General features: G+C 59.5%; 56 protein-coding genes (2 of these 56 running past the window's edge). 40 read left to right on the top strand and 16 right to left on the bottom strand.

What is annotated here, in order from left to right:
• The 3 genes from Q8N04_17505 to Q8N04_17495 all read left to right on the top strand — a co-directional run.
• Nucleotides 1–14: the end of a lipocalin family protein gene (locus tag Q8N04_17505; protein MDP3092474.1), read on the top strand. 538 nt of this gene lie to the left of the window's left edge; only the last 14 of its 552 coding nucleotides appear in the window; its start codon lies off the left edge, out of view; it ends in the stop codon at nt 12–14.
• Nucleotides 15–210: 196 nt separating this feature from the next.
• Nucleotides 211–576, top strand: a complete 366-nt coding sequence (locus Q8N04_17500; GenBank protein ID MDP3092473.1) for a hypothetical protein — start codon at nt 211–213, stop codon at nt 574–576.
• Nucleotides 577–778: 202 nt separating this feature from the next.
• Entirely contained in the window at nt 779–1,066 is a 288-nt protein-coding gene (locus tag Q8N04_17495; protein ID MDP3092472.1) for a hypothetical protein, read from the top strand.
• A 208-nt stretch (nt 1,067–1,274) separates the two neighbouring features.
• On the opposite strand, the gene Q8N04_17490 is transcribed toward Q8N04_17495, so the two are convergent.
• From Q8N04_17490 to Q8N04_17470, 5 genes are all read right to left on the bottom strand, one after another.
• Complete coding sequence (locus tag Q8N04_17490) at nt 1,275–3,386, bottom strand: amylo-alpha-1,6-glucosidase (protein ID MDP3092471.1); 2,112 nt, start codon at nt 3,384–3,386, stop codon at nt 1,275–1,277.
• Entirely contained in the window at nt 3,383–6,061 is a 2,679-nt protein-coding gene (locus Q8N04_17485) for a glucosidase (protein ID MDP3092470.1), read from the bottom strand. Before Q8N04_17485 ends, Q8N04_17490 begins: the two co-directional genes overlap by 4 nt.
• A 378-nt stretch (nt 6,062–6,439) precedes the next feature.
• Nucleotides 6,440–6,787 (bottom strand): PilZ domain-containing protein, encoded by a 348-nt coding sequence (locus Q8N04_17480; protein MDP3092469.1) that lies wholly within the window; start codon nt 6,785–6,787, stop codon nt 6,440–6,442.
• Between the two features lie 91 nt (nt 6,788–6,878).
• Nucleotides 6,879–8,438: a secretin N-terminal domain-containing protein gene (locus tag Q8N04_17475; GenBank protein MDP3092468.1), complete on the bottom strand. Its 1,560-nt coding sequence runs from the start codon at nt 8,436–8,438 to the stop codon at nt 6,879–6,881.
• A gap of 199 nt (nt 8,439–8,637) precedes the next feature.
• Nucleotides 8,638–9,378 (bottom strand): hypothetical protein, encoded by a 741-nt coding sequence (locus Q8N04_17470; protein MDP3092467.1) that lies wholly within the window; start codon nt 9,376–9,378, stop codon nt 8,638–8,640.
• Nucleotides 9,379–10,010: 632 nt separating this feature from the next.
• Here Q8N04_17470 and Q8N04_17465 point away from each other — a divergent pair.
• The gene (locus tag Q8N04_17465) at nt 10,011–10,400 is read left to right on the top strand and encodes a hypothetical protein (protein ID MDP3092466.1); all 390 of its coding nucleotides are present in this window, start codon (nt 10,011–10,013) and stop codon (nt 10,398–10,400) included.
• An 83-nt stretch (nt 10,401–10,483) separates the two neighbouring features.
• Here the strand turns inward: Q8N04_17465 and Q8N04_17460 are convergent, their stop codons facing one another.
• From Q8N04_17460 to Q8N04_17450, 3 genes are read right to left on the bottom strand one after another with little or no spacing between them, the layout of a single operon-like run.
• Complete coding sequence (locus tag Q8N04_17460; GenBank protein ID MDP3092465.1) at nt 10,484–11,452, bottom strand: diguanylate cyclase; 969 nt, start codon at nt 11,450–11,452, stop codon at nt 10,484–10,486.
• Nucleotides 11,449–12,285 carry an HDOD domain-containing protein gene (locus tag Q8N04_17455; GenBank protein ID MDP3092464.1) on the bottom strand — a complete coding sequence of 279 codons (837 nt, stop codon included), beginning with the start codon at nt 12,283–12,285 and terminating at the stop codon, nt 11,449–11,451. The genes Q8N04_17460 and Q8N04_17455 overlap by 4 nt, the downstream gene beginning before the upstream one ends.
• Nucleotides 12,282–12,617, bottom strand: a complete 336-nt coding sequence (locus tag Q8N04_17450; protein ID MDP3092463.1) for a hypothetical protein — start codon at nt 12,615–12,617, stop codon at nt 12,282–12,284. The genes Q8N04_17455 and Q8N04_17450 overlap by 4 nt, the downstream gene beginning before the upstream one ends.
• 494 nt (nt 12,618–13,111) lie before the next feature.
• Here Q8N04_17450 and Q8N04_17445 point away from each other — a divergent pair, with 494 nt between their 5' ends.
• From Q8N04_17445 to Q8N04_17330, 24 genes are all read left to right on the top strand, one after another.
• A complete protein-coding gene (locus Q8N04_17445; GenBank protein MDP3092462.1) occupies nt 13,112–18,061 on the top strand; it encodes a hypothetical protein in 4,950 nt (1,649 codons plus the stop codon).
• Nucleotides 18,062–18,289: 228 nt separating this feature from the next.
• On the top strand, nt 18,290–18,901 hold the full coding sequence (locus Q8N04_17440; protein MDP3092461.1) for an RNA polymerase sigma factor: 612 nt from the start codon (nt 18,290–18,292) through the stop codon (nt 18,899–18,901).
• Entirely contained in the window at nt 18,898–19,251 is a 354-nt protein-coding gene (locus Q8N04_17435) for a hypothetical protein (protein ID MDP3092460.1), read from the top strand. The genes Q8N04_17440 and Q8N04_17435 overlap by 4 nt, the downstream gene beginning before the upstream one ends.
• 22 nt (nt 19,252–19,273) lie before the next feature.
• Nucleotides 19,274–19,570, top strand: a complete 297-nt coding sequence (locus Q8N04_17430) for a hypothetical protein (GenBank protein ID MDP3092459.1) — start codon at nt 19,274–19,276, stop codon at nt 19,568–19,570.
• Entirely contained in the window at nt 19,567–20,097 is a 531-nt protein-coding gene (locus tag Q8N04_17425) for a DUF3106 domain-containing protein (protein MDP3092458.1), read from the top strand. The genes Q8N04_17430 and Q8N04_17425 overlap by 4 nt, the downstream gene beginning before the upstream one ends.
• A gap of 113 nt (nt 20,098–20,210) precedes the next feature.
• Nucleotides 20,211–20,894 (top strand): TIGR00266 family protein, encoded by a 684-nt coding sequence (locus Q8N04_17420; GenBank protein ID MDP3092457.1) that lies wholly within the window; start codon nt 20,211–20,213, stop codon nt 20,892–20,894.
• Between the two features lie 161 nt (nt 20,895–21,055).
• Nucleotides 21,056–22,198: a M48 family metallopeptidase gene (locus tag Q8N04_17415; protein MDP3092456.1), complete on the top strand. Its 1,143-nt coding sequence runs from the start codon at nt 21,056–21,058 to the stop codon at nt 22,196–22,198.
• A complete protein-coding gene (locus Q8N04_17410) occupies nt 22,195–22,725 on the top strand; it encodes a metallophosphoesterase family protein (protein MDP3092455.1) in 531 nt (176 codons plus the stop codon). The genes Q8N04_17415 and Q8N04_17410 overlap by 4 nt, the downstream gene beginning before the upstream one ends.
• Nucleotides 22,726–22,914: 189 nt before the next feature.
• Nucleotides 22,915–23,433 (top strand): DUF3015 domain-containing protein, encoded by a 519-nt coding sequence (locus tag Q8N04_17405; GenBank protein MDP3092454.1) that lies wholly within the window; start codon nt 22,915–22,917, stop codon nt 23,431–23,433.
• A 23-nt stretch (nt 23,434–23,456) separates the two neighbouring features.
• Nucleotides 23,457–25,397: a DUF4105 domain-containing protein gene (locus Q8N04_17400; GenBank protein ID MDP3092453.1), complete on the top strand. Its 1,941-nt coding sequence runs from the start codon at nt 23,457–23,459 to the stop codon at nt 25,395–25,397.
• Between the two features lie 216 nt (nt 25,398–25,613).
• Nucleotides 25,614–25,940: a TRL domain-containing protein gene (locus tag Q8N04_17395; protein MDP3092452.1), complete on the top strand. Its 327-nt coding sequence runs from the start codon at nt 25,614–25,616 to the stop codon at nt 25,938–25,940.
• A gap of 161 nt (nt 25,941–26,101) precedes the next feature.
• A complete protein-coding gene (locus tag Q8N04_17390; protein MDP3092451.1) occupies nt 26,102–26,698 on the top strand; it encodes an outer membrane beta-barrel protein in 597 nt (198 codons plus the stop codon).
• Nucleotides 26,699–26,981: 283 nt separating this feature from the next.
• Entirely contained in the window at nt 26,982–27,785 is an 804-nt protein-coding gene (locus Q8N04_17385; protein ID MDP3092450.1) for a class I SAM-dependent methyltransferase, read from the top strand.
• Nucleotides 27,782–28,054 (top strand): phosphopantetheine-binding protein, encoded by a 273-nt coding sequence (locus Q8N04_17380; protein ID MDP3092449.1) that lies wholly within the window; start codon nt 27,782–27,784, stop codon nt 28,052–28,054. The genes Q8N04_17385 and Q8N04_17380 overlap by 4 nt, the downstream gene beginning before the upstream one ends.
• Before the next feature lie 13 nt (nt 28,055–28,067).
• Complete coding sequence (locus Q8N04_17375) at nt 28,068–29,414, top strand: AMP-binding protein (GenBank protein MDP3092448.1); 1,347 nt, start codon at nt 28,068–28,070, stop codon at nt 29,412–29,414.
• Nucleotides 29,404–29,730 carry a hypothetical protein gene (locus tag Q8N04_17370; protein MDP3092447.1) on the top strand — a complete coding sequence of 109 codons (327 nt, stop codon included), beginning with the start codon at nt 29,404–29,406 and terminating at the stop codon, nt 29,728–29,730. Before Q8N04_17375 ends, Q8N04_17370 begins: the two co-directional genes overlap by 11 nt.
• Nucleotides 29,727–30,623 carry a hypothetical protein gene (locus Q8N04_17365; protein ID MDP3092446.1) on the top strand — a complete coding sequence of 299 codons (897 nt, stop codon included), beginning with the start codon at nt 29,727–29,729 and terminating at the stop codon, nt 30,621–30,623. The genes Q8N04_17370 and Q8N04_17365 overlap by 4 nt, the downstream gene beginning before the upstream one ends.
• Nucleotides 30,598–31,212 (top strand): LolA-related protein, encoded by a 615-nt coding sequence (locus tag Q8N04_17360; protein ID MDP3092445.1) that lies wholly within the window; start codon nt 30,598–30,600, stop codon nt 31,210–31,212. Before Q8N04_17365 ends, Q8N04_17360 begins: the two co-directional genes overlap by 26 nt.
• A complete protein-coding gene (locus Q8N04_17355; protein MDP3092444.1) occupies nt 31,209–33,530 on the top strand; it encodes an MMPL family transporter in 2,322 nt (773 codons plus the stop codon). Before Q8N04_17360 ends, Q8N04_17355 begins: the two co-directional genes overlap by 4 nt.
• Before the next feature lie 119 nt (nt 33,531–33,649).
• A complete protein-coding gene (locus Q8N04_17350) occupies nt 33,650–34,861 on the top strand; it encodes a beta-ketoacyl-[acyl-carrier-protein] synthase family protein (protein MDP3092443.1) in 1,212 nt (403 codons plus the stop codon).
• Nucleotides 34,861–35,661 (top strand): beta-ketoacyl synthase chain length factor, encoded by an 801-nt coding sequence (locus Q8N04_17345; protein ID MDP3092442.1) that lies wholly within the window; start codon nt 34,861–34,863, stop codon nt 35,659–35,661. Before Q8N04_17350 ends, Q8N04_17345 begins: the two co-directional genes overlap by 1 nt.
• Nucleotides 35,646–36,089 (top strand): hypothetical protein, encoded by a 444-nt coding sequence (locus tag Q8N04_17340; GenBank protein ID MDP3092441.1) that lies wholly within the window; start codon nt 35,646–35,648, stop codon nt 36,087–36,089. The genes Q8N04_17345 and Q8N04_17340 overlap by 16 nt, the downstream gene beginning before the upstream one ends.
• Nucleotides 36,086–36,814: a 3-oxoacyl-ACP reductase FabG gene (gene fabG, locus Q8N04_17335; GenBank protein MDP3092440.1), complete on the top strand. Its 729-nt coding sequence runs from the start codon at nt 36,086–36,088 to the stop codon at nt 36,812–36,814. The genes Q8N04_17340 and fabG overlap by 4 nt, the downstream gene beginning before the upstream one ends.
• A 233-nt stretch (nt 36,815–37,047) precedes the next feature.
• Nucleotides 37,048–37,869, top strand: a complete 822-nt coding sequence (locus tag Q8N04_17330) for a glycosyltransferase family 2 protein (GenBank protein MDP3092439.1) — start codon at nt 37,048–37,050, stop codon at nt 37,867–37,869.
• Nucleotides 37,870–37,924: 55 nt separating this feature from the next.
• Here the strand turns inward: Q8N04_17330 and Q8N04_17325 are convergent, their stop codons facing one another.
• From Q8N04_17325 to Q8N04_17310, 4 genes are all read right to left on the bottom strand, one after another.
• Entirely contained in the window at nt 37,925–38,335 is a 411-nt protein-coding gene (locus Q8N04_17325; GenBank protein ID MDP3092438.1) for a hypothetical protein, read from the bottom strand.
• Between the two features lie 18 nt (nt 38,336–38,353).
• Complete coding sequence (locus Q8N04_17320) at nt 38,354–39,304, bottom strand: polysaccharide deacetylase family protein (protein MDP3092437.1); 951 nt, start codon at nt 39,302–39,304, stop codon at nt 38,354–38,356.
• A gap of 73 nt (nt 39,305–39,377) precedes the next feature.
• A complete protein-coding gene (locus Q8N04_17315) occupies nt 39,378–40,424 on the bottom strand; it encodes a hypothetical protein (protein MDP3092436.1) in 1,047 nt (348 codons plus the stop codon).
• A 16-nt stretch (nt 40,425–40,440) separates the two neighbouring features.
• The gene (locus Q8N04_17310) at nt 40,441–41,805 is read right to left on the bottom strand and encodes an NAD(P)/FAD-dependent oxidoreductase (protein MDP3092435.1); all 1,365 of its coding nucleotides are present in this window, start codon (nt 41,803–41,805) and stop codon (nt 40,441–40,443) included.
• A gap of 308 nt (nt 41,806–42,113) precedes the next feature.
• On the opposite strand from Q8N04_17310, the gene Q8N04_17305 reads away from it, so the two are divergent.
• The 5 genes from Q8N04_17305 (at nt 42,114) to Q8N04_17285 (ending at nt 46,886) form a co-directional block, all read left to right on the top strand.
• A complete protein-coding gene (locus tag Q8N04_17305; GenBank protein MDP3092434.1) occupies nt 42,114–42,818 on the top strand; it encodes a hypothetical protein in 705 nt (234 codons plus the stop codon).
• A 123-nt stretch (nt 42,819–42,941) separates the two neighbouring features.
• Nucleotides 42,942–43,613, top strand: coding sequence for an alpha/beta hydrolase (locus Q8N04_17300; protein ID MDP3092433.1), 672 nt, complete (start codon nt 42,942–42,944; stop codon nt 43,611–43,613).
• Between the two features lie 119 nt (nt 43,614–43,732).
• Nucleotides 43,733–44,653: a VacJ family lipoprotein gene (locus tag Q8N04_17295; GenBank protein ID MDP3092432.1), complete on the top strand. Its 921-nt coding sequence runs from the start codon at nt 43,733–43,735 to the stop codon at nt 44,651–44,653.
• Nucleotides 44,654–44,793: 140 nt separating this feature from the next.
• A complete protein-coding gene (locus Q8N04_17290; protein MDP3092431.1) occupies nt 44,794–45,510 on the top strand; it encodes a CBS domain-containing protein in 717 nt (238 codons plus the stop codon).
• Between the two features lie 299 nt (nt 45,511–45,809).
• Nucleotides 45,810–46,886, top strand: a complete 1,077-nt coding sequence (locus Q8N04_17285; GenBank protein ID MDP3092430.1) for a FecR domain-containing protein — start codon at nt 45,810–45,812, stop codon at nt 46,884–46,886.
• A 25-nt stretch (nt 46,887–46,911) separates the two neighbouring features.
• On the opposite strand, the gene Q8N04_17280 is transcribed toward Q8N04_17285, so the two are convergent.
• From Q8N04_17280 to tdh, 3 genes are all read right to left on the bottom strand, one after another.
• The gene (locus tag Q8N04_17280) at nt 46,912–48,981 is read right to left on the bottom strand and encodes an adenylate/guanylate cyclase domain-containing protein (protein MDP3092429.1); all 2,070 of its coding nucleotides are present in this window, start codon (nt 48,979–48,981) and stop codon (nt 46,912–46,914) included.
• Nucleotides 48,982–49,043: 62 nt separating this feature from the next.
• The gene (locus tag Q8N04_17275; protein MDP3092428.1) at nt 49,044–50,231 is read right to left on the bottom strand and encodes a glycine C-acetyltransferase; all 1,188 of its coding nucleotides are present in this window, start codon (nt 50,229–50,231) and stop codon (nt 49,044–49,046) included.
• A 7-nt stretch (nt 50,232–50,238) separates the two neighbouring features.
• Nucleotides 50,239–51,273, bottom strand: a complete 1,035-nt coding sequence (tdh, locus tag Q8N04_17270) for an L-threonine 3-dehydrogenase (protein ID MDP3092427.1) — start codon at nt 51,271–51,273, stop codon at nt 50,239–50,241.
• A gap of 90 nt (nt 51,274–51,363) precedes the next feature.
• Between tdh and Q8N04_17265 the strand changes: the two genes are divergently transcribed.
• The 7 genes from Q8N04_17265 to Q8N04_17235 all read left to right on the top strand — a co-directional run bounded on the left by Q8N04_17265 (nt 51,364) and on the right by Q8N04_17235 (nt 56,214).
• Nucleotides 51,364–52,359, top strand: a complete 996-nt coding sequence (locus Q8N04_17265) for an energy transducer TonB (protein ID MDP3092426.1) — start codon at nt 51,364–51,366, stop codon at nt 52,357–52,359.
• A gap of 53 nt (nt 52,360–52,412) precedes the next feature.
• Nucleotides 52,413–53,024: a YceI family protein gene (locus Q8N04_17260; protein MDP3092425.1), complete on the top strand. Its 612-nt coding sequence runs from the start codon at nt 52,413–52,415 to the stop codon at nt 53,022–53,024.
• An 85-nt stretch (nt 53,025–53,109) separates the two neighbouring features.
• Nucleotides 53,110–54,108, top strand: a complete 999-nt coding sequence (locus tag Q8N04_17255) for a zinc-dependent alcohol dehydrogenase family protein (GenBank protein ID MDP3092424.1) — start codon at nt 53,110–53,112, stop codon at nt 54,106–54,108.
• A 50-nt stretch (nt 54,109–54,158) separates the two neighbouring features.
• Nucleotides 54,159–54,749 carry a hypothetical protein gene (locus Q8N04_17250; protein ID MDP3092423.1) on the top strand — a complete coding sequence of 197 codons (591 nt, stop codon included), beginning with the start codon at nt 54,159–54,161 and terminating at the stop codon, nt 54,747–54,749.
• A gap of 19 nt (nt 54,750–54,768) precedes the next feature.
• Entirely contained in the window at nt 54,769–55,710 is a 942-nt protein-coding gene (locus tag Q8N04_17245; GenBank protein MDP3092422.1) for an SUMF1/EgtB/PvdO family nonheme iron enzyme, read from the top strand.
• A 25-nt stretch (nt 55,711–55,735) separates the two neighbouring features.
• Entirely contained in the window at nt 55,736–55,996 is a 261-nt protein-coding gene (locus Q8N04_17240) for a type II toxin-antitoxin system HicA family toxin (protein ID MDP3092421.1), read from the top strand.
• Nucleotides 55,993–56,214, top strand: coding sequence for a type II toxin-antitoxin system HicB family antitoxin (locus tag Q8N04_17235; protein ID MDP3092420.1), 222 nt, complete (start codon nt 55,993–55,995; stop codon nt 56,212–56,214). Before Q8N04_17240 ends, Q8N04_17235 begins: the two co-directional genes overlap by 4 nt.
• Before the next feature lie 302 nt (nt 56,215–56,516).
• Here Q8N04_17235 and Q8N04_17230 read toward each other — a convergent pair whose 3' ends face one another.
• Nucleotides 56,517–57,111 carry the 3' portion of a DUF2007 domain-containing protein gene (locus tag Q8N04_17230; protein ID MDP3092419.1) on the bottom strand. 338 nt of this gene lie beyond the right edge of the window, so the window shows 595 of its 933 coding nt (coding positions 339–933); the start codon falls outside the window, past its right edge; the stop codon is at nt 56,517–56,519.

Here is a 57,111-nt window from a genome sequence, read left to right as displayed (position 1 = left end):
AGCGCCCACTGTGAGCCGGTTTGTGCCTGCTTGACTCCGTCTTTTCGGGGAGCGATACTGAAGGTGTCCCGGAGGTGTCGTATGAGACCGGGGTAGCCTTCTCACCGCTGTTCACGTATCCCTTCTTCTTGTCCGCTTCCATGCGCCCTGCTGGTTTCATACCCTCGAGGGCGTTCTTGTATCTCCCACCACTATCAAGGAGGTTGCACCATGAAGACCTCACGAATTGTTGTGGCCGCATCCGCGGTCTTGCTGCTGGCCGTCTCGCCGGCTTTCGCCAATCCCGATATGCTGCCGAAGCATCCGGGGTATCCGATGGGCAAAGCGATCGATCCGGTCAGAGGACAATCCCTCGCGAACGACCCCGGTCAGACCAATGCGACGGGGGAAGGGTCGCTCGTGAACGCAGCTGCGTTCGATGATAGCCACTCCAAGCAGAGCCTATCGATCAATCACGATAACCTGCGGATCTTGGAGAAGCCCGGCGCGGGAGTGTTGCCCAAAGTGCAGGGACCGAGCATTAAGATTGAACCACCGGTAAAGGAGGGGACCAAGGTCAATGCCTCGCCGCAATAACTGAGACGGACGAAGCGTGACCCAGCGTGGCCGGACTGCGGGTGGTGCGCCATCCCGGTTCGGCCACTGACATGTGGATCTCTTCGATCGAACCGGTCTGAATGGTTTTCTTCTGAAAAAACCGGCTTGTTCTTCCCTCGTCGTCGCAGTAGGATGACGCGGCTATTTCGTCGTGTTCTATCTATGTTGAGGAGGTATTGCTATGTCAGATCGTTCACTGGGCCTGTGCGCTGTGATCGCATTGGTGGGACTGCTGTTTGGAGGCTGTGCGAGCGATGGCTCAATGGGAACATCGGGAACATCCGGGGGCGGGTCGTCTTCCGGCAGCGGTGCAACGTTCGGCACGACGAAGAATATCGAGCGTGTCGCTGCAGGCGCGGTCGAAGACAATCTGAACGCCTGTATGGCGCGCATTCCCAAAGACGCATCCGCCGGTCAGCGGATGTTGGCGGAGGAAAGCTGCCGTCGCGATCAAGCCAATCGCCGCTAGCGCTTTGTGTTGTCGTAAGGCGGCGCGGGCAGGCGCGTTGTCTTACGACAGGACCCCGCAGGTCGCTCCCCTTCCCTCACACTCTGATCCTGACCGTAGCGCATGACAGGTGCCGCCGTAGGCAAGCTGAAATAGCGGGCTGTCAGCATGTGCCATGCGAAACTGTAGACTCAATGAAAGCTACGCGTAGCAAGCGTTGGTGGTGAGCTTACTTAGCCTGGCGGGTTGATCGGGCTTTTGTGCCCGGCTTCTTCAGTGCTTTGGTCGAACGGTTTGTCTGCGGAGTGACGGGTGGGGGCGAAACGTGTCGTTGCCGGATGGTGTTCGGGGTTCCGAAATCTTCGATCAGTGCGCGCAACGGCTCCGCAACCGACCAGGCCTGGGCAAAACACCCGCGTGGATGATGCGGAGCCTCTGCATCAAAAATCTCGGAGACTTGTCCGAGGCAGCCCTCGCCGAGATGAGCTTCGAGGCCATTCAAAAATCCTCTTGCTTCTGATCGCGATTTGGCATTCCGTCCGAAACTCTTGATCCAGGCCGTCACCAGCGGGCCCAGGAGGAACGGCCAGACCGTGCCTCGATGATAGGCGCTGTCTCGTTCCAGCACGCCTCCTTCATAACGGGGACGATAGCGCGGATCGTCCGGTGACAACGTGCGAAGTCCGACCGGAGTGACGAGCTGTTTCTTCACGAGCCGGAGGATGTGTTGCGCACGATCGCGCGGGACCAGGGCGTTCCCCAGGGAGATGGCGTAGAGCTGATTGGGCCTCAAGGAGGTGTCGTTGCCTTCCGGTCCGTCGATGACGTCATACAGGTAGCCGCCTTGTTCGTACCAGAAGCGCTGTTGGAATGTGGCTACGGCTCGTTGCCGGTCAGCGTGGCATTGATCGGCGTACGATGCCTCGCCGAACAGACGGGCGAGGGTTTCTCCGACACCCAAGGCGTGCACCCATAAGGCTTGAATCTCTACCGGTTTCCCATGCCGCGGCGTGACGACCCAGTCACCGATTTTGGCATCCATCCAGGTCAACTGGGCACCGGGAATTCCCCCGGTGATCAAGCCGTCGTCATCCATTCGAATTCCGTAACGTGTGCCGCGCCGATAGCCATCGAGAATCTGTTTGATGGCCGGCCAGGCCGTGCCGCGAATACGAGAGTTATCCTGGGACGCAGCGAAGTAGCGATCAATGGCATGGATGAACCAGAGTGCCGCGTCGATCGTGTTGTACTCCGGCTGCTCGCCGGCGTCGGGAAAGCGATTCGGGATCATGCCTTCTGAGACGTGGCCGGCAAACGCCGCGATGATCTGCCAGGCGACCTCCAATCGACCGGTCACGAGACAGAGCCCCGGCAACGAGATGAAGGTATCCCGCCCCCAATCAGTGAACCAGGGATAGCCGGCGATCACTGTCTGCCGATCGCCTCGTTCGGACAGATAGGCGTCCGTGGCACGCCAGAGTGTGCCGGCCAGAGGATCGGCGGTCGGGGCAGCTTGCATGAGCCGGGTCCGACGCGCTCGCTCACGCTTGGTAAGGGCAGGGACATCGAGCCCGTCGAAGACCTCGCTGGTGAAGGCCAAGGTCTCGGTTGATCCCGGTGTGGGGCTGAACGTGAACTCTCCCGGCGACCACCAATCTTCCCTATGGTCGAGTCCGCGTTGTTGCTCGACGGAGAATTCGACTTGTCGATACCACTCGGGGGCATGGCGATACTCGCCGGAATGAAGCGCTCGTATAGGAGGGAGATCGGTATAGGGCTGCCAGGTGACGGTCCCTGCTTCGATCGAAGATTCCGTCGATAGCCTTCCATTCTCGTGATGCGTCGCGTGGTAGTCGCGCCCGCTGAGCTTCGGCCTTACGCGGAGAATCGCTCGCTGCTTCTTCTTGCCAAGCAATCTCCATCGAACGATGACGAGATCACGTCCATGGACCGTGAAGATCTCACGTTGGACGGTTGTGTTGCGGCACTCGAATGTCCAGGTTGGCCAGGGATCGGCAGTAAACCCTGTACAGAACTGATAGCCGGACGGATGGACAGTATCAGAATAGCAATTGGTGGAGAGCGGGAAGGATTGCCCATCGAGATCGAGCCATTCTTCTACCTGATTCACCAGCACGAACCGGTCGCTCGGCGGCTTGCGCGCAGTCAGTAAGAGGGCGTGATACCGGCGAGTGTTGGCACCGGCGACGGTGCCGGACGAGAATCCGCCACGCCCGTTCGTCTCGAGCCATTCGAGACTGAGTGCGCGGTCCAGGTTCTGGCAATCTTGGGCGCTGATTTTCACATCAGGCTCCTCGTTGTCAGCGCTCAGCTTCTTCATTCTCCCGACTGCTGGATCAATTTCGCGACCAATCCCGTCCATCCCGTCTGGTGGCTTGCGCCGATGCCGGCGCCGTTGTCGCCATGAAAATATTCATAGAAGGGCACGTGATTCTTCCAGTGCGGGTCGTCGTTGAATCGCGATGTTCCGCCGAGCACCGGCCTTTTCCCGGAGGCATCTTTCAGAAAAATGTGGATGAGTCGTCGGGACACTTCTTCCGCCACTTGCCAGAGTGTGGCCTGATGGCCGGAACCGGTCGGGTACTCCACCTTGTACTGGTCGCCGAGGAAGTAATGAAACTTCTGCAGGGATTCGATCAGGAGGTAGTTGACGGGGAACCAGATCGGTCCGCGCCAGTTGGAATTGCCACCAAAGAGTCCAATGCTCGACTCTGCCGGTTCGTAGTCCACCCGATGCTCCTGGCCCATCACGTTGAGAATGTAGGGGTGGTCCTTGTGATAGCGCGAGAGGGCGCGGATGCCGTAGGGCGAGAGAAATTCCTGTTCGTCGAGCATGTAGCCGAGCACGGAACGCAACCGGTCGCGGTTCACCAGTGAAAGAAAGCGCCGGACGCCCCCATCATGGGACTGCGTCTCCAGATGTTGCGAAAAATCCGGCCGGTTCTCGATGAACCACTGCATCCGGTGTTTGAAGCGCGGGAGGCTGTCGATCAATTCCGAGTCGAGCGTCTCGACTGCGAAGAGCGGAATCAGCCCGACCATGGAACGGACCTTCATGTGTCTCGTCTCACCGTTCGGCAGATGCAGCACGTCGTAAAAGAATCCGTCTTCACGATCCCAGAGTTCGATCTTTTCCCCGCCGATGTTGTTCATGGCCCGGCAGATATAGACAAAGTGTTCGAAGAATTTGCTGGCCACGTCTTCGTAGGCGCGGTTGTCCCGGGCGAGCTCCAAGGCCATGGTCAGCATGTTCAGGCAATACATGCCCATCCAGCTGGTGGCATCCGATTGCTCGATATGGCCGCCGGTCGGCAGCGGGGCGCTGCGATCGAATACGCCGATATTGTCGAGCCCCAGGAACCCGCCTTGGAAGATGTTCTTCCCGTCGGCATCTTTGCGATTGACCCACCAGGTGAAGTTCAGCAGCAGCTTGTGAAAGCAGCGCTCCAAGAAACGCCGGTCGCCGACGCCGTGGCGTTTCTTGTCGATTTTGTAGACCCGCCAGGCAGCCCAGGCATGAACCGGTGGATTCACGTCGCCCAGGGCCCACTCGTAGGCCGGAATCTGTCCGTTGGGATGCATGTACCATTCACGCAGCATCAGCACGAGTTGTTCTTTGGCAAAGGTCGGGTCGACGAGCGCGAGCGGGATGCAATGGAAGGCCAGATCCCACGCGGCATACCAGGGATACTCCCACTTGTCCGGCATCGAGATCACGTCGGCGTTGTAGAGATGTGTCCAGTCGGCGTTGCGGCCCCCGAGACGCGCGCGGGGAGGTTCTGGCATACCGGGGTCGCCTTTGAGCCAACGATTGACCTCATAATGATAGAACTGTTTACTCCAGAGCAGACCGGCGAACGCCTGGCGCTGCACCTGGCGAGCATCTTCTGAGAGCGTGGCCGGCGCGAGGCTGTCGTAGAACTCATTGGCTTCTCGAAGGCGTGCGGTAAACACCGCATCGAATTCTTGCGCGGAGAATTCCGGAATCCGTTCTTCATTCGTGAATCGCAAGCGGATCGTTTTGGTCGTACCGGGTTCCAGCCTACACGCATAGTGGGCGGCGGCCTTCGTGCCGACCTGATCCGGATTGACCGCATCTTTTTCTCCCGCCACCACATAGTCGTGGAAGCCGTCTTTCACGTACTTGGCGCCATCTTGGTCGCCATAGAGCCGCCGGGTATTCGTGTCGTTCTCCGTGAAGAGGAGCGTTGGCTGCCCCTCACAGAGTAATCGTCGTTTGCCATAGTGGTCGTGATTCGTCTCGATGACGCTCATGTGAGTGCCCGGCTCGCCCTGTTTCAGCCGCGGGCGCCGGATATCGGACCCCCAAGACCAGGTGTTGCGAAACCACATCGTCGGCAGCACGGTGAGTTCTGCCGCCTCAGGGCCTCGATTGACGACCTGGATCCTGATGCAGAGATCTTCCGAGGTCGCCTTGGCATATTCCACGAATACGTCGAAGTAGCGGTTGTCGTCAAAAACCCCGCTATCGACCAACTCAAATTCGGGGTCCTGGCGTTTTCTCCGGCGATTCTCTTCCACGAGCCGGGCATAGGGAAAGGCTGCCTGCGGATACTTGTAGAGATATTTCATGTAGGAATGCGTCGGCGTGGAATCGAGATAGAAGTAGTACTCTTTGACATCTTCACCGTGGTTGCCTTCATTGCCGGTGAGGCCGAAGAGGCGTTCCTTCAAAATGGGATCGTGTCCGTTCCAGAGGGCGACGGCAAAGCAGATCATCTGGTGACGATCGCAGATACCGGCGAGCCCGTCCTCGTTCCAGCGGTACGCCCGTGATCTGGCCTGATCGTGCGGGAAGGCCTCCCACGCGGTGCCGTGCGGACTGTAGTCTTCGCGTACGGTGCCCCAGGCCCGTTCACTCAAATACGGGCCCCAGCGTTTCCAATGGCGTTGACGCTGGGCGTCTTCATCAAGGCGCTGCTGCTCAGCGAGGAGCGGGGGGGGGATAGGCGGAGACTGACGAGGAGAGGCCATACGACTCCTTCGGTCGAAACGGTATGGAACTAGTGGACTGTAACGATTAGATCGGCAGTATCACCGTAACCATGAAAAGCGTGATGATGTGGCGCAAATGAGAGTGAATACAGCGGCATCACAGCGGCAAATTACTCTCAAATTAACTGTTACAGTCCACTAGAGTCGGCCGAATTGATCAAGTCTTACGGCAGGCTAGACCGAGTGCCAGTCGGAGTCAATCGCGATCAGGATAACGACGGATTTCCCGGCGGCGCCGAGCGTGCGGCAGCCTCATCTGAAGTCATATACGACGGCGGGTTGCCAGCTTTCATAGCGCCAACGGGAGTGTCGTCAGGCTCAGTGCCATCGCCCATCCAGGGAGATGATGAGAAGGTCTCAGGAGAGCGCGGGACGGCCAAGGGAGCGGAGGAAGCGGGTCCAGATGACCTGGTCGAGTTGCTGATGGGCGCGTATGGGAAGGCGGATAAATTCAACGCCGAACACATAGCCCCTCACCCAGCGAATCTTCGCGAGATCAATCGCCAGAGAGGGTGACTGATCAGGCATCAAGACATTGAGCCGCACATAGCTGCCGGAGAGGACGGTGCGATCGCACGAGATCGCGCAACCGGAGGCGGACAGGTCCGTCAACATGCCTTCGCCTACAAAAGGAGCCCCGCCAAATACGACGGGGTAGGTGACGGGAAAGCGATCGGTGGAGCGGGTCTGGAGAACGTGAGCCATGTGCTGCCCTGTGTGATCCACGACAGGGTAGCTGGTTGATGCATTGGAGTACTACCCCTCAGAGGAGGGGCCAGGGAGCGCGCGCTGCCGGTTAGGGGGTCTTGTGAGCAGGCTCGACAGGGTTGGGCGCAGGTTGCTCGAGACGCTCGATGACGTCTTGCTTTAATCGCGTGGGTTCTTCGATCCGGTTATCGCGTTGAATGATCGTGAGTTCTTTCGCTTTCCGTTGGCTCAACTCGGCGATATCGCTTTCGTCGCGGATCAGGTGCGGGGTAAGGAAGACAAGGAGATTGAGTTTCTCGGTTTGCTTACTCTGAAACCGGAAGAGCCAACCTAGCCACGGAATGTCTCCGAAGAACGGCACCTTGCGTTCACTGAGGGTGATGTTGTCTCGAACGAGTCCTCCCACCACGATGGTTTGGTTGTCTCTCGCGATGGTGGTGGTTTCCATCGAGCGCTTGGTGGTGGTAGGGCCGACCGGGATGGATGCGGTGCCTGACCCGATTGTCTGGGCCACGTTCTCGGCAATGGCGGTGATTTCCTGCTTGAGCTCCAGGCGGATCAGATCGTCTTCCAGCACTTGCGGGGTCAGTTCCAGCGTGACGCCGACGTCTTTGCGTTCGATGGTCACCAACGTACCCCCGGTGATGCCCTGAGCCTGTCCGGTCGGGAAAGGACGATTTTCACCGACAACGATTTTGGCTTTCTGGTTATCGGCGGCTAAGACCTGAGGCGTCGAAAGAATGTTCGTGTCGGTGAGGCTCATCAGGAGATTCAGAAACGCCCGGATGTTGACGGTGTTGAGAACGGTAACGGAACCTCCTGAGGCCACGCCGCTGATGGTTTGGGCGATGGCCGCCAGATCTTCCGGAGCGCGGTTCAATCCTCCTATGCCCTGCAAGGCTCCGGCTTTTCCCGATCCAAGAACCTGGAGCGGATCGGTGCCGATCTGCCGGAGGCGATCGACCTGCACTTCCAGGATCACGGCCTCAACAAAGACTTGTTTCCTGCGGGTGTCCAAATCGCGAATGACCGATTGGATCCGGCTATAGGCCGATTTTGTGGCACTGACTACGATGGAATTGGTGGCTTTGTCGGCAAATACTTGCACGGGAGCTTCGAATTCTGTCAGGGGACGCAGGGGTGGCCTGGCACCGGGGGCTGTTTGCGCGACCGTTTGGGAGCGAGCGACGAGGTTGGTCAGGACCGCCGCCAGGTCGGTCGCATTCGCATGTTTGAGTTTGTACACATACACACCCCGCTCAGGAGGGAGTTCTCCCATCGGCACAATCTGATAGACGCTGCCTTTGGGAACGACGGCAATCCGGCTGACTTCCAGTGCGGCCACAAACATGCTGTAGGCCTGGTCCGGCGTGACTTTGGTGGGCGAGAACACGGAGATCTTTCCGCCCAGCTTCTTGATCGCCTCATCGAGGACGAAATTCTTGCCGGTCAATTCACTGATGAAGCGAACAAATACAGGAATCTCGACTTCGTTGAAGTCGAGGGTGATTTTATTGGAAGCAGATGCGGCGGTTTCCGCATGGCTTACCGGGGGAAGCGGCCAAGCAGCGAGGGCCACTGCCACCACAAGCCAGGCATATGTTGAGGGAATGCGCCGGCGCGCATTCGGCAATCGGTCGGTCAGCACGCAGCCTCAATAAGATAGTGAGTCGATAGAAGGGAGGATCCCTTTGACATGCAAGCTATCACACGAAGGCGGGTGAGACAACCGGAGCGGGTGTTTTGAGAGGCGAGCCCCTCGGTAAAAATGAGGGTTGGATAGTGCAATGATCTCTGGCCCTGCGAGGGAATCTCTTGTGCGGCTCGTGATGTGAGGAGCGCAAACCTCAGTGAGGCCCGCTTTCTCCGTCGGTAAAGGTGGCCGGCACCACAGGGGCTTTCATTCCATTGCGAAACTCATCCGGCTGGTGTTCAGGGTTCATCCTTGTGGGTGAGGGGCAGAGTTTCCCGCGTGCCGCGCTCATGGCCAACGATTTCCCGAAATTTTCAGCCACGGCATGTTTGAGCAAGAGCCAGAGATCATCATCGAGGTCGTTGTATCCTTCGATGAGCGTAAGGAGTTCAGCTAAGGGATGGCGGCCTTGAGCCAGTGTGGTGACATCGGGGTGGAGTTCAGGGCCGGCGTGGTCGTGAATAGCTTCACGCAAGGCGCGTGATTTTGCTTGGCATTCGCTGAGGGGCGCGAAATCCGGTTGGTCGCGATGCACGAGTGAGAGCAGTCGATCGAGTACGGTCAACGCTCGCATGCGCGCCTTCTCCTGTTGCGCGCGTTTGCGTTGGGCTTCTGCGGCCACTTGCAGCAGGGCCTCAAGCTCCTTCATCGACCCGATTTCTTCCGCGGCGGCGTTCGGGGTTTCCGACATCAGTCCGACGAGTTCGATTGCCCGGGCCCTGAGGTCGGTGAAGTTCCGGCGAGAGGCGGTGATCTCTTCGATTAAACTCTCGGACGGGAGCACGCCGGTGGTCCTGACTTGCTCGGCCACTTCCGAGAGCCGTTGCCCCAGTTGCTCAAAGTTTTTTGTGACGAGAGAAAAATCCTGCAGGAGATCAGTGTGTGATGTGTCCATGGACATCCTCCCTCGGGTAAATGGTCAATCAGGTAAGACGCTGCGCTGTTCGGCATTCCTCATGTCGGAGTCCACGCGTACCAGCGCGGACTGACGGGATTACCTGATCATAGTCGTGCCGAAGAGCCAAGAATTGCGAACCAAGTGTCCGAATAAGAACAACGGAGGGATCAAATGGGAGATTGAGCCAATCGGCTGAGTGACTCAATCTGTTGGAGCGATCAGACATGCATGTGTGCCATGTGAAGGTGAAGTGCACACGACTATCCATATGAAGCCGAGCCATCATTGTCTATATGCGCCGGCCAGTCAATACATCTCTTTGATTATTATGGCTCTATCGTGCATTCCCAAACGACCCTAGATATGAAATGCATCGAGTTTGGAGCGGATAGGAGTTCGTTCTCGTTTCAGGAGAGAGCGCCTAAGACGTTCAGTAGGGGAGGTGAATGAGTGAGAGGGGTCATTCGGGCAATCAGGGTAAACCTCCACGAACGAGTGGCACGAAACCTGCGATCTCGTGCTCGCAAGAAAACTCATGACCAGATGGCGTGCGTCGATGGAATGCGCTCATGGAATGTCTGGAATCACCCGATAGATAGAGGAACGTGGGAAATACGAAGGCATAAATCATGGACTCTCAGCGGCTTCAAACAAAAGTTCAGGCGTTTGCCCATCGGCTTCTTGAGGAAGCCAATGGCGACCCTGTTCGAGCGCTCGGACTTTTGGTCCTAGTGCTGGAAGATTCTGAGCTTGAGTCGGCAGATCATGCCCATCGGCTGGTTGCGGAAGTTCGTAAGGTTCTCCTTCCTCAAGACTTTTCCGAAGTCGGTCAGCCGGTTCAGCACCTTGCCGGACCTCCATCCTGGGAAGGCGTTCAGCACTGTCTGCGTTGCGGAAAAGTATTGTGTAAGAGCACAACGGATCAAGAAGGCGGGACGACCTATCCGTCCGGATACGTCTATGAGGTAGGTCCGCGCTTTACCACAGAGGATTGTGACGATTTCGAGCCCTGCCAGTAAGGCGTAGAGTTACCCGCCCCTCACCATTGCCACGACCCTGCCGATATTGTAGGAAGGTCGGATGCCGTCCTGCCAGACTTGGGTTAGGCCGCCTCATCCTTCGCGTTGGGTTCGGCTCCACGCTGGTCCTTTACAAACACGCTTCCCTTGTGGGCTTTCGCGAGCTTTTTCAGCTCGGAGGCAATCTTGCTGACATCGCCGGGATGATCGATCGCGCGGTGGCTGTTCGTCACGACCGCAATCGATAAGCTCATCATGGGAAATTGTTCGTGATTCCCTTTCCGGTCGACGGAATCGATGTAGCCTTGCAGCCGGTCGTCGCGATCGTAAAAATCAGGAATCACCAGGTCAAACCGTTTAATCACGGTTTCGCAAATCGCGTCGATATGATCGGGGTGGCTCATAAAGACAAAGTCATCACCGCCCACATGGCCGACGAACCCTTCTACTCCGGCGAGCTCACCGACGACCGTCGTGAGAATGCGACAGGCCACTACCAGCACCTCATCACCACGGCCGTATCCATACCGGTCATTGAACGACTTGAAATTGTCGACATCAAGGTACGCCAATGCGAAGGGATTCCCGCTCTCAATGCGGGCGGTCGTTTCGAACAGGATGCTGGTGTTGCCGGGAAGCCGGGTGAGCGGATTGGCGTCCAGTGACCGGGTCAGCCGGCTCAAGCAGAGGCGCACCCGATGGACGATTTCGTCCGGGCGATAGGGGAGGCAGATATAGTCATCGACGTCGACGCTGCCCCAGTCGACATCATTGAGGCGGATGTCGCGAATCAGCACGATCAACGGCAGTCGTCCGAGAAAGGGATCGTTCTTCAGATGCCTGGTGAGAGATTCTACCGACCGGCCGCTCGTTCCTTCAGCTGCCAGGATGACATGGGGGGGATTGTGGACAAGCTCGTGCAACGCGATGGTAGTCAGATCTCCGCCAACCACCTGAAAGCCGGCTTTCGTGAGGAGGCCGGAAAGGATGGCAATTTCGCCAGGATCGTTGTGAAGAATCAGGACGCGCTGGGCGGCAGTAGACTTCGTCATAGATAGTCGTCGATCGCAAGGAATTCTTCTGAGGCTCTGGAGACGCACCCTGCCAGCGATTCCGGATCGAGCCCAACCAAATCCCAGGCCTGCCTGGAGAGGGGCGGAACCCATTCGTCGCCGGGGTTTCCGCAGGCCATGCCTTTGACAAGTACATCCGCGACGTGCACGACGGCTGTTTGCAGCTGGGCATCCTGTGCCGCTCCCGGTTGGTGGTGGAAGAGAATCGGTTCTCGGAGCGTGGCCGGCAGGTGCCATGCGTTGGCCAGCCAGCCGCCGACATCGGCGTGAGAGACCTCGTACAGATCCTGTTCGACGTGCATCATCGGGCGATCGCCGGATGGATTGGCGGCCCTAATCTTTTTCCCCACATCCGGCCATTTCACATACAGAATGACTTTGCCGATGTCATGAAGCAATCCCGCGACAAAGACTTCTTCGACATTTTTCATTTCCAACCGTTTACCCAGGAGTTGCGCGGTAATCGCGACACCCAATGAATGCCGCCAGAGCTGACCAAGTCCGGCATCTTTCATGATGTCGTGCGCAGTCGCGCAGAGGGTCAACCCTTTGACCACGTTGAGTCCCAACACGACGACGGCGTGGGGGACCGACGCGATGCGTGATGGGAATCCGTAAAAGGGTGAATTGGCTAGTCGCAACACCTTTGCCGCGAGGACCTGATCTTTCTCGATCAAGGAGCCGATCTCTTCTGCGGACACGTTCGGCCGTCCGATCATGGAGGCGAGCTTTTGCACCACGTGCGGCAAAGTCGGCAAGTCCCCAAGTTGCTCAATGCGGTTTCGAAAGTCGGTCGCCGCTGATGGACTCATGACGCAGGCGCCCCTTTCTCGAGATCGGCGGTTCCATGAGTACTGTGAAGATGCTCACGCAGAGCCGAGAGAATGGTCTGTTGAAGCGGATCCTGGCATACGTGTCGAAATCGATGCTCCAGCTCGACTTCCAGCTCCGCCAGCGTTTTGCCCCCGGCCGAGCCAGCCTCGCCCTCAATAAAAACGGATGGGAGGTCCAGCTTCTTGAACCGTGCGATCATCACCTCATCCAGGATAGCCCCTTCAGCAACCACAGGTAATCCGGCTGAGTTGGTGATCGGCTTCGCGAGGACCATTCCCGGCAACAATTCGGTCAGTATCACTCGTTTCATCAGAAGACTCTCCGCGTCCCGGCGTCGTCAATTCACTCCTGTCCTCCCAGGGCAAGGAAGCAAGAGAGAGGAGCGAGACACATCCGCTCCGTGCCTCTCATATCGGATCTTTTGCTCCATTTCTGAAGGTTTGCGCTGCTTCCGTTCTATTGACGCTTCAAGGCTTCTGGGGAACGACGTGAGGATGGCACTCAGCGCGTGATTCGATGATCGAGCACGTGCGGATGAGTCATAGTGACCAGTCTTAGCCGAATTCTGCTGTTCCGTTCAAAAATGACGAATCGATCGAGAGCCGTCGAGGGAGAGGTTTGGCAAATTGTCAGTAATTCAACGGGTTGCACATAGGGCCTTAGGGCGTAGAGAGGGCACCTAGCTTGCAGTCTCGTGAGCGGTTTGACCTTCATATGCGGAATGATCACCGAGTATCTACGATTGGTACAAATCAGCCATCGGTGCGGCTTATAACCCTGTTGTGATCTGCTAGAGTTACTATCGTGCGTGCTGATAAGAAAACTCCACTCAAAGCCGACAAGAAGATTGCGTCCCGTAGTCACAAGCGGGGCGTGATCGGGTATAGCAAGAAGTCCGCTCTTCTCGAAGACGCCATTACCCAAATGAATGCGGGGAAGTATGGGCGGTCGTCAGCCGCGCTGAAAGAATTGCTGGCGCTCGATCCTGCGAATATGGAGGCGCGCCGGCTGTTCGCCACGCTTCATCTTCGATTGGGGAGCCTGCTCCCGGCGAGGCAGGCCTTCGAATCACTGGCGAACGAGGCGCTTGAACGGCAAGACTACTGGCTTGCTGAATCGTTACTCCGCGAGTATCTCGCAGCCGGTCCCCGGTGTGTGCCATTCATTGAAAACCTGGGGTCGGTATACCAGGAAAAGGGCGATGCGCTCGCCGCGTCCGAAGAGTTTGCCAAGGCCATCGACATTCTTATCGAAGATCCTGACCCTGACCGTCCTGCCTTACCCACTGAGCTGTATGCCAAGATTCGGGAGCTAGCCCCGGCTAGTTCTCCTGCATTCCGTCTCGCATCACTCTTCGACGCGCAGACAGGAGAGTTAATTGCCCGCGCGGCGGTTGCGCCGAGCTCGAATCCGGAGGAGATGCTAGCGCCGCCTGTGGCGATGGAACCATCGGAGTCCACGACATCGAATCTATCGACCGCGATGTCTGATCCGGTTTCCGGCGTCATGCCGTGGGATGATCTCCCAGCGGGTACTTCGGTATTGCCAGCCCAGAGCTTCCAGCCTGAGAGCCCAGATCAGGTCGCTTCATCGACAGCTGAGTTGCCCGCAGCATCGGAGGCTTCTCCACTTGCGGACGAGTCATTCGCTCTGCGGGACGGTTCCATTGATCAGGTTCCGGCAGAGCTGAGCGTCAGTCCATCTTCCCAAGGTTCGAGCAGTGAGAGCTCAGCCCCGATTACCCATCAAGGCGCAGCGTCCACCGGATTTTCGCTAACGCATGAGGAGATGCCTGCTACGACTATTGCGTCGCCGGGTTCGGAGTGGGGTGCGGCTTCTCTCCCGATATCGCAAGCTTCTTGGAACACGGATTCGAATGAGGCAACGAGCGTGGCTGATGTGGTGCAGCCTCCTCAATCGGATGTGTCCATTACGTTGCCGAGTCCTACCTCGGATGCTTTTCCCGCTCCTTTGCCCTGGGAGCAGGTTCAGGAAGCCACGGTTGCGATTTCTCAACCGGACGGGGAATCTCTCTCGGCGGGTTTCCAGGGCGTAGAGTCCGCCTCCTCGGTCTCACCGGAAATCGCACCAATCGAGGTCGGGTCTTCTGATGAGTCAGGCGAGAAGCAAAAAGAAGAGTCTTCACTACTGGCTGGGACGGGGACAACCCTCTCGTTAGCCACAACAGAAGAATGCTCACCGGATGTGGCTTGGTCGGCACCGGATGTGGTGGCTACTGAGCCGCCGAGTTCTTATTCGCCTTCACCAGAGCCATCGCAGACGATCTCTGCCTCGGGGGAACCGCAGTCAGATGTGCTGACTGAATCTGTGCCTTTGCCCATGCCATGGGAACAGATACAGGAATCGCCGGTCAGTATTGAAGGATTCACTCAGGAGTCCATCGCTCTGACCGGAGCGACACCGGATCCACTCTCGACTCAACTCCAGGAAGCCGTTCCTTCTGTAGTCGGCGATCAGGTTATATCTGCGGCTATCGCGAGTTCTCCCGAGCCTGGCGGTCTGGAGTCGCGCCACGCGTCCTTCCTGCCGGACGATGTGCTGTCTTCGCCGGAGAGTCTCGCTGCTTCCGAGCCGAGCCCGAAGACGAAGATCGGTGAGTTTTCGTGGGCCTCAATTTTCAATAGTGCTTGGAAGTTTGGCTCGTCGTCTCCGGCCCCGCACGACTCCCTCCAGCATTCTTCGCCGGTTGAACCGCCTGAGGTTGCAGAATCGGCCATATCCCAAGAGGCCGTGGGTACTCCTGTCCTGCACGAGGAACAGACGCCGGCTGTCTCCCCGGGTGCGATGTCGGAATCGATGCCGATGCCTGGGGATCAGATTCAGGATGCGCCGATTGCGATCCCGTTCGCTGATAGTGCCCTGAGCACATCAGGGGAGTCTCTGGAGGAGTGTATTGCTGCGCCCGTCGAGCTTTCCGAAGAAGTAGTCGCTCTGGAAGTACCAGCGGTGGTTCCGGTCATTCAGGATGAACAAACGGATGTGGTCGCCTCTGAGGAGACGTCAGAAGCCATGCCAGCATCTGCCAGCCTGGCAGAGCCGGCGGTCTCGTCCATGCCTTGGGATCAGGCCGAGGATACACCTGCTCCGATCTCATCCGTTGACAGTGCCATGGGTTTAGCCGTGGAGCCGCTGGTGGAGTCACCAGCGATGCCGGTTGAGTCCATTAGCATTCTTGACGACGCAGCCGCTCACGATGCTCCGCAAGTCATTGCTCCGGTCGAAGCGCCGGCAGTATCGACAGCTGTTGTGGTCGAGGAACCTCGGTCTCTCGAGGTTGCGCAAGTTGAGTCGGCAGAGGTTGCGTTTCGCTTCAAGGATTCCACTCGCGCCGGCGCGGAGCCGACGGCAGTCAGTGAGAGTCTCCAGGCACAACCTCAGGCGTTACCAGATGAAAAGCTGATCGACTCACAACCAGCTGCGAGCTCGTCACTGGCCGATGACCGTTTACCGGTTCATTCCGAGGAGTTTCGAATCGTCTCACCGGCAGAACCGTCGCCCCTGGTTCAAGAGTCGGTCAAGCCGGACGCGCCGGTTTCGAGTGCAGCGCCGGCTCTTGCAACCGCGCCCTCTCCGGAATCGGTTCCGCCAGTGTTGCCGCACGAGTTGTTACCGGTACTACAGACGTTGGTTGACCAACTGTCGGTGGTGACTAAAACCATTCCTGCGATCTCTGCAGAGACGAAATCCTCTGAGCTTGTTTCGCGCGACCAGGAGGTCGTTCCAGAGGCCGCATCCTTACGAGAGCCATCAAAGGCGCCAAGTTCGGCGGAGCTTGCGGCGAATCCCTCCTCAGCGCAGATGCCTCCGACTGAAGAGGGCCCCCCGTCGCAGTGGAAGACCGGCGATGTGGCGGTTCACACTCATCGCCCTTCAGCCAAGAAGCGAAAACATTCGATCGAGCCAGCCTCCGAGGCCCCGGCCGTCATACCTCCAGCCGACGAATCACCGGCAGTCCCCGCTGATTCGGTCCCCCATCTGGCGTCGACGGTCGTCGAAATGGCGGTGCCGGCTCCTCCAGCCGCTCAGGAAAAAGAGGAGTGGGTCCGAACCGGTGAGGCCATTCGGTTCATCGATCCGGTTGTCGCCGAGCCCGTTCACCTGATGCCGCCACCTCCTTCTGCGTCGCATGACGAATGGCCGACGGTCTCTGTCCCGTCTACGGCTGCGTCGGCCGTCGATGTGCTCTTCCAGTCATCGGGCCGTCATACGCGAACTGAGGCGACTGAGCGAACGGCTGCTCTTAAACTACGTCCACGGTTGAGCGCGAAGCTGGCACGCGTTCGTATTGGCCTGTCGGTGTTCATCGGTTCCTGCTTCTCGACGACGCGTGCGCTCGTGACGTCGATAGTAGGTCTGGCGGTATTGTCTGTGGCGATCGTGGCAATGGCCATTGGGGCCGTGGGTCTGACCTGGTTGGTGATGGAAGAAAAACCGAGCCCGGCATTTCAAAGTCTGACGACGTCACCTCAACGCGCCATGATGGATTCCGGCAAAAACGGATACCTGCTCCTGCTCGGATTCGAGGCGGATGCCACGGCGGATCCGGTTCAGGCAGGGTACGAGCGAAAACCGGATGCCAAGGATGGAGGGATGGCCGCGGTCTGCCATGGTGAAAATGAGGGCATGGCCGGAGCCAATCAGAAAAACGCGTCTGCGAGTGTGGCGCAGGGTTGGTACAGGTCGGCAGATCCAGCCGGGCAGTTCAAGGTCCAATCGGACAGCCTGAAAGGCTGGACGAGTCAGGCGACGGTGTCCCTCGGCCGTTACCGGCAATGGCTCAAGATGCCGTTTGAGGATTGGGGGCATGGTCAGGCGGTGACACCGCCCTGTGCGGCGATCCTCTTTGCGCATCGGCTGCATGTGGCGGAAGGTTTTAGCCAAGGGGCTATTCCCGAGGCTGGAGTTGAGCGGCTGGAAGGTGACATGGAAGCCTGGCGGACCACGCTCAGCCAGGCGAAGACCCTTCCGGTCAAGATGATGGCGCTCCAGGCGATCAACGATGATATTGCGGTTGCCTCCGGGCTGCTGGTCAAGCCGGACTTCGATGGCAAGGCGCTTCCTCGGATCACGAAGATGCTTCGCCCGCTCGATCCGGTTGAGTCGTCGATGCGATGGCCGATGCAGAGTCAGTTGGTCTTGGCGACCAAGTCGTACGGGGCACAACTCGATGCTGACCGGGGTGAGGACGTGCCGCTCCATGTCAGCGTGGCCAGCATGCTTCCGCTGCCGAAACAACGACGATTCAACGACTACGCTGAATACTATGAAGCGTCATATAAGGCCGCCGGAGAAGGTCGGTATGGCGCCATGCCAAAGCGCTCCACGTATATCAAGCATCCGGCGACCAGCGTCATGGACTATGTGACGAATCCGATTGAAAACATCATCGGCATTGATCCGCTTCCGGCATGGGATCACTACAATGGCTTGGTTGTCGACACCGATGCGCATCTCCGCCTGGCGAGCCTGCAAGCCTGGCTACGACGTGGTCCGCAGGATGCCGATTTGCTGGCGCGGATCGCTAAAGCCGGTCAACGCTTTTATGATCCCTATACGGGCCTTCCGATGTTGGTCAATCTCAGGAGAGGGGTCATGTATAGCGTGGGCCACGATGGTAAGGACCAAGATGCGGATCCGCAGCAGGACGTCGTCGTCTCCATTCCTCTTAATCAACCTGCTCCCCTCAATCAACCTGCGGCAGCTATAGCCAAGCCTGCTCCGAAGTCGAGGTAGTCTCACCGGTATCCCCATGTCCCTGTCCAGTCGAGACGCTGTTGACTGCCACGGTCACGTGGCCAGTCGATGTCAACCCACGGCCCCTCAAGACGTTCAGATGAACAGGCGGCTCTCTCCGACTGGGAGTCGCGTGGAACGCACGTCTTGACCTGGAGGGCAGATCGCATGACAATCAGTTGCACGGCGCAGGATCGTGTTCTGTCAGCACCGAGGTGAGGAGCGGGAATGGCACTCGCTCGTAGTCTGACACCGGCCCACAGTCGTCAATGTTATCTGGGTGGGAGGATTTCGACTCTGGAGGAGACACGGGCGCTGGATCGATTTTTAGCCGGAGTCGAACGCCGCGCGTTTCGGATGGCACAGATCGCCACGGGACACGATGACGAGGCGCTGGATCTTGTGCAGGAGGCCATGCTCAAGCTGGTCGAACGGTATGGCACGCGCGACGAAGCGGAATGGGGGCCGCTGTTTCATCGGATCTTGCAATCCAAGATTCGCGATTGGTATCGGCGGACAAAAGTCCGGTCTCGCTGGCGTCTCTGGTTGGGCCGCGACGAGGACGGCGAGGAAGCTGGCGATCCATTGGACGCGATCGCTGATACGACGACCCCGGCGGCAGACCACCAACTGAAGATCAAGGAGGCCTCGGCGGCGCTTGATGCGGCATTGCGAACGCTGCCTCTCCGACAGCAGCAAGCGTTCTTACTGCGGGCCTGGGAAGAACTCGATGTGGCGCAAACAGCGGCGGCGATGGGTTGCTCTGAGGGGAGTGTGAAGACGCACTATTTTCGTGCCATTCACACGCTTCGAACGCGTTTAGGAAATCATTGGCCATGAGTCAGGAGCTGCATCACAGCGATCATGAGTTTGTCGGCCAGGCCAAGGTGGTGTTGGATCGTGCCGTCGGCGAGGTGGATCATGCGACGGCCCTCCGGCTGCAGCAGGGACGGCTTGCCGCGTTAGATGCCCGCGCGCGCCGGTCCTCTTGGCGTACTTGGGCTTCCGGCCTGGCAGTAGCCTCGCTTGCGGCGCTGGCCGTGCTGCTTTGGATGCAACCGGCGGCGCCTCTTCAGCATGCGGCCGTGTCGTTGGATGATTTCGAGCTCGTCACGTCAGTCGAGAATGTCGAGCTAGCCGAAGATCTCGAATTTTTTCACTGGCTGGCCGATGATGACCAGGCAGGGTAGAGGGTATACGTGCCTCGGCTGGATGTGCGGCGTTCTGCTGGGGACGGCGGTGTCGGCGGCGGCCGCATCGCCTGAGGCCACGCAGGTTCCGGATGCCGACTTCCTTGAATTTTTAGGAAACTGGCACACGGGCGATGGCCGATGGGTCGATCCCTTTCATGCTGCTGAATTGTCGGGTGCCGGGGCGGCGCCTTTTCAGAAGGACCAGCGAGCCGGGCCAACGCAGGAAACGCCGCGAACAAATCGACGGGAGAGCCGTGAAGAGTCTGATCAGCAGGGGACTCGTCCAATCGATCCCATGCGAGAGATGAAGCGATGATGGGACTTGTGCTCAATATTATTCTGCTGTGTGGATGGAGCCTCGCAGCCTGGGCCCAGGCTGAGGCCCAAGGTGTGCCGTGGAGCCAACTGAATCAGCAGGAGCAACAGCTCTTGCAGAAATTCAATCAGGACTGGGATCAGTTGCCGGCGGATCGTCAGGAACGTTTGCGCAATGGCGCGCGACAGTGGTCGAGCATGAATCCTGATGAACGGACTGAGGCGCGCCAGCGGTTCCAGGAGTGGCGACAGATGTCCCCGGACGATCAACAGCGACTGCGGGACGGGTTCCAGCGCTTTCGCGAGTTGCCGCCTGAAAAGCGCGAGGCCATTCGCAATGCGCGGCAGTGGTTTCGGTCCTTGCCGCCTGAAGAGCGCCATGAGATGCGCCAACGCTGGAAGAATATGACGCCCGACGAACGGCGCACGCTTCGCCGGCAGTTCAAAAAGAACTTCGGCGGCGACGGGTCTGCTCCACCGTCGAATCAGTTCCCGCACCGCGACCGGCCTTTCCGTCCGAACCGCTGATCGACTCCTGATGCGTGCTTGACAGTGTCGCGCGCATTCCACAGAATCACCCGCGTATGAGTCTTGTGTCTGGAACACTTCCAGATGGCGCGGTTATTTCAGGAGATCAACCGATGAAAAGCGAAATTCTCTATCCGGGGGCGTTTCCGATGGTGCGGGTTGAGTTGGCGTCCGGGGAGCATATCAAAGCCGAATCGGGTGCGATGGTGGGTTCCTCTCCGACGGTGGATGTTGAAAGTAAGATGGAAGGCGGTTTTCTCGGAGCGCTCTCGCGCAAACTGTTGACGGGGGAAAAATTCTTCTTCCAGACGCTGCGGGCCAGTCGCGGGCCGGGCGAGGTGTTGCTGGCGCCGACGGTGCCGGGCGAAATCGTCATTCTGGAACTCGACGGCGTGAACGAATACATGGTGCAGAAGGATGGATTCCTGGCCGGGGCGGACTCCATCACGATCGAAAGCAAAATGCAGAGTTTGAGCCGCGGACTCCTGGGTGGCGAAGGATTTTTCATTCTGAAGATCGGCGGCAAGGGGATGCTGGCGGTGAATAGCTTCGGCGCCATTCATAAGATCGAACTCAGGCCGGATCAGGAATACATTGTGGACAACAGCCACCTCGTGGCCTGGTCTGCGACGACCTCGTACAACATCGAGAAAGCCGCCTCCGGTTGGGTCGCCAGCTTCACGTCCGGAGAAGGGCTGGTTTGCCGGTTCCGCGGGCCGGGGATTGTGTATATCCAGAGCCGCAATCCCGGCAGCTTCGGGGCGTGGATCAGACAGTTCATCCCGGTCTCAGAGTAGCGGATGCTGAAAACGACAGCGAACTGCGTTCTCGGCTCGATCCAATCCTCAACGTACCCCAAAGGATACGCCTGTGGTTGTCTCTCGCCTGCGGCCTTGTTGGCTGGCGTTTTGAGCATCCGCATAAGACCCCTGCCTTTCATAGGTCAATTGATCCTAGGATGACCAACTTTTCCCCCAACGCCCTTTGTTTCGGTGAGGAGTTTCCGGCCAGTGGCGCGCCCTGTCTCGTCCAGATTGAAGGCGATGGGCTCGCGATCGCTTATGAGCCGGCAGGATCGACGGCTCCATCTGAGCGAGTGCTCTTTACAGGGCTGGCGGTGTCCGCCGGTGGGCTGGATCATGATCATCTGGTTGTGAAATGGGGGGAGGGGCTGCAGGCACGCACGTTGTACCTCAAACATCCCGATCTTATCCGGGCCTTCCGTGAAGCGGCGCCGGATCACTTGAGTCAGCCGTTTGAGCAGGCCGCCGAGCGAGTGCGGCAGGTGCGCCACCGGCATCGTGTCATGTGGGGGACGGTTGCTGGTTCGATCATGGCTGTGGCGCTGGGGCTCTGGTTCGGGGCCGATCTGTTCGTGGAGGTGGCGGTCAGTCGAATCCCAGTCGAGTGGGAGCAGAAGCTCGGCGAAGCCGCCTATAAAGACTTTCTCAGTCATCAAGACGTGATGAAAGAGGGCCCTGCCGTGAAGGCGGTCGAAGAGATGACGCAGCGTCTGGCCGCGCAGATTCCGAACAGTCCGTACAAGTTTCAAGTCACCGTGGTGAAGAGCGACGTCGTCAATGCGTTTGCGCTACCGGGCGGCTACGTGGTCGTGTTTACCGGCTTGATGAAAAAAGCGGACAGCGGAGAAGAAGTCGCGGGGGTGTTGGGGCACGAGCTCAACCATGTGTTGCAACGGCACGGGCTCGAACGGATTGTGAAGAACCTGGGCATCATGGCGGCGGTTGCGATCATTGTCGGCGATCAGCAGGGGCTTATCGGATTGATGCGGCAAGTCGGCGTCGAACTGCTGACACTCAAGTTCGACCGGGCGCAAGAAATGGAAGCCGATCTCACCGGGTTGCAGTTGGTCTATCGCGCGAAGATCGATCCCAAAGGCATGATCACGTTCTTTCAGAAGCTTTCGGAGAAGGACGAGGGGCGCATAGAGTGGCTCTCCACGCATCCGATGAGCAGCGCGAGAGCCGATCGTCTGAAAGCTGAGTTGGCGGCTCTTCCGAAGCGCTCTCCCGAGCCCTTCACGTTTCAGTGGAGTGAGGTGCAGGGTGCGCTCGGAGTTTCACCCGTTGCGGCACCGTGATTGCCAAGGGCCAGACGCACATCGGCGTCATCGCCGATACTCATGGCCTGTTTGATCAGGCGATCATTGCGCACTTCGCGGGTGTCGCAGCCATCCTCCATGCCGGCGACATCGGCAACCCTGACGTCATTCGGCAGCTCCAGCGGATCGCCCCGGTCATCGCCGTGTCGGGCAACGTCGATGAGTTCGAAGATAGCGGATTCCCCAGGTCGCGCGTGATCCGCCGTGACGGGGTGACGATTGGAATCCGCCACATCCTGTTTGAGCGCGGGAAGCTGACCGTGGACGCAAGAGCGTGGTTGGACAAAGAACAGCTCGACGTCTGCGTCTTCGGCCACAGTCATCGCCCGACCATTGAGCGCTATGGCCCAACCCTGTTATTCAATCCCGGGTCAGCCGGACCGAAACGGTTTTCCCTGCCGCGCGGCGTCGGGATGCTGACCTTTGTTGGAGGGCGGATTGAGCCCAGAGTCATCCCGTTGCAGCGGAAGGCTGATGGAAAGCGAGACGATCGTCACTCGCGCTGAAGCAGGAATGGTAATGCTGACTCTCACCGTCGCGCAGTGGACATTGTAGAATTCATACGTAGCGATCTCTTTGTGGCTGCGCGTCGCAGATAATTGGTTGAGATTTTGCCGCGGAATTGGTCTATACTTGCAAAAATTTCCCGATAGATTTATTCGGGGAGTCGGTAATTTATCCACTAAGGAGGGCTTATGATGAAGAGAGTGCTCTTGGCATCGTTGGCTGTGGCCTTCATGGGTATGCAGGTTGGATTGGCGATGGCGAACGCCGGCAATCCCGATACTGGACCGGGTTGCGGCCTGGGTAAGCTGGCTTGGCAGAATTACCCCCACCAGAAGGTCATCGGTGTCCAGACTATGGAAGCGACCACCAATGGACTCATGGGGAATCAGACGTTCGGGATCAGCAGCGGGACCTCCGGCTGTACCAATGATGGGAAGTTCTGGGCGCAGGAGAAGGTCAATGTATTTGCCGCGCTGAACTTTGAAAACCTGGCGCAAGACATGGCTCAGGGGCAGGGTGAACACCTGACTTCCCTGGCGACGTTGATGGGTATTCCTGCGGCGCAACAGCCGGCGTTCTTCGCGATGACTCAGGAGAAGTATGCCTCCCTCATGTCGGCAGGCGAGACCTCTCCGGTTGCACTCGTGAAAGCGTTGAATGACGCGGTGGCGACGCATCCGATGCTGGCCAAGGTTTCCGCCAACTAGTTGTTATCTCCGTGGGGTTCTGGTTGCAACTACTGGGACCCCACGGTTTCTTCAGAATCTTCCCGATCACCTTTCTGCTCGTCTTTCTCCCGTGCCTTGTTCCGTCCCACGGAATCAGCAGTCCGCTCGGTGATCAATCTTATCTGAACGAATTGCGCAATCGCGCTGCAACCCTGCGCCTCGCGGAGGAGCGCGAGTGGCAGGTGCTGCTCCATTACCGCCGGACGTGGCTCGGTGGAGTGGAGAGCATGCAGGACGATCCGGGGTTCTTTCTTGCCCCTCAAGGGAAAATCAATCCGGAGGCCGAGCTTGCCGCCACACTGACCAATTTTTTTGTCGACGATGTCGTCGGTCGCTCGAAGCAGCCTGCGCAATGTGCATTCGTGGCCCGATACCACTGGTTGAAAGAACGCCTGCAGTTCGATGACACCCGTCTGCCGCCGTTGCCTTGTGAACGGTTCAGACAATGGTTCGATGAGTTCAATGCCGAAGCGATCAGTCTCATCTTCCCGACGGGATTCATGAACAATCCCTCATCCATGTTCGGTCATACATTCCTGCGAGTCGACGGCAAGGACCAGACGCCGCAGACGAGAATTCTGGCCTACACCATCAACTATGCGGCTCAGCTCCCGCCTGATGCAGGCATCGAGTATGCCTTTAAAGGGCTCGCCGGCGCGTACCCCGGGTACTTCTCCACGATCCCGTACTATCTCAAGGTGCAGGAGTATCGGGATATCGACAATCGAGATATCTGGGAATACCGATTGAAGCTGACCGAGCAACAGGTGACTCGCCTCTTGATGCACACCTGGGAGTTAGGGAATGCGTATTTTGACTATTACTTTTTTGGTGAAAACTGCGCCTACCACATCCTTTCATTGATAGAGGCGGCTGAACCATCCGCCCATCTGCTGGATGCCTTTCCTGCCTATACGATTCCAGTCGACACGGTTCGGCTCCTGCGAGAAGCGGGGCTTGTTGGAGAGGTGATTTCCCGACCATCCCGCAGTACCCTCGTGCGTCGAAAGCGCACGTCGATGACCGATGATGAGCAAGGGTGGCTCGATCGCTTGATCAGGAACCCTGAAGGGTTGAAAGAGGATGGATTTCGAGCGCTTCACAGTGAGAGGCAAGCCTTCGTCTTGGAGACGGCCTCGGATTATCTACTCCAGCACAGTGCCGGAGCAGGGGAGGACGGGGCTCCGTATCGAGAGAAAAACAGGACCATTCTGAGAGCCAGAAGTGAACTCAAAGTCACCCCATCGGCGGTACTGATTGAGCCTTATGTGAAACAACCTGACCTTGGTCACGGGACCAGCCGGCTTGGCCTCGGGGCCGGATGGAGAAACCAGCGAGCATTTGAGGAAGTGAGCTTCCGTGGCGCGTACCACGATCTGCTCGATCCGGAAACTGGGTACACTCCGGATGCGCAGATCGAGCTGGTGTCGGTCGGGATTCGCCATTATCACGATCAGTCACAGGCGCGTGTCGAACGGTTCGGTTTGGTCAACATTACGTCTCTCGCGCCGATCCATGCGCTTTCATCTGTTCCCTCTTGGAAGGTCAATGTCGGCATGAACACGATCCGGCACAACGGCTGCCAGCTCTGCAGCAACGGCGTGGCGAGCGGTGGGATTGGGGCTGCCGTGGAATCCAGTCTGTTCAAACGAGAAGTGTATTTTGCGTTTGCCGAGGCCGAAGCCAACTACAGCCGCGCCTATGAAGAGCGCCACCGTATCGGCGGAGGCGGCACGGTGGGGATGTTGACTGACCTGACGGACCGCTGGAAGCTGATGCTCTCCGGATCATATCTTCGTTATGCACTAGGCGACAAGTCCGAGGATATCCGCTGGTTTGCCGGGTCCCGCTATACCCTGTCGCAGAACTGGGCGTTGCGGGTGGAATACAATCATCGGGATCGGGATAACGACGTCCTGGTGAGCGTTCAGGCATTCTTTTAGCAAGATATGCTAGACGGAGCGGTTCCTTGCGATGGTCCGGTAAGGTGAAATTGATGCCATTTCTTCAGCTCAAGCTCGAAACATGCGCCCCTATCACGAATTGACAGACGGTATATCCACCACTATACTCCCGCCAAGTGATTCCTACTGAAAGGTCGGGTGGGTCAATCACACAACTTACTCACAACTCACTAATTTATTAAACGAGGAGGAATCATGAAGCATGCGTATCACGTGTTGTCCCTTGGATTGATTGTTGCGGCTGGTCTGAGCTTGACCGGTTGTCAGATCGTTGCGACTCCGGCGGCGGGCTGGATCTTCACCGATGTGAAGTACGGTGATGTGGCGACGACGGCGACCGCGGCAACGAAAGAGGGCAAGGCCTGCGCGACCTCAATCCTCGGATGGGTTGCGACCGGTGATGCGAGCGTCGCGGCGGCGAAAGCAGCCGGCGGCATCTCCACGGTGGCCTCGGTCGATCACACGGCCCACCAGATCCTCGGCATCGTTGGTGACTATTGCACGATCGTCAAGGGTAGCTGATCCTCGACTATCCGCAATCGAAAGGGCCTTTGGGGCGCAAGTCCCAGAGGCCCTTTTATTTTTGCCAGCGCTGCTGGCTCAATGGAGCGAGAGGTATCCTCGACACCTGGTTTCTCTCCCAGGTGTTCGCAGTTATCCTTCCTTTGTCCCTTGCCCTCCTGATGGTATTCACGCGAGTCGGCCCGGTTTCAGCCGCTGAGACCGGGGACGTTGCTCTTAGCCTGTACACTCTGGGTGCATTTCCTTCAAATCAGGGCCTCTTTGCCCAAGGGAGCAACCCTTCTGACACCAGAATTACCAACGGGGCTGGAGCCGGCATCAAGGTCGCGGTGTTTCCGCGCAATTTGGGCAATAGCATCGGGATCGAACTGGAGTCCTCCGGTCACGGGAGCGAGATCACCTTTTCTTCGCCGATGCGCGCGGGATCCTCAGCCAGTACGAACCTCTGGGTCTTTAATTCGATGGTGAATCTGATTCTTCGCTACCCCGGGAAGGCGGTAGTTCCGTACATTGGCCTCGGGGGCGGTCTTTCGAACGGAGTGCTTACCCATGCCAACATACCGGGTCGGTCGGACCCGGATCTTGAAGGTTCCTGGACATTCGGCTCTCAATTTTTCGGCGGGGTGCAAGGCAATCTGAGTGAGCAGGTGTTTCTGTTCAGCGAGTACAAATACTTCTCGGCCACCTATCATTGGAAGCAACTCGCGCTGGACTTTCGCTCTCAGTATGCCGTGTTTGGCATCGGGCTGCGTTTCTAAGTCGTCGCGCTCCGAAGTCAGGCACGATGCGCATCCTCGAAGAGGATCCGTTTATCAGCTGGGTGATGCCAAGCGCACGACTGGGCTTGACGGCATGGATTGCCGACGGAGGGTGTGTGATGTCAGACTGTCTGATGGCCGAACCTTTGTGCGTGTAAGGAATCCAATATCCGAGCCGCCATTCCTGATCTGTTGGATCAGGAGCCGATAGCGCATCGCCCCCTTGCCCGTCCGAAACAGTCCTGCTACAAGAGTGGCCGTCAGGCGTTTCAGGAGGCCTATCGTGAGTTATTCCACAGATCCAGCCGGCGACCGCTCCGTGGCCCACGTCCCGATGGTGCCGGTGGCACCGCATCCCCCATTGCGCCGCTATTATGCCGAAGGCGGCGAACGGCAAGTGTTCTTGAACGAGCTGTTCGATCGCACGGCCTACCAGTACCGCAATATCGATAAAGCGACCGGATTCGGATCCGGCATGTGGTATCGGGCCAAGGCGTTGCGTGAAGCCGGACTCAAGCCCGGTATGCAGGTGCTGGATGTCGCCTGCGGGCCGGGGTTGGTCTCGCAATGCGCGCGCGAAATCGTCGGCCTGTCCGGTTCGGTCGTCGGGCTCGATCCCAGCATCGGCATGTTGCGGGAAGCGCAGAAGGGGCCTTGTCAGAATTTTGTACGAGGCATCGGCGAGCAGTTGCCGTTTCCCGATCGGACGTTCGACTTTCTGAGCATGGGATACGCCCTCCGCCACGTTTTCGATCTCAAGACCGCGTTTTCAGAATATCGCCGGGTCTTGAAGCCTGGAGGGATCGTGCTGCTCCTGGACATCTGTCGCCCGCGGTCGCCCCTTTTCCTGTCGCTGTCGCGGTTCTATATTAAGACGGTGATGGGGATGGTGTTTGCTGCGTCGACCGGCAATCGTGATATGAAAACACTGATGGAATACTGGTGGGACACCACGGAGTCTTGCGTACCGTCGGAGACGATTCTGGAGGCATTGAAAGAAATCGGGTTTGCCGATTGCTCGTTGCATGAACTCTTCAACGGACTCCTGCGGGACTACCGGGCGGTGAAAGTCGAGCAGCCCACATGACAGATTCATTCACCTCGTCTTTGGAGCGGGACCTGGCTGGCTTGATCGTTCAGACGCTCAAGTTGAAGGTCGATCCCGCCACGATTGATCCGACGCAGACGCTGTTCGGGGAGGGACTCGGGCTCGACTCCATCGATGCCTTGGAACTCTCGCTCGCCATTTCCCAAACATACGGCTATCAACTCAAATCGAGCGATCCGGAGATCAAAGCGATCTTTTCCTCCCTGCGGGCGCTGGCCGGCGCGATCGAGAAAAACCGTACGAAGTGAATCATGTGGTGCCATGCACGACGCTCCACTGATTGGCCCCTACAATCCGGAAGACGTGTTGGCGTGGGAGGGCGATGGCCCACGCACCGCCCGGCAGTTCTTATCCGATGTCACCCGCCTTGCCGATTCTCTGCCTGATCGTCCTGCGGTCTTGAATCTCTTGTCCAGCCGGTATGAGTTTCTGGTCGGCTTCGCGGCGGCGATGCTGCGGGGGCAGGTGACGTTGCTGCCCCAGAGCCGGGCGCCTCAGACATTGCGCCGGATCGCCGGCGACTATCGAGAGAGTTATTGTCTGACCAATCAGGATGAACCGGTCGAGGGGATTGAGTCCGTGGTCCTGCAGCGGCACAGAAGTATCGCGGGATGGCCGAAGCGGATTCCGCATATCCCGCTCGATCAAGTCGCGGCGATCGCGTTTACCTCGGGCAGCACCGGCCAACCGATGCCGAACAAAAAAACCTGGGGGGCCTTGACGGCTGTCGCCCAGGCGACGGGAACCCGACTGGGTCTGAAGGTCGGCGAGCGAGCTGCGGTGGTGGCGACCGTGCCGCATCAGCATATGTTCGGGCTGGAGGCCTCGGTGATGTTGCCGGTCATGCAGGGGTTGGTCATGCATGCCGGGCGACCGCTCTTTCCCGCCGACATCCGTGACGCCTTGGCCGGGGTGGCGGGGAAGCGCATTCTCGTGACAACCCCGTTGCATCTTCGCGCCTGCGTGACCGAAGGCGTGCGCGTGCCGCCTCTTGGATTGATCCTCTCTGCAACCGCGCCGTTGTCCCGAAGTCTGGCGCAAGAAGCCGAACGGCATTTTCACACCCACGTGCATGAAATATTCGGTTTTGCCGAGGCGGGCAGCGTGGCGGAACGGCGAACGATCGAGGGCGATCGCTGGCGACCGTTGGACGGGGTGCGTCTCGCGCAGGACCAGGCGGTGTGGACAGTGCAGGCCGACTATCTGCCGACTCCGGTCCGGGTGCCGGACCGCATCACCGTCGATGCGGAAGGGCAGTTCGTGGTGCATGGCCGGGAAGCCGATCAGCTCAATATCGCCGGCCATCGCGTCTCGCTCGGCGATCTGAACCAGAAACTGCTGGAGATCGAGGGAGTGCAAGACGGAGTCTTTTTCCTGCCCGAAGAGGGAGCCGATCTGGTGACCAGACTGATCGCCTGTGTGGTGGCACCGGGGAAAACCGTAGAAGAGATTCAGCAGGCGTTGCGCCGGCGGATCGATCCCGTGTTTCTTCCCCGTCCGCTCCTGCTCGTGCCGCAACTGCCGCGCAACGGGACGGGCAAATTGCCGCGCGAGGCCTTGTTGCTGTTCGCCAAGCAATACGCCAGAGGGTTGCCGCATGAAGCATGAACGTGTCGTCTCGATCAGCCCGGATCATCCGGCTCTGTCCGGCCACTTCCCCGGCCATCCGGTCGTACCCGGCGTGGTGATCTTGGACGAAGTCATCGAGACGCTACGTCTTCAAGCGGGGCAGGCGCTGGTCGTTACCGGCCTGCCTTCGGTGAAGCTCTCCTCTCCGCTCTTGCCGGGCCAGCCACTGACCATCGAGATCGAACAGGACGAGGCTGACACGGCGGTCTTTACCTGCCGAGTTGATCAACGGGTCGTGGCCGCCGGCTCGATGCGCGTTCAACTCCCGGCTGCCGGACGGGCGAGAATGCCATGACGGTCGCCTGGAAACAGCAAGCGGAGCGCGGCAGTCCGGTCGCAATACGTCTCATGGCCTGGGTAGCGCAGTCGTTGGGGAGGCCGCTCGCCCGCGCGCTGCTCTATCCGATTTGTCTCTACTATCTCTGCGGCTCGCAGCAGGCGAACCGGGCCCTTCGCCGGTATTATGAGCATCTCCAGGGCCGTGCCCCAAGCTGGCCGGCGCTTTTTCGTCACTATCACTCGTTTGCCTCGACGCTTCTGGATCGGGTGTATTGTTTGCGGGGCCGGTTTGATCTGTTCGATATCCGCGTTCATGGGCTTGAAGTGCTGGATGGGGTGTTGGCGCAGGGGCGCGGCTGTCTCTTGCTGGGGTCGCATCTTGGCAGTTTCGAGATTGTAAGGGCGGTCGGGCTGTCGCGGGAGCAGATAGCCGTCAAAGTGCTGATGGACGAGCAGAATGCCCCCTTGATCCGAGCCTTGATACAGGAATTGAATCCCGCTGTCGCCGAGACGGTGATTCAAGTCGGCGGGGTGGATACGATGCTGCAAGTTCAAGAATGCCTGGCCCGCGGCGGCGTGGTCGGCATCATGGGCGATCGGCTGATGGCGGAAGATCAATCGGTGCGCTGTGAATTTCTCGGCGAGACCGCGGCGTTTCCGACCGGATCCGTGCGGTTGGCGCATGTCGTGCGCGCGCCGGTCGTGCTGTTTTTCGGACTCTACCGGGGAGGCAACCGGTACGACATTCATTTAGAATTATTGAGTGAGTCCCTTCGGCTGCATGCGGACGATCGGCAAGAGGATGTGCGGCGCTGGACGCAGACATATGCGGAGCGGCTGGCGCATTACAGTCGAGCAGCACCGGACAATTGGTTCAATTTCTATGATTTTTGGCAGGCCTCTTCGTAAAGCCATCACCGGTATCTCTTTCTTGCTCCTGCTCGGCAGCGGGGCTCTGGCTGCGGTCGATGTCCCCACTGCGCCGTGGACGATCGACGGGCTGGTGGCGCTCCTCAAGGAGCAGCGCGAGCCCTCCATGCGGTTTGAAGAAGCGACCTACTCGTCACTGTTGACCGAACCATTGAAGGTCCAGGGTGTGCTGCGATTCACTCCGCCGGCGACGATGGAGAAAGCCATTACCGAGCCGTTTCGCGAGCGGTACGTGATTGACGGAGACCGGGTGTTGTTTGAGAGCGAACGGAAAGGGATCAAGCGGTCGATCTCGCTCGAAGACTATCCCGCGCTCCGCAGCTTTGTTGACGCCTTCCGCGCGAGTTTTACCGGCGACGCGGCTCGGCTGCAGAAAGTGTATGACGTTACGCTGGAGGGCACCCGTCGCCAATGGACGTTCTTGCTGCGCCCTCGCGAGGCGGCCGGCCAGTCGATGGTGGATTACATCCTCTTCACCGGATCGGAGGGCCGGGTGGCGACCATTGCCATTCGTTTGCCGGACGGAGATCGATCGGTCATGACCGTGCTGCGGGAATCCACACGATGAGCCGGCGGTTCGGTGTGATGGGGCTCTGGACTCTGGCGATGGTCTGCGGACTGTGGCTGGCGGCGACGCAGGTGTCCGTGCATAGCGAGCTGGCCGACCTGTTGCCGGAAGGCACGACGGCGACCCAACGGTTGCTCCTCACGCAAGTGCGCACCGGCGTGGCAGGCCGGCTGATGCTCTTGGCCATCGAAGGTGGAGATCCGGAGGATCTGGCTCAGGCCAGTCGAGAGTTCGGCACGCGACTGCGGGCGACCGGGCATTTCAACGTCATCGGGAACGGCGCTCAGGCACTGTCGAAACAGGATCAGGAGCTGCTGTTCCGGTCCCGCTATCTGTTGAGTCGGCAGGTGACTCCGGAGGCATTCTCGGTGGAATCCTTGCGTCAATCGCTGGAACAACGGCTTGACGACCTCCGTTCCCCCCTGGCATCCATGATTAAAGAGACGATTCCAGGAGATCCGACGGGAGCTTTTCTGGGGATCCTCAAAGACTGGGCGGGGCAGGAGGGGCCGGCGAAACATCGCGGGGTCTGGATGTCGGAGGATCATACGAAGGCCTTGCTGGTCGCGGAAACGAGAGCGACAGGGTTTGACGCTGATGCGCAGGCGACGATTCAGCAGGACATCCGCAAGACGTTCGAGGCCTTGCCGGGCCGTTCTGCGTCCCTTCGCGTAGTGATGAGCGGTCCCGGTGTGTTTGCCGTGGAGATCAAACAGACCATCGAAGCGGAGGTCTGGTGGCTTTCAACTGCCGCGTCCATACTCGTCGTGCTCTTTCTCTATGCGAGCTATCGGTCGGTGACGTTGGTGTTGCTGAGCGCGATTCCGCTGTCGACCGGCATTGTGGCCGGTGTATTGGCCGTCAATAGCTGGTTCGGCTTTATTCACGGCATCACGCTCGGCTTCGGTATCACCCTGCTGGGGATTGTCGATGATTATCCGATTCACCTGTTCAGCCATGTGAGTGTGCGAGGCTCTGCTCCCGCTGTGATCCGGGCCATCTGGCCCACGATGCGCCTGGGTGTGCTCACCACCGTGATCGGGTTTTTCTCACTGCTCCTGTCCGGATTTCCTGCCTTGGTGCAGTTGGGCCTCTTCGCGGTGGTCGGGCTCGTCGCGGCAGCCCTGGTCACCCGGTATGTCCTGCCGGTCTGTGTTCCGCCGGCGTTTGTTCCCCGGGAGGTGCCGCGCGGGATCGTGCCGGCGTTGGCCCAACTCACCCGGGCCAAGTGGCTGGTGCCGGGGGCGGTCGTTCTTGCGACATTCATACTATTGTGGTCTGATACGCCTCTGTGGCAAACGGATCTCGGGAGCCTGAGTCCGGTGTCGGACGCGAGGAAACGGCTCGATCAGCAGCTCCGTCAGGACCTGGGCGCACCGGATGTCCGGGATCTGCTCGTCATCGAGGGACAGACGGCTGAAGATGTGCTCCAACGCGGAGAAGCCGTGATGGCGCAACTGGAACAACTGCGAACCGGCGAGATGGTGGCGGGCTACGATCTGGTTGCCTCGTATCTGCCGAGCCGCCGCAGTCAGCAGGCCAGGCAACAGGCGCTTCCTGAGCGGAGCGTGCTGGAACAAAACCTCCAGACCGCGCTCTCGGGGCTGCCGTTCGCACCCGGACTCTTTGCGCCGTTTCTTGACGCGATCGATTCCTCGCGGACACAACCGATGATCGACCGCGACACATTCCAAGGTACCGCTGTGGGGATGAAGCTGGGGTCATTGTTGATTGAGCAACAAGGCCAATGGTCTGCCGTGGTGCCGCTACGGGGAGTGGCAGACAGGGCGCGCCTGGCCGAAATCGTGGCAGGCTGGCATGCTCCTGGAGTGGCCTACGTGGATCTTAAGCAGGAGTCCAACCGGTTGATGACGGCCTATCGCGATCGAACCCTTGCGATCGTGGCCTGGGGGCTGCTGGTGATTGCCGTCGTGCTGGCGATCGGACTGAAGTCGATCAGCGTGCTGCGGCCGGTCCTGTTACCCATGATGAGCGCGCTGGTTGTGGTGGCCGCTGCGGTGAACGCGGCGGGCGAATCGCTCTCGCTTTTTCACGTCGCGACGTTTCTGCTCGTCATCGGGCTCGGCCTCGACTACGCGCTGTTTCTCAACCGGCCGGAGGGCACGGGCGAGGAGCGCGCACGTACCCTGTATGGTTTACTGGTTTGCAGCGCCACGACCATCCTCGTATTCGGTGTGCTGGCCTGTTCGGCGATTCCGGTGCTGCACGCGATCGGCCTGACCGCCGCGATTGGATCGTTCAGCTGTCTGCTGTTTGCCGGGACGATGGCGGATGAGGGGGCTCATGCCGAGGCCTAAACGACCGATGACACCGTTGACGCTCTCGGCCTATACGCTGGTTACGGCGAATGCTTGTTGCAGGATCGACGTGGTCGCTACCGCCGGCCTGGATTGTTGTGGCGAACGAGGGCAACCCAATGCCTAAACGACCGATGACACCGTTGACGCTCTCGGCCTACACGCTCGTGACGGCGAATGGGCGCGGAGTGGGCGCCGTGTCTCAGGCCTTGCGCGCACGCCGTTCGGGGCTGACGCCGTGCGATTTCGAAGACGTGCTGCTCAAGACCTACATCGGGCGAGTCGCGGGGCTTGAAGAGTTTTCGCTCGGCCATGACTTAGAGCCCTTCGATTGCCGGAACAATCGACTAGCCTGGTTAGGGCTCCAGCAGGACGGGTTTATGGTCGCGGTGGCAGAAGCGAAACAGCGGTATGGCGCCGATCGGATCGCCGTGGTGATGGGCACCAGCACCTCGGGCATTCTCGAGACCGAGCAAGCCTATCGGAATCGCGATCCCCAGACCGGTTCGCTGCCGCAGCGGTATGCTTCCCGGTACCGCTACACCCATAACATGTTTTCGCTGGGCCATTTCGTGCGAGCCTGCGCCGGTTTGCGGGGGCCCGCGATGGTCATCTCGACGGCCTGTTCGTCGAGCGCCAAAGTGTTTGCGACGGCTGCGCGCTTTTTGCAGGCCGGTCTCTGCGATGCGGCCATTGTCGGAGGCGTGGATAGTCTGTGCCACACGACATTGTACGGTTTTTCCGCTCTGCAACTGCTCTCGACGAGCCCCTGCCGGCCCTGCGACGAAGATCGCGACGGGCTCTCGCTGGGCGAAGCGGCGGGGTATGTGCTCCTCGAATCGAGCGAGCGGGTGGGCCGGAAGGGAGCCATCGCATTGCTGGGGTACGGCGAAAGCACCGACGGGTATCACATGTCGCATCCTCATCCGGAAGGCGCCGGTGCGATTCGCGCGATTCGACAATCGCTGGATCGGGCCGGCCTGCAGCCGTCAGACATCGACTATATCAACCTGCACGGAACGGCGACTCGAGCCAACGATTCGGTCGAGGACAAGGCGGTGTATTCGGTCTTTGCCGATGGGCCGGCCTGCAGTTCGACGAAGGGCTGGACCGGACACACGTTAGGGGCGGCAGGAGTCACGGAGGCCGTCATCGCGACCCTGTGTCTGAAGCAGGGATTCATCCCCGGTACGCTCAATTGCGAACGGGTCGATCCGACGTTGCGCAGCCGCATTCTCCGTGAGAACGAGGATCGGCCGATCCGGCGTGTGGTGAGTAATATTTTTGGATTCGGGGGCAATAACTGCAGTCTCGTGTTGGGAGCGCTGTGATGCAGGTCGGAATTCTCGGCGTAGGACTGCTTGCGGCCGGCCTCGATGGCTGGGCGGCCGGGCGCGAGGTGCTGGCCGGTAAGCGGCCGTTTGATCCACGTACGTTGCCGGCCCCGGATGCCTCGCGGCTGCCTGCAAACGAGCGGAGGCGGAGCAGCGATTGTGTCCGGTGGGCCGTGCAGGTGGCGCAGGAAGCTATGGCGCAATCCGGGCTCGATCCTCAGGAGGTTGCGACCGTCTTTGCCTCGTCCGGCGGGGAGATGGAGGTGCTGGATAAGCTATGCCGGGCGCTGGCAACCACCGAGCGGGTGGTCTCGCCGACGCTGTTTCATCAGTCCGTGCACAATACGGCGGCGGGCTATTGGGGCATTGCGACGAGTTGCCAGCAGTCCTCGACGGCCTTGTCCTGTTATGACGACTCCTGCGCAGCCGGGCTCTTGGAAGCCGTCACCTATGCCTGCGTCGAAGAGCGCCCCGTTCTCTTTGTCGCCTACGATCTGCCGGCGCCGGCGCCGCTCAACGGCGCCCGGCCGATCGCCTCTGCCTTTGCCGCGGCCTTCGTGTTCGCGCCTCGAGTCGAACAGGTTCTCGCGACTGCCGATATGACATTGACAGCCGCTGCCGGTCGTGATGTGAGCCACGCATTCAGCCAGGAGTTCGAACAACTCAGGCTCGATAATCCGGCTGCCCGATTGCTGCCGGTACTACAGGCGCTGGCCATGGAGCGTCGCGCCACCATCAATCTGAACCTGTTGGATGATCAACGCCTGACCGTCGAGGTCGAGTGCTGCCGTCGCTGACCAAAGACGAGATCGGCCGATTGCTGCCGCATGGCGGGTCCATGCGCTTGCTCGATACGGTGGAGGCGTGGGATGAGACGACGATCCGCTGCCGGACGGCCACGCACCGGGACCCGAACCATCCGCTCCGTCACCATGGTCGCCTCTCGGTGTCGGTCGGACTGGAGTATGCCGCCCAAGCGATGGGTGTGCATGCGGGATTGCTCGATCGGGACCATCGGATGGAAGGCCGTATAGGCTATGTGGGCAGCGTACGGGATGTCATCTTTACCGCCGATCAGCTCGATGACACGGATTCCGATCTCATGGTGGAGGCCACACGCCTGGTAGAAGGGGATCAGAGCTATATGTATCGGTTCACCGTCGCGCTCGGGGATCGAACCGTCATCGAGGGGCGCGCGTCGATCTTTATCAAGGCGGTGGCATGATGACAAAGAAACGCGCATTGGTGACGGGCGGCAGCGGTGAGATCGGCGCCGCGATCTGCGAGAGGCTCGCCGCGGACGGTTATGCGGTCATCGTGCATGCGTATCGGCACAGCGCATCGGCGAAGCAGGTGGCAGAGAAGATCACGGCCGGAGGAGGGTCGGCGACGGTGGCGACCTTTGACATTGTCGATGGTGCAGCCACAGGACAGGCGCTGCAGGTCCTGCTTGCCGACGGGCCGATCCAGGTGATCGTCAATAACGCAGGCATTCATGACGATGCTCCGATGGCCGGGATGACGGAAGCGCAGTGGAGGAAGGTTGTCGATCTGTCGTTGAACGGATTCTTCCACGTCACTCAACCGTTGTTGCTGCCGATGATCGGCACCCGCTGGGGGAGGATCGTCTCGATCTCGTCACTGGCCGGAGTAACCGGCAATCGCGGACAGACGAATTATGCGGCGGCGAAGGCCGGTCTCCACGGAGCCAGCAAGTCGCTGGCGATCGAGCTGGCGTCCAGAGGGATCACTGTGAATGTCGTTGCGCCAGGCTTGATCGAGTCGTCGGCGACGAGACAGTCATTCAAGCCAGAGCAGGTCGATGCGATGGTGCCGATGAAGCGAGTGGGGACGCCGGAAGAAGTCGCGGCGCTCGTCTCGTTCCTCGTGTCCGAACAAGCGGGGTACATCACCGGTCAGGTTATCGGCATCAACGGAGGCATGGCGTGAAAGGCAGGATGTTGAAAAAGGCCTCCGGCTTCGTTCTCGCGTCGTTCAGACCCTCAACGTACCCCAGAGGGTACGCCTCGGCCCCTCACTTGCTGCGGCCTTGCCTGCGGAACGGCGCGTCTCGGCGCGCCGGGGTTGGGCGGGTGAGACAGTGACCTTTTTGACCATCCTGCAACAAGACCAGTTAGGCAACTACGCTTGTGATAGGCACAATGATGGTAGGACATCTCTCGGTGACTGAGCAGCATTCTGAGCTATACGATAGTGCTCAATCCTACTGGGTCGTGATTCCGGCCTACAACGAAGCGGCGACGGTTCGTGATGTGGCCCTGCGTGCCAGACAGCAGTGCGCCAATGTGATTGTGGTGGATGACGGTTCGACTGATGGGACTGATAAGGCGCTTACGGGGCTGGACGTTACGGTTCTACGCAACGAAGAGAATCTCGGGAAAGCCGGCAGTCTCTGGAAAGGATTTCAACACGCTCTCGCGCAGGGAGCGGCCGGCGTCATCACGCTGGATGCCGACGGGCAACATGCTCCCGAAGAAATTCCGTTGTTTCTAGCGGCCGCGGCTCAGGACTCGAGCCTGTTCTTGCTCGGTGCCAGGCGGCGGGATCAGCGAAGAGCATGGTTCTGGCGGTATTTTGCCAATCGAGTGGCTGATTTCTGGATCGGATGGGCGGCTGGATTCCCGGTCGAGGATAGTCAGTCAGGGTTTCGGCTCTATCCCACGGTGGTGCTTCAAGGGGTTGCGGTTCCCTACGATCGTGCGCGGAGTTTCGTGTTTGAGAGTGAGATTGTGATCGAGGCCGTCCAAAGAGGATTCTCTTGCCGGTCGGTGCCAGTGACGGTCTTGTCCCGCTCGGGACCTCGTCCAAGCCATTTCCGTCCGCTGGATGACATCGCCGGTATTACTCGGATGGTGGCCTGGAGAATATTGTCAGCCGGTTTCAATCCGAGTGGCTTGTGGCGCGTGTTGAGGCGGGCCGAGCCGCTTTCGGATCCGCATCGAGTCTTGCGGGCGCCTCATGAGCAGAAGACGGAACGTAGGTGAGGACTTCGGTCGAGGCGTCCTCTGCCGTATTTCTTCGGCAGAGGACGGAACGATCTTACATACCGACTGCGGTCAAGCGTACCCGGATTTCGTTATCCAACCGCTGAATCCAGCCCGTGTAGTTTTCATGGATGGTGTGCTTGTCGGCGTTGTACTTCAGATTGGTGCTGTCTTTATACAGAATGCTGTAGTTCTTCGATGAGAAGGGAATCGTCACGATTACCGTATGGCTTCTCACGTTGAGCGTCCCGACGATCTCTCCCGGCTTGGCTACGGCCATCACCCACCCAAGCTTCACGCCGGCTTCGATGATCGCTTTCTGGACCTGGTCTTGCGATGCGTCTTTCCCCGTGGCTGTTTGTACGGCAGCTTCTTTGACCTCATAGACCTGACCGCCGCCTCGGCAACCCACTGCAACGACCATGGCTAAGCAAACCACCACAACTCCGGATCGCAGTCTTTTCATCGCTCCCCCTCCTATTGATTAGAACTGCTCTGGTTGAAATCTTCCTGCTCTTCTTCCCCCACTGGTCCTCACGTCAAGGTGTCGCGTTGCGGTATCGGTCATGCGGGCCGGCGTATATCCGATCTCAAGGATATGATCGAGTAACTGGTTCACCAGAACCAAGTTCTCCGGCCGCATCCGGTTCTGATTCCATTTGGACATGGAGCGGGGAAAAGCTTGTTCGGTGGCCAGCACGAATTCGCCCGGGTGGCAGTAAAAGACGAGGTGGCGCGAGCGTGCTCCGATCCATCGGAGCATGCGCTGGAACTTGCTGAGGCCGACCGTGCGCAGGGTGGCCAGATTGACCGGAAACAGACAAGACGATGGCGGCATTTCCACGATGCTGCTGTCGCCGGGATGATTCAGATTGCTGCGTGACGGGCGGTAAGGGTCCCTGGGCGCGCTGAAGTATTTGAGATAGTGGACACGGCCGAGTCCCATGTCGAATCGCCTGGCGGGAACGGATGAGTCGTAGTGATAGCCTTCTTCCTCGAGGACCCGGAGCGTGGTTTCGCCGATCCACAGATTCGGCGCCCGGAACACGACCGGCCTGACGCCGGCCGCTTTCTCCACGGCATCCGTTGCCCGCCGGATCCATTGCCGCTGTTGCTCGTAGGACGCGATACGGAAGTCCTCATCCTCTTCCAGCCCCCCGTGCGCCCAGCCGTGGGTGCCGAGCTGGTGCCCGCGGTGGAGGCATTCGCGGACGAGCTCCGGATAGGCTTCGGCAAATCGGCCGGCAAAGAAGATCGTCGCTTTGATGCGGAAGCGGTCGCAACAGTCCAGGAGTGCCGCCAGCCCGACATGCGAACCGGGGACCCAGTCGCAATCGATGGTGAAGTAAAACTGCTTGCCCGGTTTTGCGGTCCGTCCGGCCTCCTGTCCGTTGATCGGCAGGGCGGCTCGCCGGGATGGTTCCGTCCAGCCCATTACAGACCCGCCCTGGGTGTGGTGAGCGCGCGGATGTCAGGCTGTGAGGATTGGCATGGAGACATGGCGTGACTCAGTCTGTGGTGACGACCCCTTCGATCTCAACCAGCAGTTCCCTGCGGCAGAGATCCCCCTGGAGATAGACGATCTGGCTCGACGCAAACAGCGGAATGCTGAGGGCTTGTTGGATGGCTTCGAGATGATCGGGCTGACGGACGTAGACCTTATACCGACCGCGTGATGGCTGATGGCGGCGCGTTGTTCCCGATAGTTCCTCGGGATGGGCAATCAGGGCGCGCAGGTTGTCGACGGTTTCACGCGTCTGGGTTTCAGGGAGGCCCATGTGGCGGCTCTCGTGTCCCACCACGCTGGCTGTGCCGGAGATGAACAGTTGGGTATGAAGATCCGATTGGAGGAGCGTGGCGCGCGCAAACGACGGGCTGCAGGGACCGTAATGTTCCGGGTATTCATAGGCATGGACTTGGCGGGGATTGCCCAGATGGGTGGCCGGATGAGTGCCCGCAAGCACATAGAGCTGGAGAGGACCTGACCGCGTCCCGACGGCTGTTCCGGCCGGAAGTGACCCGGGGAAGCCTTGAAGCGTCCCGGCGAGCGCCTGATAGCGTCCGACGCAAAACTGGCGATAGCGTTCGAGCCCGTGCTCGTCTTCGTTGATGCCGGGAAAGAAATTCCAGATTCGCCAGAGGTAAGGGAATCCCAATTCCTGGACGTGACGGAGCAGGCGCCGGTACGCCCGCTCTGTCGTTAGCTGCAGTCCCGCGCCGGGTTCTTCTTCTAGTTGAAGCGTGCCCGCCAGGATCTCGCCGCTCGTAGCGGCGGAGAACTCGTTCATCCGGTGAACGGCAACCGGTTGGTCGCTCGTCCACACTTCCAGAAGCGGGCGGCCGTCCAATTGCGGAAGGTCCAGCGTGATGACCGGGCAGGAAACTGCGGATGAAACCGGCGCGCCAAAAGACACAATGGCCATGGGCAGGGTGGCGGATGTGGCGAGCATATGAGCCAGATTGGCGGATTCGACGTAGTCCATCCGCAGATGGGGGACGACTTCGAGCAACGGCTGATGCGCTCTCAGAGGTCGCGGTATGGCGCGCTGTCCCATATCTATTCCCTGATGGCTAACTTGGCGCGTTGGCTTGGGTTACGGCGTAATCTTTGACTTCGGTCACGGTCGTTCTCGTGCCCTGTTTGCGGCGGCGGGCCCCGGCCCAATTCTCTTTCCAATTCAATACGAAAACGATGTAGTACACAACTTTAAAACAGAAAAGAGGGATGCGCGCTTGGGATTGAGCGAACACATCCCCGGCCAACAAGGACAGCACCGCCCGTTCGATTTTTGGAGGCCGATTGGTTGAGACGAACAGCGACTGAAAGGCCGGCTGATTGAATCGATGGATGAACCAGGAAAAGGTCTTGATGCCGCGGCGGACCATGCGTTCGAATTCTTGAAGGTGCGCGGCATATTCAGGCGACTTCCGAAGATAGGCGTCGACGACTTTGGCTCCTCGTGTGCCGCTATTGAGGGCCAGGTGGACCCCGCTGGAGAAGACCGGGTCGATGAAGGCGAACGCGTCGCCGACCATCAGATAGCCGTCGCCGGACATCGTGTCTCGCCGATAGGAAAAATTTGCGGCGGCATAGGTCTGTGTCAGGGGCTTGGCCCGTTCCATGCGTTGGGCAATCGGAGGGGACTGTCGCAGTGTATCCAGGAGAAATTGATCGAGTGGGACCGTTCGCGACTTAATATAGTCCGGATGGCAGACGACCCCCACGCTGGTGGTGCCGTCCTTGAAAGGAATCAGCCAGCACCAGCCGTCGTTCAGCCACCCGGCGGTGATATTGCCTTCGTCCTTGCCGGGGAGCCGTCCGACCCCCTCGAAGTGGCCGAAGATCGCCGCGCTGCTATGTTGCTGGCTTCGGCGCTTGCCGCCGAGCTGGTTCGAGAGAAAGGTGTCGCGGCCGCTGGCGTCGACGACAAACTTCGCGTCCCAGGTTTGCGGCCGGCCTTCGCGATCTTCCGTGTGGATCAGGGAACTCTGACCGGGGCGGAATTCGACGCGCTGGGCTTTGACTCCTTCGTAGACCTTCACGCCTTTAGAGATTGCCTTCTTCAAGAGAATGGCATCGAACTCGGACCGCTTCACTTCAAACGCGTAGGGTTGGGATTCATCGAAGGCTTTGGCAAAGTAGAACATCTGCGACCGGCCGTAACGATGGGAGACCATCTCGGCGCCGTACTTGATAAGGCCAATTTGTTCGACTTCCGCGAGCACCCCCAGTTGCTTCAAGATGGGGAGCGATTGAGGCAGGAGCGACTCCCCGATGTGAAATCGCGGGTGGGGGTCTTTTTCGAGAATGTGCACGTTCCAGCCCTGTTCGGCCAACAGAGCGGAGATTGTGGATCCGGCCGGCCCGCCGCCGACGACCAGCACATCACAGGTCACGAGTGCTTGAGCTGATTCACCGGCAATTGAGTGACCCAAGGGAGAACTCCTTCGGTGACAGAGATGTCGCGCGGAGTATACCCAAGCGGTTCAGCCATGGCTAGTTGTGAGGTGCATGAATGTTCCAACTTCGTCGACAAGGGCGTAGGCTCTTCACAGCTTGACCGAGCTTCAGACGCATGGTACTTCTTGCCGCCCGGAGGAACAGTATTCCTAATATAGGGAGTACCGTTCTGAGGAGAGCGTTGCGTCCATTTGCCGGGCACACATCGTCCGAACCGGGCAAGCGCTTTATGCTTGGAGTCGCTCTGTCTCCCCTCCTAAGACACAATGAACGATCCGCAATCATGCTGAGCCTGCTGGTCCGTATCCTCCTCATTGATTGGACTCTCACTGCCGGATTCGGGGTAGGGTTTGCCCAGGAGACCGGAGATCCTGTGCCGCCCCCAAAGATTGAAAGTAAGGTCGATCTCTATCTGAGCGGCCATGCGATGGGATTTTTCCCGCAGGACAACAATCTCACGGTTGGCGGGGCAAGTGTCCCGCGGACCGATATCCGCGGCACTTTCGGCGCCGGCATAAAGTTCGAAGCCTATCCGTGGTTTACCAATAAGATTCTTGGCGGAGAAATTGAAGCGTTCGGCCTTGGGGGCAGCGTGCGGGCTCCGCGCATCACGTCCGGATCAGGGACTACTCAGGCGCAAGGGAACCTGATCGCCGTGAATACGATGTACAACGTCATGCTGCGGTATCCGGGCGAGATGGTGCAGCCGTATATCGGGGTCGGCGGAGGCACCTCGATGGGAGTGCTCTACGATGCGTCGATCCAACACGGCAATCTGGCGCTCACGGGAACTTCCGGCGATATGGCCTTCGCCTATCAGTTCTTGGGCGGCATCAAAGCGTTCGTGACAAAGCGGTTGTTTGTATTCGGCGAGTACAAATATTTTGGAACGAAGTATAGTTTTGACAGTGAAGGGGCCGGCAACTCCAAAGTGAAGCTCGACTTTCAGACTCAGATCGTGTCGGGTGGTGTCGGCTGGTCGTTTTAGTTACAGAACGAATATCGTTCGATCGAGGCCCCTATCAGCATCCTCGACCAATTCTTTGTCTACCGTCCTGAACCATGGGAAGACCGCGACTGGAGAGGCGCGAGCGGCCTTCCGCTGGAAGATGTGTGGTTTCAATCGGCGGACGGCACCAAACTTTTCGGCTGGTATGTCGAAGCACGCGCGGATGCCGGCGTGCTGCTCTGGTGTCATGGCAACGCCGGGAGCGTCATTCACCGGCTTGAAAACCTGCGCGAGCTCTATCGGCTGGGATTGTCGATTTTCATCTTCGACTATCGAGGATATGGTCGAAGCCAGGGCAAGCCGTCGGAAGACGGGCTCTACCAAGACGCGATCGGCGCCTACGACTATCTTACCCGGGTGCGGCTGATTCGCTCGGAACGGATTGTCGTGTTCGGCCGGTCGCTGGGCGCTGCCGTCGCGACCGATCTTGTCTCCCAGAAGCCGGCGGCAGGATTGATTTTGGAGTCGCCGTTCCCGTCGATTGCCGCGATCGCAAAACATCACTACGGCGGCATGCCGGTGCATTGGCTGCTCGGGGCGGAATTCAATCTCATCGATCGCCTTCCGCAGCTGTCCCTTCCCACGCTCGTGATCCACGGCGATCGGGACGACATCATTCCTATCGAGTTCGGCCGCCAGGTTTTCGAGGCCGCCAAGCCGCCGAAATGGTGGTATGCGATAGCCGGCGCGGATCACAACAATACCTATCAAGTGGGCGGGAGCGTGTACTTTCGCCGGTTTGCTGATTTCGTTCGAACCGCGATTGCAGCTTAGCCGAACAGTGCGCGCGTCCATGAATTATGCATTTGGTGATTGGTCGCCACATTTGGTACAGTGCGCCGGGCATCGCGCGCGCATCCCAGTCCGGGGCAGTTGAAACGAGGCATGACGGAATGACGATCAAGAGAGAAGACGTAACGACCGATCAGAGAGCTATGCGATTTGGCGTTCTCATTTTGCTGGCGTTGCTATGGCTGCCGGGCTGTGCCGGCCGGACCGGCGCGCCCGCCGTGCCAACAGCTATGCTCGAACCTCCCACGCCGCCGGTGCTGCTCGCCGATGCATCGGTGACGCCGACTCCTGCCGCTGATGTCACGGAACAAGCGTCAGACGAGCCCTTCGATCCCTTCGCGAAGTCCGGCGAAGAAGGTGTTGAGGAATATGATCCGTGGGAATCGCTGAATACGAAGGTCTTTGAGTTTAACCGGAAGGTGGACCGGTGGGTGCTCAAGCCGGTGGCACAGGGTTACAACGTCGTCATACCCAACCCTGTTCAAGTCGGAATCAGCAACCTCTTCTACAATCTCCGGTTTCCCAGCCGATTTCTCAATAATGTGTTTCAGGGCAAGGTGCGGGGGGCTGCGACAGAGATGGGACGGTTCATGTTGAACACGACTTTCGGACTCGGAGGTCTGTACGATGTGGCGAAAGACATGGACATTACCACGCCCGAGGAAGATACCGGTCAAACGTTAGGGTTCTATGGCGTCAAGCCGGGGCCGTATGTGGTGTTGCCGCTGCTGCCTCCGTTTAATGTTCGCGACCTGATCGGATTTGCTGGCGACATCGCGCTCAATCCGTTCAACTGGCTGGTGGCGCCGATCATCGAAGTCGAAGGAATTCCCTCGGTGATCGGCCATACGGATCGGGCCACCAGTACGGTAGTGCAGCTCGGGGGCCGGGTGTTTGAAATTGTGAACGACCGTTCGTTGAACCTCGAAAAGTTCCAGGGGGTTGAAGAAGCCACGCTGGATCTGTACGCCGCCGTCCGCAACGCCTACCTCCAAAAGCGTGCGCGGGCGATCCGCGAGTAACCGCAAAGAACGACGTCGAACCGCTTCATGTCCGGCCGCCAGCGGCCGGCCCGTCGGCGTTCCGCGCCGGTTTACTTCAGTTCTCCCTGTAGGTCTCCGACAAGGAGATGCGGGCCTTGTGAATCAACCTGCCAGGCGGCATCTCTTTTAGGAATACTCCTGCATTCAGTCAGAGCCCGGGCTTTTCCGCCGCCGTCCATACGGCGCCGCCGGAGGTGTCGGTCTACGATGCTGCGCGCATCATGCATTGGCGGAAGGTCGGGGTCGTGCTCGTGGTGCGGCATCATCGACCGGTGGGAATCGTCACCGATCGGGATCTGACGACCCGGGTCGTGGCCAATGGCCTTGACCCCCGGTCGACGACGCTCGGTCGGATCATGACCGCGCCGTTGGTGACAGCGGCGGCTGAGGCGTCCGATGAACAGGTATTGCACGTGCTGGCGCAGAGCCTGGTACGACAGGTTCCGCTGGTCGACGGCGAAGGGAATGTGGCCGGGTTGGCTTCCTGGAACCTCACCGAAGCCGCTAACGGCTCGGGCCCCTTCGGTGCCAGGCTGGTTCGATCGACGGCGATGGTCCCGATGGTGAAGCGCCGGAAGTTCAGGCGGGTGCTCTTCGGTTTGCAGCAGGAGGTCCGTCAGCACGCCCGTTGGATCGGAGCCACCATCGCGTTGGCGGCGATCGGTGCGGTCATCTCTCTGGTCGCGGTGGGCTACTGGAGCCCGTGGAGTTCGGCTTCTGTCGCGTCACTGCACGTGACGGAATCCGCCCGATCAAGCAAGCCCTCTACGGAGGCGACGCAGTCCCCTCATGCCGACCCGAAACCTGGGCCTCCTTCGTTGACCCCGACCCGATAATACCCATCAATCAGTCTTCGTGAACGGCGCAGGCATTCGCACGCGAATGCGCGCCTGCCCTTTCGGGACCATCGGGTTGACCGTATTTCTTGCTCATTCATCGGGAGGCAGCGCCCGTGGCCAGCCGGGGCAATCGGGACGGATGCGGTGGATCTCATTGTTATGATCGCGCCCGGTTGATCCAGCCGTCATTCGAACGATCTGCCGTTGGCGTCCTCAGTTCTATTCCTACTATAATGACGGATGATTGGCGACCGGAGGAGTTGACGTCCGCCTGATCGATCGACGAGGAGGTCTCTATGCGTCCAGTTCTGAGCCTGCGAAGAGCGCTCATCCTGTTGTGGACCGGGGCGGTGATCGTGATCGCGTTATTCGGTGGGGCGACCTCTTCCGGGGCCGCCGGGCCGCCGGTTGCCTCTGCCACTGCGACCCTGAATATCATCGCGGGCGACGTGCAAGTGGTTCCTTCTGAGGGCGGCCCGGCTCGGGCCGCGAAAGACGGCATGAACCTGGCCGTCGGAGCGCATGTGGTGACCGGTCCTAAATCCACGGCGCTGGTGACCTTCCTCGACGGCAGTACGTTGACCGTACAACCTGACTCGGATGCGACGGTCAAGCAGGCCGATCTCAGCAAGAAGCAATCGACTGTCCGGATCAAGGTCAATCTGGGTACCGTGTGGGCTCGTGTCGCCAAGCTGGTGGATTCAGGATCGAGCTTCTCGCTCGAATCCAACAGTGCGACAGCCACGGTCCATGACGGCCTCATCGGCGCCAGGCAGGAGGCCGATGGCACCTTTACCTGCTGGACCCGCGCCGGCAACCTCTTTCTCGTCGACCCGAGCGGCCGCATCATCTCGGAGTTGCAGCCCGGCCAAATGGACGTCGTGAAAACCGGCCAGCCGTCCAACCCGCATCCGTTTTTCTCCAATGACAGCGCGCTGCGTGTGGCGACGTCGTCGGGCGTCTTGCCTTTAACCCTGATGGCAGACAAGGCCAGGCTGGCGGGATTTGTCTCTCCTCGGTTTGAGGTGAATCAGGTATTCGGCTCATTCACCGGGCTGACGGAACAGGGCGGGCGCGTGGTCGAAGTCCCGGCCGGTGTTGCGGCGCCCTTCACCCTGATCGTGGAAGGGGAAATCAGCGGCTCGTTCGAGGTAACGATTGCAGGGCTGCACAAGGGCGTGCAGGTCTCCCAACAGCGGCTTTCCGGGACGATCAAAAAAGGAGAGCGGCTGGTGAGCACGATTCTGCCGCAACTTGATGACGCGACGGCGGGCGATCCGAAGACGGCGAAAGTGGTCGGTCTCACGGCGACACCCTTTCAGCCGATGGATGCCCCCCTGCCGGGCGTGCTCTTGCTGTCTCCCTGGGAGTGAGCGGGCTGAAGACGGCAGCCCACGGCTATTTGGTTGTCAGGATCGTGACCCCGTTCCAATCAGGCGGGGGAGGAGTTGCGGCAAACTCCCGGCTGCGGCGCAGGTAGAGAGCGCTCGGGCCGTCTCCCGGATAATCGGCCAGGAGCCTGTCGAAGAGTTCGGCCGCCGCCGCCCATTGCCCGGCGTGATACCGTTCGATGCCGCTCGCATACCGCTCCAGCAGCGTCCCCGTTTTCGGATCGAGCTGATGCCGGTAGGACACCACCTCATACACCGCCAGCGGTTCGGTTCGTCCTTTCACTTGTACGCGGTCGAGATACCGATACGTGAACGACTCTCCGGCGGCGTTCATTGTCGCCTCGCTGACCAGCACTCTGGTTCCATAGTCTTTGTTGACGCCTTGCAGGCGGGACGCAATGTTGACGGCGTCTCCGAGGACGGTATATGCGAGCCGGTCACGCGATCCCATATTCCCCACCACCATCGGGCCGGTGTTGATCCCGATACCCAGGTCAAGTTGCGGATTGCCCCGTTCTTTCCACTGCGTGCGCAGTTCGTGCAGCCGCTGGACCATATCGAGCGCCGTGGCGCAGGCCCTGGCGGCATGGTCGGGTTGATCCATCGGCGCATTCCAAAACGCCATGATCTCGTCGCCGATGTATTTGTCCAGCACGCCGTCATGCCGGAACACGATCTCCGTCATCGCGCTCATGTAGTCGTTCAGGAGCGCCACGAGGGCTTGCGGCTCCATGGCTTGGGACAGGGTCGTGAAGCCGCGAAGGTCGCAGAAGAAGGCGGTCATCGTGCGGGTTTCACCTCCCAGCGTGAGACGCTCGGGCTGGTTCAGGACCCACTGACTGACGGAAGGCGAGAGGTAGCGCGCCATGACGTCCCGCATCGTCCGTTGCTGCGCTTGTTCGAAGAGCAGGCGATAGACTTGGCTGACTGCAAAGCCGAGCGCCAGCGCGGCGGGCGGATAAATCAGATTCAAGAGCGTCCCCTGATCGAAGAGGATCCCGCCGGCCAGGAAATACAGGAGCAGCAATCCCAACAATCCCATCGCCGCGCGAATGGGGCGGAGCAGCGCCGCGAGCCAGGTTCCGATCAACGCGGCCGCGCATACGAGCAGGCTCGTCGCCGGTGCAGAGCTCGGCACGAGATAGCGCTGGCCGAGAATCGTTTCGACGATGTTGGCCTGGACTTCCACGCCCCACATTCTGGTTTCCGCCGTTGTGGGCGTGGCAAACTCGTCCACGCCGCGAATGGTCAACCCCAGCAGCACGATTTTGTCTCGTACGAGGTCGGGCTCGAACGACTTGTTGAGCAGGTCCACGAAAGGAAGAATGGTAAACGCACCGCCTCGCTCCGGACTCGACGGAGGCCCGAGGAAGTTGATGAGCATGCGGCCGTTGTCGATCAATGGAATGGCTCGCCCCGCTCCATAGGCGGTCTCGTCCGTGGCGTCGGCGTCGAGCACGGCCGGCCGCCGGACATAGCGCGCGACGGCTGAAAGCGCCAATGCCGGATGCACCTGCCCCTTCGCTTCCAATAAGAGGGGTAGACTGCGGACCACTGTATCGCGATCCGTGGTGACGTTGACCGTCCCCTCTGCCACTGCCGCGGACCGGATGGCGGCGGCTGGAGAGACGAACACCTCGAACTCCTGCGCGACCCCGGGTCGTGGATGAAGCGCTTTGGGTCCTTGCGCTTCGAGCGGCGCAATCACGTTGCCCATCTCTTGCATGGCGGCGATGAGATGCGGGTCGTCCGATTTGGCCGCGTCGAAGAAGATATCGAGCACGACCGTGCGCGCGCCGGCTGCGCGTAGAGCCTGCAGGGCCTGCGCATAGAGTGTGCGAGGCCAGTTCACCAGCGGGCCATATGTCGGGAGGAGTTCGCGGTAGCTGCGTTGATCGATGCCGACGATGACGGTGGTCCGGGATTGTTCGCCGGCCCGGGCGGCAAAGAGAAAGTCCGTGCTTTGTACCTGCGCCGTCGCGAAGACCTGTCGATGGTACGCCGCGATCAGCAGTGCGCCGACCGGCAGCGCGAGCGCCGTGCTGACGAGGAGTCGCTTCATCAACGTGCCGTTCATGCGGGGAAGATTCTAACAGGACGGGGAGCGACTGTCTTGAACGATCTCAGCAGCGCGCGCGCTTAGATCACTCCGAGTTCTCGACCAACCTTTTCAAAGGCGCCGATAGCCTGTTGCAATTGCGTCCTCGTATGCGCGGCGGACATCTGCACGCGGATGCGCGCCTGGTCCTTCGGCACGACGGGAAAGCTGAAGCCGACCACGTAAATGCCTTCCTGGAGCAGTTTCTCTGCCATGCGTGACGCGAGGGTGGCATCACCCAGCATTACCGGAATGATAGGGTGATGCCCGGGGACGAGCCGGAATCCGAGCGCAGTCAATTGTGTGCGGAAAAATGCGGCGTTGTCACGCAGGTGCGCGCGCAACACATCGCCTTGTGCGACCAGTTGCACCGCTTGCAGCGCGGCTGCCGCGATCACCGGCGGCAGGGCATTCGAAAAGAGGTACGGACGCGAGCGCTGACGCAGCAACTCGACGATTTCCGCCCGTCCCGAGGTGAATCCTCCGGCCGCGCCGCCGAGGCTTTTCCCGAGCGTGCTCGTCACGATATCCACTCGATCGACCACCCCGAAATGCGCCGGCGTTCCGCGTCCGTTCGGACCCAGCACCCCGGTCGCGTGGCTGTCATCCACCATGACGATGGCGTCGTAGCGATCGGCCAGCTCGACAATCTCATCGAGCTTGGCGAGATCTCCATCCATGGAAAAGACTCCGTCGGTCGCGATCAGGCGCAGCCGGCAGGAACGGGCTTCTCGTAGCTGCGTTTCAAGCTCGGCCATGTCGGCATGGGCGTATCGAAGGCGCTTCGCCTTACAGAGCCGAATGCCGTCGATCACGCTGGCATGATTCAGCGCGTCGCTGATCACGGCGTCCTCTTCACTCAGCAGCACCTCAAACAGGCCGCCGTTGGCGTCGAAGCAGGAGCTATAGAGAATTGTGTTCTCGGTTCCGAGAAAGGTGCTGATCGCCTGTTCCAACTGCACGTGCAGATCCTGGGTGCCGCAGATGAAGCGCACGGAGGCCATGCCGTATCCGTGTTCGGTCAATCCGTCGACGGCGGCTTGCCGGATGTCCGGATGATTGGCGAGGCCCAGGTAGTTGTTCGCGCAGAGGTTGAGCGCCGGGCCTTGCGCGACGCGGATGTCGGTCCCTTGCGGGCTGAGAAGTTGCCGCTCGTGCTTATACAGCCCCGCCGCGCGGATGTCGGCGAGTTGTTGCGTGAGCACTTTCTTGAGTGACTGGTACGCCATGGCTGGATCAGGGAAACAAAACCACTTTGCCGCACTGTCCGGAATTGATCAACTCAAACCCCCGGGCGTAGTCGCTCATCGGGAAGGTATGCGTGACGATCGGCTTGATGTTGAGCCCGGCTTTGAAGAGCCCGGCCAGGCGATACCACGTGCTGAAGAGGCGCCGGCCTGTAATGCCGTGCACGCGAATCCCTTTGAAGATGATTTCGTTGGCCAGGTCGAACGAGATCGGCCCGGTCGGAATGCCGAAGAGGGTCACCCGTCCTCCGTTCTTGACCGCGCCGAAGGCCTGGTGCAGCGCGCTCGGGTGGCCGGACATTTCCAACGAGGCATCGACACCTTCTCCGGCGGTGATCTCGCGAATCGCCGCCGCGATCTGCTCGGGCGTCTGGGTCTTGGCGTTCAACACGTAGTCGGCGCCGACCTGTTTGGCCAGGCCGAGGCGATAGTCACTCACATCCGTGGCAATGATCGTCGCCGCGCCGGCGGTGCGGGCGACGGCGGTCGAGAATAATCCGGTCGGTCCGCAGCCGGTGATCAAAACGGTATGGCCGGTGAGGTCTTCCGCGAGGGCGGCATCGACCGCATTGCCGAGTGGTTCCTGGACCGAGGCGTATTCCGGCGGGATGGACGGAGAGGTGTTCCAGAGCACATTCTCCGGCAGGACGACATACTCGGCAAAGGAGCCGTCGCGATCGACTCCGAGGATGCGATAGTTTCGACAGACATGGGCCTGGCCGGTGCGGCACTGGAAACAGTGGCCGCAGGTGATGTGCGATTCGGCCGCAACGTAGTCGCCGATCTTCACTCGCCTGACATCCCTGCCGATCTCGACGACCTCGCCGCACATTTCATGGCCGATGATGCGGGGCGGATGAATGCGGCTGTGCGCCCAGGGGTCCCAGTTGTAGATATGGGCATCGGTGCCGCAGAGCGAGGTGGCTTTGATCTTCACGATGACATCGTTCGGTCCTGGAGTCGGGTCCGGACAAGTCATTGCTGTCAGCCCGGGGCCAGCGGATGTTTTCACGAGTGCGCGCATAGCTGTATTCTAACGTAACCCTGTGAAGGAGGCACGTGCTTGCCGAAAAATCGGGTTGCACTCGATCACGGGGCTGAGTAGGATGCCTCTATGTACCACCCCGCGCCCAGTCCTCTCGCCTTGCTGGCCGGCGCCCTCGGGCTCTGTCTCCTTCCGCTCAGTCTCATGCCAGTCAGCCAGGCGGCAGGATCCCCGTCAGAAGCCTCTCCTGCGCCAATCGGCACGCGTTGGGTCAAAATTGACCTGGCGACGGCCGATGCGTCCGGCGATATTCAAGTGGGGAAGCCGTTTGACTTGTCGATCGCTGTTGGCGGGGTGACCCAAGGCGGCGCGCCGCTGGTGGCGATTTGCGAATCGGTTCTGTTTCAGAAGCGCGTGGTCGCGTTGGAGCCTGACACCGTCGAGATGGTGATGAAGGGATCGGCCACGATGGAGCCGATTCCAGCAGGAAAACTCTCGGTCCCTCCCAAAGCCGCCAGAGTGCAAGTAACCATTGCCCGCGTGAAGAAAGACAAGTTTGAGCGGGTGCTCACGCGTGTCGTCTATGTCACCATGGGGAAGCAGGAGGCGGCCAACGAAGGCAGCGATACGCCGCTGCCGAGTTCCGAGGAGCCGCCGGGCGGGGAGTCGGCGCAGGACGAAGTGCAGCCGGACGCCTTGCCGGTCTCGGGCGGGTTGGTGGTCGAGGAAGATTTGCTTCCGATGCCGACACCAGGGCAGGGCAAGGCCTATTGGCAGCAGATCAGTCATCTGGTAAGCCGCAGCTGGAGCCGTACGGTCCGCCATGTGCGGCACGCACCGACGAGCGAGACGGTCCGGGTGAAGTTCAGGCTCTACCCCAGCGGACGCGTGCAGTTGATTCAGATTGAAAAAGGATCCGGCGCGCGGGAAGTCGATGAGGCGGGGATTTATGCGGTGGTCCATGCCCAGCCGTTCCCCCCGTTTCCGGATAATATCGAGTCGGAAGCGGTCGATGTCCATGTGCGGATGCGGACGGGGGCGAAGACCGGAGCACGAGAGGTGCAATCGATTACGAACAAACAAGCCGCCTCGCCTGAGGCCGGTGCCGGGTCGTCTAAAAAGTGACGGGACAGAAGTGCGGGGCAGTGTTCTCGGGCAGTTCATCTCATGGAGGGTGCATGTATCAACGGACAATCGTGAAAGCTGGCATCTTGTGTGCGGTGTTACTGGCCGGATGGCCGGCGGGGGCAGGGGCCGAGATGGCGCGCTGGGATCTGGATCCCGATCACTCCATCATTGAGTTTCGCGTCGCCCACATGGTCGTCTCGAAGACGGCGGGCAAGTTTATGGATTACACGGGTGTGGTGGAGATGGATGCGGAGGCGCACCAGTTCAAGACGATCGAAGCGACGATCAACACGGGGTCGGTCAACACCAACCACGAGAAGCGGGATGCGCATCTCCGGAACGCGGATTTCTTCGATGTCGAAAAGTTTCCGACGATGACCTACAAATTGAAGAGCTACAAGAAGACCGGCGAGGGCTATACGGCACTTGGCGACCTCACGCTCCATGGCGTAACGAAAGAGATCACGTTAGTCGGAACCTTTAACGGCGTCACCAAAGATCCCTGGGGCAACACACGCGGGGGATTTACCGCCGAGGGAAAAGTGAATCGGAAAGATTTCGGCATGGTCTGGAACAAGACGCTCGACACCGGCGGGTTTGTCGTCGGCGACGAGGTGAATATCCGGCTCGATATCGAGTGCATCAAGGCCAAAAAGCCGTAGCCGTTTCCCGCTCCTCCTAGATCCCGGCCGGCTCACCTGGTGAGCCGGCCGGGGCACTTACCTATCGCGATTCATCGGAGAGTTTATGAAGGCCATGGTCCTCGACCATGTCGGAGATGTGGCGGGCAGCCCGTTGCAGCTTCGCGACATCCCCATGCCGCTGCCGGGTCCTGGCGAAGTGCTGGTGAAGGTGCATGTCTGCGCAGTCTGCCGCACCGATCTGCATGTCATCGAGGGAGAGCTAGCCGATGTGAAGTGGCCGCTGGTGCCGGGTCATCAGGTCGTCGGCACGGTCGCGCGACTGGGGGTCGGGGTGACGGAGATTCGCACGGGCGATCGCGTCGGGATCGCCTGGCTCCAAGGGACTTGCGGGGCCTGCGAGTTCTGCACGAGTGAGCGGGAGAATTTATGCCTGAAGGCGCGATTTACCGGCTATCAAGTCGACGGCGGCTATGCGGAATATGCAGTCGTGCCGGCGCGGTTTGCCTATCCCATCCCGCCGGGCTTTACCGATGACGAAGCGGCGCCGCTGCTCTGCGCCGGCATCATCGGCTATCGCGCGTTGCGATTGAGCGGCATCAAGCCAGGCCAGCGGCTTGGGCTCTACGGGTTCGGCGCCTCCGCGCATATCGCGATCCAGATCGCGCATCATTGGGGGTGTCAGGTGTACGTCAGCTCGCTCAAGGCCGAGCACCAGGCGCTGGCGCGCGAGTTGGGTGCTGCGTGGGTCGGCGGCGCGCACGATGAGCCGCCTGACAAGCTTCATGGGTCGATCATCTTTGCGCCGGCGGGCGAGCTGGTGCCTCCGGCCTTACGCGCATTGGAGCGGGGCGGCACCCTCGCACTGGCCGGTATCCACATGTCGCCGATTCCGTCACTGAACTACGATCGCGACATTTTCGGGGAGCGTGTCTTGCGCAGCGTCACGGCCAATACGCGCCAGGACGGCATTGAGCTGTTGCGCGAAGCAGCCGCCATTCCGATCAAACCCCATACCGTCCGCTTTCCCTTGCTGCAAGCCAATCAGGCGCTGCAAGCGCTCAAGGCTGGATCGTTTCAAGGCGCCGCCGTCCTCACGATCTGACTCGGCACCATCTAGCAATCAACAATGTAGATTAGGTAGATTGAACGGCTATGCGTCACATCATTTCAGCACTGATCGTCACCCTGGGGATCGGCTTCGGCGGAGCCGCCTGGGCTCTGGAGTTTACCGCCGATCGCATCACCAAGATCGACGGCCGCACGGGCAAAGCCAACATCTATTACCGCGATAACATGTGGCGCATCGAGCACCACACGATGGGGCCGGTCAATGTCAGCATTGTGCGCAAAGACAAGCAAGTGGTGTGGATGCTGCTGTCACGGATGAAACATTTCAAGACCATACCCTACAGCGCGGATCAGGATTTGTGGGTGACGGAGAAGTTGGACGGGGAAGTGTCCCGCGAGGAAATCGGGCAGGAAGTCCGCGAGGGCCATCCGACGATCCTCTATGAAGTCGTGACGAAGCACGGAGAGCGTACCGAGGTCTATTATCAGTGGCTGGCGACGGACATTCGTTTCCCTATGAAGCTGGCAAAGAAGGACGGGAGTTGGATCGTGGAATACCAACATGTGAAGCTACGGGCGGTGACAGATTACCTCTTCCAGCTCCCGCTGAACTTTCAGCCATTGGAAGATTTCAATAAAGGTGCGGAGCCGGAGAAGATTGAACCGGGGATGTAGCATGCAAGGAGGCCGGATCGTGAGAAAGACAGGGTTCATCAGTGCAGTCTGGATAGCAGGTTTGGTGGGAGCCGCTGGATCGGCATGGGCGATGGATGTGGGCGATGTGAAGCAGGAGTGGACGGCAGAGGGGCGCAAGTTGGCCGCCGAACGCATCAAGCTGCCGGCGTACGACGACATGGTCCATATTCCGGCGGGGCCGTTCACGATGGGCAGTGATAAGAAAACGGATAAGAACGCCTATCTGGTGGAGATGCCGCAGCGCTCGATCTACCTTGATGCCTATGACATCGATAAATACGAAGTGACGACCGTCCAATATTTGAAATTCGTCTTGGCGACCAATCGTCCACCTCAAGTGGATTGGAAGTTTGACGGTGGCAACTTTCAAGACACCATGGTGTCGCATCCCATCATGCACGTAACGTGGTACGAAGCCGATGAGTACTGCAAGTGGGCGGGGAAGCGGTTGCCGACTGAGGCCGAATGGGAAAAGGCGGCGCGGGGCGCGACGGATAGCCGCATTTATCCATGGGGCAACGAGATGGCCGGACTATCGCGGGCGAACTTCGGCCGGACCGGCCTGTCAGGTCCGGTGCGCGATCGCCCCGAGCGGCTCTTGCTCTATCCCCCGATCATCTCCGTATTCAAGTACGACAACGCCGCGAGCCCGTATGGCGTGTTTCAGATGGCCGGCAACGTCGCCGAGTGGGTGGCCGACTGGTACGATAAGGACTATTACAAAACCGCACCGGACAAGAATCCCAAGGGGCCGGACAAGGGCTCGCAGAAGGCGTTCCGTGGCGGAGGCTGGATCGACAGCACGCCGAGCGTGCGGGTCTCACAACGCAACGGCACGGACCCCAAGACCTCGATGAACTGGATGGGTGTCCGCTGCGCCCGCGATGCGAAAGACGGCGCCGCGCCGGAGACCACGCCGGCGCAGCCGATCCTGCCATAGTGGCTTCTTAAGGTGGGCGGAGGGGATGAATAAGAGAAAGCTGCTGGCGAAAGCACTGGGTGGCTCAAAGAATCTTCGCTTTAGTGAAGCGGTCACTCTTGTAAAGGCGTTTGGATTTCGTCTTTCGCGCACAAGGGGGAGCCACCATATTTTCGTACATTCCCATGTCCGCGAACTGGTCAATCTTCAAGAAGTCGATGGAAAAGCCAAGCCGTATCAGGTTCGCCAGTTGCTTGAGATCGTGGAACGCTATGATCTAGAATTGCAGCCGGGCGAGGAATCATGACGCATTACCACATCAACATTTTTTACAGCAAGGCGGACGGCGGGTACATTGCCGACATTCCTGACCTTGAAGCCTGTTCGGCGTTCGGCAAGACGCCGGCTGAGGCGTTGAAGCAGGCCGAAATCGCGAAGCGCGCGTGGCTGGCTGCCGCCCGTGCCGAGCGGAAGCCTATTCCGAAACCCCGCTATCGTCCCGCCATCTATCAGACTGGCGCTTAGGCCTGCTTGGCGAACACCTTCAGGCGCATCTCGGCGCGCATACCATCCTAGCCGCGGCAGACATGTCTTGCCTTGCGCTCTCCCTCGAAGGCCTTATGCCGTCAAAGGTAAACTCGGTAAAGGTGAAGACCTCGTAACGGGCACGAGGCTCGATCTGAAGTCGATGTAGGAAGCCGGCGAAGAAATCTACAACATCCCGGTGTCCGACGAGGAAATGAAGAACGTGGTGGAGTCGGTGTACGGAGAGTTGCCGGAGGTGGAGTAGTCAGTCGTCAGCATTCTTACTGATGAGCATAGGGTTATCATTTAAGGAAGGTCTGATTAATTCGAAATTGCGGACGGGAATCAGTGGAATTCCCCGATTTTCTGCCACTGACTGATCGAAAGCGGGAATTAATCAGACCTTCCTTAAGAAGAGAATTCTCATACTCGTCAAACTGCGTTACTGTCTCAAGTGCTCCATCACCATCCTGATCGAATTCCTCTCGAGTCTTCATGTCGAGATTGTAATACATCCGTTTTCTGACTTTCCCGGTTTCTAGATCGATGATCTCGACGAAATCTAGCTTGCCCAAGGTATTGTGTCCGATTACATCAGGTTTTCCGTCCCGATTACGGTCGATCTCCGTGCTGACCACATCTCCATTACGGTTGAAGATGGACCTAGTTTCGAAGAATCCATCGAAATTGTTGTCATACGTTATGCTCTGCAGAACTCGCCCCAGGTATTCATAAATAACATCGTCTTTGCCATCTCCATTGCGATCATAAGGGGTACCTGTCAGCGACAGGTAATTCCAGAGGGCAAACCCAGCTACAGTGAAGAGGGCACCTAGAAGAAAGCCTCTCACAACATCTGGAACTAGCGGCAATGGATTCGGTGAGTCTGGATCTGGA

Source organism: Nitrospira sp. (assembly GCA_030692565.1).
Lineage (GTDB): Bacteria > Nitrospirota > Nitrospiria > Nitrospirales > Nitrospiraceae > Nitrospira_D.
The sequence above is the reverse complement of the archived record's forward strand: the minus strand, read 5'-3'. Positions and strand labels throughout refer to the sequence as shown.

Bases quoted from the DNA above. Each gene is read 5' to 3' on its own strand.
- Q8N04_17320 (MDP3092437.1), bottom strand. From the start codon at position 39,304: ATGGGCTGGACGGAACCATCCCGGCGAGCCGCCCTGCCGATCAACGGA.
- Q8N04_17395 (MDP3092452.1), top strand. From the start codon at position 25,614: ATGAAGCATGCGTATCACGTGTTGTCCCTTGGATTGATTGTTGCGGCT.
- Q8N04_17350 (MDP3092443.1), top strand. From the start codon at position 33,650: ATGCCTAAACGACCGATGACACCGTTGACGCTCTCGGCCTACACGCTC.
- tdh (MDP3092427.1), bottom strand. From the start codon at position 51,273: ATGCGCGCACTCGTGAAAACATCCGCTGGCCCCGGGCTGACAGCAATG.
- Q8N04_17390 (MDP3092451.1), top strand. From the start codon at position 26,102: ATGGTATTCACGCGAGTCGGCCCGGTTTCAGCCGCTGAGACCGGGGAC.
- Q8N04_17425 (MDP3092458.1), top strand. From the start codon at position 19,567: ATGATGGGACTTGTGCTCAATATTATTCTGCTGTGTGGATGGAGCCTC.
- Q8N04_17325 (MDP3092438.1), bottom strand. From the start codon at position 38,335: ATGAAAAGACTGCGATCCGGAGTTGTGGTGGTTTGCTTAGCCATGGTC.
- Q8N04_17430 (MDP3092459.1), top strand. From the start codon at position 19,274: ATGTGCGGCGTTCTGCTGGGGACGGCGGTGTCGGCGGCGGCCGCATCG.
- Q8N04_17235 (MDP3092420.1), top strand. From the start codon at position 55,993: ATGACGCATTACCACATCAACATTTTTTACAGCAAGGCGGACGGCGGG.
- Q8N04_17250 (MDP3092423.1), top strand. From the start codon at position 54,159: ATGCGTCACATCATTTCAGCACTGATCGTCACCCTGGGGATCGGCTTC.
- Q8N04_17460 (MDP3092465.1), bottom strand. From the start codon at position 11,452: ATGACGAAGTCTACTGCCGCCCAGCGCGTCCTGATTCTTCACAACGAT.
- Q8N04_17295 (MDP3092432.1), top strand. From the start codon at position 43,733: ATGACGATCAAGAGAGAAGACGTAACGACCGATCAGAGAGCTATGCGA.
- Q8N04_17260 (MDP3092425.1), top strand. From the start codon at position 52,413: ATGTATCAACGGACAATCGTGAAAGCTGGCATCTTGTGTGCGGTGTTA.
- Q8N04_17360 (MDP3092445.1), top strand. From the start codon at position 30,598: ATGATTTTTGGCAGGCCTCTTCGTAAAGCCATCACCGGTATCTCTTTC.
- Q8N04_17285 (MDP3092430.1), top strand. From the start codon at position 45,810: ATGCGTCCAGTTCTGAGCCTGCGAAGAGCGCTCATCCTGTTGTGGACC.
- Q8N04_17440 (MDP3092461.1), top strand. From the start codon at position 18,290: ATGGCACTCGCTCGTAGTCTGACACCGGCCCACAGTCGTCAATGTTAT.
- Q8N04_17375 (MDP3092448.1), top strand. From the start codon at position 28,068: ATGCACGACGCTCCACTGATTGGCCCCTACAATCCGGAAGACGTGTTG.
- Q8N04_17420 (MDP3092457.1), top strand. From the start codon at position 20,211: ATGAAAAGCGAAATTCTCTATCCGGGGGCGTTTCCGATGGTGCGGGTT.
- Q8N04_17345 (MDP3092442.1), top strand. From the start codon at position 34,861: ATGCAGGTCGGAATTCTCGGCGTAGGACTGCTTGCGGCCGGCCTCGAT.
- Q8N04_17355 (MDP3092444.1), top strand. From the start codon at position 31,209: ATGAGCCGGCGGTTCGGTGTGATGGGGCTCTGGACTCTGGCGATGGTC.
- Q8N04_17500 (MDP3092473.1), top strand. From the start codon at position 211: ATGAAGACCTCACGAATTGTTGTGGCCGCATCCGCGGTCTTGCTGCTG.
- Q8N04_17485 (MDP3092470.1), bottom strand. From the start codon at position 6,061: ATGGCCTCTCCTCGTCAGTCTCCGCCTATCCCCCCCCCGCTCCTCGCT.
- Q8N04_17465 (MDP3092466.1), top strand. From the start codon at position 10,011: ATGGACTCTCAGCGGCTTCAAACAAAAGTTCAGGCGTTTGCCCATCGG.
- Q8N04_17495 (MDP3092472.1), top strand. From the start codon at position 779: ATGTCAGATCGTTCACTGGGCCTGTGCGCTGTGATCGCATTGGTGGGA.
- Q8N04_17415 (MDP3092456.1), top strand. From the start codon at position 21,056: ATGACCAACTTTTCCCCCAACGCCCTTTGTTTCGGTGAGGAGTTTCCG.
- Q8N04_17370 (MDP3092447.1), top strand. From the start codon at position 29,404: ATGAAGCATGAACGTGTCGTCTCGATCAGCCCGGATCATCCGGCTCTG.
- Q8N04_17405 (MDP3092454.1), top strand. From the start codon at position 22,915: ATGATGAAGAGAGTGCTCTTGGCATCGTTGGCTGTGGCCTTCATGGGT.
- Q8N04_17455 (MDP3092464.1), bottom strand. From the start codon at position 12,285: ATGAGTCCATCAGCGGCGACCGACTTTCGAAACCGCATTGAGCAACTT.
- Q8N04_17365 (MDP3092446.1), top strand. From the start codon at position 29,727: ATGACGGTCGCCTGGAAACAGCAAGCGGAGCGCGGCAGTCCGGTCGCA.
- Q8N04_17280 (MDP3092429.1), bottom strand. From the start codon at position 48,981: ATGAACGGCACGTTGATGAAGCGACTCCTCGTCAGCACGGCGCTCGCG.
- Q8N04_17450 (MDP3092463.1), bottom strand. From the start codon at position 12,617: ATGAAACGAGTGATACTGACCGAATTGTTGCCGGGAATGGTCCTCGCG.
- Q8N04_17265 (MDP3092426.1), top strand. From the start codon at position 51,364: ATGTACCACCCCGCGCCCAGTCCTCTCGCCTTGCTGGCCGGCGCCCTC.
- Q8N04_17240 (MDP3092421.1), top strand. From the start codon at position 55,736: ATGAATAAGAGAAAGCTGCTGGCGAAAGCACTGGGTGGCTCAAAGAAT.
- Q8N04_17435 (MDP3092460.1), top strand. From the start codon at position 18,898: ATGAGTCAGGAGCTGCATCACAGCGATCATGAGTTTGTCGGCCAGGCC.
- Q8N04_17470 (MDP3092467.1), bottom strand. From the start codon at position 9,378: ATGGACACATCACACACTGATCTCCTGCAGGATTTTTCTCTCGTCACA.
- Q8N04_17315 (MDP3092436.1), bottom strand. From the start codon at position 40,424: ATGGGACAGCGCGCCATACCGCGACCTCTGAGAGCGCATCAGCCGTTG.
- Q8N04_17480 (MDP3092469.1), bottom strand. From the start codon at position 6,787: ATGGCTCACGTTCTCCAGACCCGCTCCACCGATCGCTTTCCCGTCACC.
- fabG (MDP3092440.1), top strand. From the start codon at position 36,086: ATGATGACAAAGAAACGCGCATTGGTGACGGGCGGCAGCGGTGAGATC.
- Q8N04_17275 (MDP3092428.1), bottom strand. From the start codon at position 50,231: ATGGCGTACCAGTCACTCAAGAAAGTGCTCACGCAACAACTCGCCGAC.
- Q8N04_17380 (MDP3092449.1), top strand. From the start codon at position 27,782: ATGACAGATTCATTCACCTCGTCTTTGGAGCGGGACCTGGCTGGCTTG.
- Q8N04_17255 (MDP3092424.1), top strand. From the start codon at position 53,110: ATGAAGGCCATGGTCCTCGACCATGTCGGAGATGTGGCGGGCAGCCCG.
- Q8N04_17490 (MDP3092471.1), bottom strand. From the start codon at position 3,386: ATGAAGAAGCTGAGCGCTGACAACGAGGAGCCTGATGTGAAAATCAGC.
- Q8N04_17305 (MDP3092434.1), top strand. From the start codon at position 42,114: ATGCTGAGCCTGCTGGTCCGTATCCTCCTCATTGATTGGACTCTCACT.